The organism is Pseudomonas sp. SLFW, from assembly GCF_009905615.1.
GTDB lineage: Bacteria > Pseudomonadota > Gammaproteobacteria > Pseudomonadales > Pseudomonadaceae > Aquipseudomonas > Aquipseudomonas bambusae.
The window spans coordinates 1-56,047 of the sequence record NZ_JAAAKW010000015.1; the positions used below are offsets into that span (position 1 = coordinate 1).

Annotated in this window: 53 protein-coding genes and 1 pseudogene (1 of these 54 cut by a window edge); 27 read left to right on the top strand and 27 right to left on the bottom strand. The window is 60.8% G+C overall.

Features of this window, described 5'->3' with window-relative positions; genetic code table 11:
• On the bottom strand, nucleotides 1–4,076 hold a 4,076-nt coding region (locus GVN17_RS22265; RefSeq protein ID WP_166597420.1), incomplete at its 3' end, for a DEAD/DEAH box helicase.
• A 160-nt stretch (nucleotides 4,077–4,236) separates the two neighbouring features.
• On the opposite strand from GVN17_RS22265, the gene GVN17_RS22270 reads away from it, so the two are divergent.
• Both GVN17_RS22270 and GVN17_RS22275 read left to right on the top strand, forming a co-directional pair.
• Entirely contained in the window at nucleotides 4,237–5,121 is an 885-nt protein-coding gene (locus tag GVN17_RS22270; RefSeq protein ID WP_166597421.1) for a sugar nucleotide-binding protein, read from the top strand.
• Entirely contained in the window at nucleotides 5,114–6,043 is a 930-nt protein-coding gene (locus GVN17_RS22275) for an NAD-dependent epimerase/dehydratase family protein (RefSeq protein ID WP_166597422.1), read from the top strand. Before GVN17_RS22270 ends, GVN17_RS22275 begins: the two co-directional genes overlap by 8 nt.
• A gap of 68 nt (nucleotides 6,044–6,111) precedes the next feature.
• On the opposite strand, the gene GVN17_RS22280 is transcribed toward GVN17_RS22275, so the two are convergent.
• The 5 genes and pseudogenes from GVN17_RS22280 to GVN17_RS22300 form a co-directional block, all read right to left on the bottom strand.
• Complete coding sequence (locus GVN17_RS22280; protein ID WP_166597423.1) at nucleotides 6,112–6,798, bottom strand: OmpW family outer membrane protein; 687 nt, start codon at nucleotides 6,796–6,798, stop codon at nucleotides 6,112–6,114.
• Between the two features lie 259 nt (nucleotides 6,799–7,057).
• Nucleotides 7,058–7,579: a DUF3299 domain-containing protein gene (locus GVN17_RS22285; RefSeq protein WP_166597424.1), complete on the bottom strand. Its 522-nt coding sequence runs from the start codon at nucleotides 7,577–7,579 to the stop codon at nucleotides 7,058–7,060.
• 10 nt (nucleotides 7,580–7,589) lie between these two features.
• The gene (locus GVN17_RS22290) at nucleotides 7,590–8,855 is read right to left on the bottom strand and encodes an ABC transporter permease (RefSeq protein WP_166597425.1); all 1,266 of its coding nucleotides are present in this window, start codon (nucleotides 8,853–8,855) and stop codon (nucleotides 7,590–7,592) included.
• Between the two features lie 2 nt (nucleotides 8,856–8,857).
• Nucleotides 8,858–9,567 (bottom strand): annotated as a pseudogene (locus tag GVN17_RS22295) (ABC transporter ATP-binding protein); the annotation flags it as partial.
• A gap of 63 nt (nucleotides 9,568–9,630) precedes the next feature.
• Nucleotides 9,631–10,206, bottom strand: a complete 576-nt coding sequence (locus tag GVN17_RS22300) for a DUF2796 domain-containing protein (protein ID WP_166597427.1) — start codon at nucleotides 10,204–10,206, stop codon at nucleotides 9,631–9,633.
• A 243-nt stretch (nucleotides 10,207–10,449) separates the two neighbouring features.
• On the opposite strand from GVN17_RS22300, the gene GVN17_RS22305 reads away from it, so the two are divergent.
• Nucleotides 10,450–10,803, top strand: a complete 354-nt coding sequence (locus GVN17_RS22305) for a hypothetical protein (protein WP_166597428.1) — start codon at nucleotides 10,450–10,452, stop codon at nucleotides 10,801–10,803.
• A 135-nt stretch (nucleotides 10,804–10,938) separates the two neighbouring features.
• Here GVN17_RS22305 and trxA read toward each other — a convergent pair whose 3' ends face one another.
• From trxA to GVN17_RS22320, 3 genes are all read right to left on the bottom strand, one after another.
• Nucleotides 10,939–11,811 carry a thioredoxin gene (trxA, locus tag GVN17_RS22310; RefSeq protein WP_166597429.1) on the bottom strand — a complete coding sequence of 291 codons (873 nt, stop codon included), beginning with the start codon at nucleotides 11,809–11,811 and terminating at the stop codon, nucleotides 10,939–10,941.
• A 242-nt stretch (nucleotides 11,812–12,053) separates the two neighbouring features.
• Nucleotides 12,054–12,707 carry a methyltransferase gene (locus tag GVN17_RS22315; RefSeq protein ID WP_166597430.1) on the bottom strand — a complete coding sequence of 218 codons (654 nt, stop codon included), beginning with the start codon at nucleotides 12,705–12,707 and terminating at the stop codon, nucleotides 12,054–12,056.
• Nucleotides 12,704–13,156 (bottom strand): YbaY family lipoprotein, encoded by a 453-nt coding sequence (locus tag GVN17_RS22320; protein ID WP_166597431.1) that lies wholly within the window; start codon nucleotides 13,154–13,156, stop codon nucleotides 12,704–12,706. Before GVN17_RS22320 ends, GVN17_RS22315 begins: the two co-directional genes overlap by 4 nt.
• A 163-nt stretch (nucleotides 13,157–13,319) precedes the next feature.
• Between GVN17_RS22320 and nrdR the strand changes: the two genes are divergently transcribed.
• From nrdR to GVN17_RS22380, 12 genes are all read left to right on the top strand, one after another.
• On the top strand, nucleotides 13,320–13,784 hold the full coding sequence (gene nrdR, locus GVN17_RS22325; RefSeq protein ID WP_065988433.1) for a transcriptional regulator NrdR: 465 nt from the start codon (nucleotides 13,320–13,322) through the stop codon (nucleotides 13,782–13,784).
• A gap of 2 nt (nucleotides 13,785–13,786) precedes the next feature.
• Nucleotides 13,787–14,926: a bifunctional diaminohydroxyphosphoribosylaminopyrimidine deaminase/5-amino-6-(5-phosphoribosylamino)uracil reductase RibD gene (ribD, locus tag GVN17_RS22330; RefSeq protein ID WP_166597432.1), complete on the top strand. Its 1,140-nt coding sequence runs from the start codon at nucleotides 13,787–13,789 to the stop codon at nucleotides 14,924–14,926.
• Nucleotides 14,927–14,972: 46 nt separating this feature from the next.
• A complete protein-coding gene (locus GVN17_RS22335) occupies nucleotides 14,973–15,644 on the top strand; it encodes a riboflavin synthase (protein ID WP_166597433.1) in 672 nt (223 codons plus the stop codon).
• A gap of 16 nt (nucleotides 15,645–15,660) precedes the next feature.
• On the top strand, nucleotides 15,661–16,752 hold the full coding sequence (gene ribBA, locus GVN17_RS22340) for a bifunctional 3,4-dihydroxy-2-butanone-4-phosphate synthase/GTP cyclohydrolase II (protein WP_166597434.1): 1,092 nt from the start codon (nucleotides 15,661–15,663) through the stop codon (nucleotides 16,750–16,752).
• A 112-nt stretch (nucleotides 16,753–16,864) separates the two neighbouring features.
• A complete protein-coding gene (gene ribE, locus GVN17_RS22345) occupies nucleotides 16,865–17,341 on the top strand; it encodes a 6,7-dimethyl-8-ribityllumazine synthase (RefSeq protein WP_074756916.1) in 477 nt (158 codons plus the stop codon).
• Nucleotides 17,338–17,838 carry a transcription antitermination factor NusB gene (gene nusB / locus GVN17_RS22350; RefSeq protein ID WP_166597435.1) on the top strand — a complete coding sequence of 167 codons (501 nt, stop codon included), beginning with the start codon at nucleotides 17,338–17,340 and terminating at the stop codon, nucleotides 17,836–17,838. The genes ribE and nusB overlap by 4 nt, the downstream gene beginning before the upstream one ends.
• A gap of 36 nt (nucleotides 17,839–17,874) precedes the next feature.
• Nucleotides 17,875–18,840, top strand: a complete 966-nt coding sequence (gene thiL / locus GVN17_RS22355) for a thiamine-phosphate kinase (protein WP_166597436.1) — start codon at nucleotides 17,875–17,877, stop codon at nucleotides 18,838–18,840.
• Nucleotides 18,837–19,346: a phosphatidylglycerophosphatase A gene (locus GVN17_RS22360; RefSeq protein WP_166597437.1), complete on the top strand. Its 510-nt coding sequence runs from the start codon at nucleotides 18,837–18,839 to the stop codon at nucleotides 19,344–19,346. The genes thiL and GVN17_RS22360 overlap by 4 nt, the downstream gene beginning before the upstream one ends.
• A gap of 10 nt (nucleotides 19,347–19,356) precedes the next feature.
• On the top strand, nucleotides 19,357–20,160 hold the full coding sequence (locus GVN17_RS22365; RefSeq protein WP_256665340.1) for an ABC transporter substrate-binding protein: 804 nt from the start codon (nucleotides 19,357–19,359) through the stop codon (nucleotides 20,158–20,160).
• Nucleotides 20,161–20,271: 111 nt separating this feature from the next.
• A complete protein-coding gene (gene ribA / locus GVN17_RS22370) occupies nucleotides 20,272–20,889 on the top strand; it encodes a GTP cyclohydrolase II (RefSeq protein WP_166597438.1) in 618 nt (205 codons plus the stop codon).
• Nucleotides 20,886–21,308: an MFS transporter gene (locus GVN17_RS22375; RefSeq protein ID WP_166597439.1), complete on the top strand. Its 423-nt coding sequence runs from the start codon at nucleotides 20,886–20,888 to the stop codon at nucleotides 21,306–21,308. Before ribA ends, GVN17_RS22375 begins: the two co-directional genes overlap by 4 nt.
• Nucleotides 21,308–22,093: a cobalamin-binding protein gene (locus tag GVN17_RS22380; protein WP_166597440.1), complete on the top strand. Its 786-nt coding sequence runs from the start codon at nucleotides 21,308–21,310 to the stop codon at nucleotides 22,091–22,093. The genes GVN17_RS22375 and GVN17_RS22380 overlap by 1 nt, the downstream gene beginning before the upstream one ends.
• A gap of 87 nt (nucleotides 22,094–22,180) precedes the next feature.
• Here the strand turns inward: GVN17_RS22380 and GVN17_RS22385 are convergent, their stop codons facing one another.
• The 5 genes from GVN17_RS22385 to GVN17_RS22405 all read right to left on the bottom strand — a co-directional run bounded on the left by GVN17_RS22385 (nucleotide 22,181) and on the right by GVN17_RS22405 (nucleotide 28,803).
• Nucleotides 22,181–24,064: a TonB-dependent receptor domain-containing protein gene (locus GVN17_RS22385; RefSeq protein ID WP_166597441.1), complete on the bottom strand. Its 1,884-nt coding sequence runs from the start codon at nucleotides 24,062–24,064 to the stop codon at nucleotides 22,181–22,183.
• Between the two features lie 166 nt (nucleotides 24,065–24,230).
• Nucleotides 24,231–26,120 carry a 1-deoxy-D-xylulose-5-phosphate synthase gene (gene dxs / locus GVN17_RS22390; RefSeq protein WP_166597442.1) on the bottom strand — a complete coding sequence of 630 codons (1,890 nt, stop codon included), beginning with the start codon at nucleotides 26,118–26,120 and terminating at the stop codon, nucleotides 24,231–24,233.
• Between the two features lie 207 nt (nucleotides 26,121–26,327).
• On the bottom strand, nucleotides 26,328–27,215 hold the full coding sequence (ispA, locus tag GVN17_RS22395) for a (2E,6E)-farnesyl diphosphate synthase (protein ID WP_166597443.1): 888 nt from the start codon (nucleotides 27,213–27,215) through the stop codon (nucleotides 26,328–26,330).
• On the bottom strand, nucleotides 27,212–27,454 hold the full coding sequence (locus GVN17_RS22400) for an exodeoxyribonuclease VII small subunit (RefSeq protein WP_062384761.1): 243 nt from the start codon (nucleotides 27,452–27,454) through the stop codon (nucleotides 27,212–27,214). Before GVN17_RS22400 ends, ispA begins: the two co-directional genes overlap by 4 nt.
• A gap of 341 nt (nucleotides 27,455–27,795) precedes the next feature.
• Nucleotides 27,796–28,803, bottom strand: a complete 1,008-nt coding sequence (locus GVN17_RS22405) for a zinc-binding alcohol dehydrogenase family protein (RefSeq protein WP_166597444.1) — start codon at nucleotides 28,801–28,803, stop codon at nucleotides 27,796–27,798.
• Between the two features lie 114 nt (nucleotides 28,804–28,917).
• Here GVN17_RS22405 and GVN17_RS22410 point away from each other — a divergent pair, with 114 nt between their 5' ends.
• A complete protein-coding gene (locus GVN17_RS22410) occupies nucleotides 28,918–29,823 on the top strand; it encodes a LysR family transcriptional regulator (RefSeq protein ID WP_166597445.1) in 906 nt (301 codons plus the stop codon).
• A gap of 169 nt (nucleotides 29,824–29,992) precedes the next feature.
• Here GVN17_RS22410 and GVN17_RS22415 read toward each other — a convergent pair whose 3' ends face one another.
• Complete coding sequence (locus GVN17_RS22415) at nucleotides 29,993–31,777, bottom strand: IlvD/Edd family dehydratase (protein WP_166597446.1); 1,785 nt, start codon at nucleotides 31,775–31,777, stop codon at nucleotides 29,993–29,995.
• A gap of 66 nt (nucleotides 31,778–31,843) precedes the next feature.
• On the bottom strand, nucleotides 31,844–33,025 hold the full coding sequence (locus tag GVN17_RS22420; protein WP_166597447.1) for a fumarylacetoacetate hydrolase family protein: 1,182 nt from the start codon (nucleotides 33,023–33,025) through the stop codon (nucleotides 31,844–31,846).
• A gap of 120 nt (nucleotides 33,026–33,145) precedes the next feature.
• Here GVN17_RS22420 and GVN17_RS22425 point away from each other — a divergent pair, with 120 nt between their 5' ends.
• The 6 genes from GVN17_RS22425 (at nucleotide 33,146) to GVN17_RS22450 (ending at nucleotide 39,371) form a co-directional block, all read left to right on the top strand.
• Complete coding sequence (locus tag GVN17_RS22425; RefSeq protein ID WP_166597448.1) at nucleotides 33,146–34,093, top strand: LysR family transcriptional regulator; 948 nt, start codon at nucleotides 33,146–33,148, stop codon at nucleotides 34,091–34,093.
• A 124-nt stretch (nucleotides 34,094–34,217) separates the two neighbouring features.
• Complete coding sequence (locus tag GVN17_RS22430) at nucleotides 34,218–35,603, top strand: MFS transporter (RefSeq protein ID WP_166597449.1); 1,386 nt, start codon at nucleotides 34,218–34,220, stop codon at nucleotides 35,601–35,603.
• 291 nt (nucleotides 35,604–35,894) lie between these two features.
• Entirely contained in the window at nucleotides 35,895–36,647 is a 753-nt protein-coding gene (locus tag GVN17_RS22435) for an Asp/Glu racemase (RefSeq protein ID WP_166597450.1), read from the top strand.
• A 56-nt stretch (nucleotides 36,648–36,703) separates the two neighbouring features.
• Nucleotides 36,704–37,600, top strand: coding sequence for a LysR family transcriptional regulator (locus GVN17_RS22440; RefSeq protein ID WP_166597451.1), 897 nt, complete (start codon nucleotides 36,704–36,706; stop codon nucleotides 37,598–37,600).
• A gap of 167 nt (nucleotides 37,601–37,767) precedes the next feature.
• On the top strand, nucleotides 37,768–38,031 hold the full coding sequence (locus tag GVN17_RS22445; RefSeq protein ID WP_166597452.1) for a helix-turn-helix transcriptional regulator: 264 nt from the start codon (nucleotides 37,768–37,770) through the stop codon (nucleotides 38,029–38,031).
• Nucleotides 38,031–39,371 (top strand): type II toxin-antitoxin system HipA family toxin, encoded by a 1,341-nt coding sequence (locus GVN17_RS22450; protein WP_166597453.1) that lies wholly within the window; start codon nucleotides 38,031–38,033, stop codon nucleotides 39,369–39,371. Before GVN17_RS22445 ends, GVN17_RS22450 begins: the two co-directional genes overlap by 1 nt.
• Before the next feature lie 68 nt (nucleotides 39,372–39,439).
• Here the strand turns inward: GVN17_RS22450 and yiaY are convergent, their stop codons facing one another.
• The 8 genes from yiaY to GVN17_RS22490 all read right to left on the bottom strand — a co-directional run bounded on the left by yiaY (nucleotide 39,440) and on the right by GVN17_RS22490 (nucleotide 47,516).
• A complete protein-coding gene (gene yiaY / locus GVN17_RS22455; protein WP_166597454.1) occupies nucleotides 39,440–40,588 on the bottom strand; it encodes an L-threonine dehydrogenase in 1,149 nt (382 codons plus the stop codon).
• 212 nt (nucleotides 40,589–40,800) lie between these two features.
• A complete protein-coding gene (locus GVN17_RS22460; RefSeq protein ID WP_166597455.1) occupies nucleotides 40,801–41,262 on the bottom strand; it encodes a YccF domain-containing protein in 462 nt (153 codons plus the stop codon).
• A 375-nt stretch (nucleotides 41,263–41,637) separates the two neighbouring features.
• Nucleotides 41,638–42,363: an XRE family transcriptional regulator gene (locus tag GVN17_RS22465; protein WP_166597456.1), complete on the bottom strand. Its 726-nt coding sequence runs from the start codon at nucleotides 42,361–42,363 to the stop codon at nucleotides 41,638–41,640.
• 441 nt (nucleotides 42,364–42,804) lie between these two features.
• Nucleotides 42,805–43,332 carry an inorganic diphosphatase gene (gene ppa, locus GVN17_RS22470; protein ID WP_166597457.1) on the bottom strand — a complete coding sequence of 176 codons (528 nt, stop codon included), beginning with the start codon at nucleotides 43,330–43,332 and terminating at the stop codon, nucleotides 42,805–42,807.
• Nucleotides 43,333–43,480: 148 nt separating this feature from the next.
• Complete coding sequence (locus GVN17_RS22475) at nucleotides 43,481–44,272, bottom strand: zinc-dependent peptidase (RefSeq protein WP_166597458.1); 792 nt, start codon at nucleotides 44,270–44,272, stop codon at nucleotides 43,481–43,483.
• A 6-nt stretch (nucleotides 44,273–44,278) separates the two neighbouring features.
• Nucleotides 44,279–44,926 (bottom strand): DedA family protein, encoded by a 648-nt coding sequence (locus tag GVN17_RS22480; protein ID WP_166597459.1) that lies wholly within the window; start codon nucleotides 44,924–44,926, stop codon nucleotides 44,279–44,281.
• A 324-nt stretch (nucleotides 44,927–45,250) separates the two neighbouring features.
• Entirely contained in the window at nucleotides 45,251–45,703 is a 453-nt protein-coding gene (locus GVN17_RS22485) for an N-acetyltransferase (protein ID WP_166597460.1), read from the bottom strand.
• A gap of 292 nt (nucleotides 45,704–45,995) precedes the next feature.
• Nucleotides 45,996–47,516 carry an aldehyde dehydrogenase family protein gene (locus GVN17_RS22490; protein WP_166597461.1) on the bottom strand — a complete coding sequence of 507 codons (1,521 nt, stop codon included), beginning with the start codon at nucleotides 47,514–47,516 and terminating at the stop codon, nucleotides 45,996–45,998.
• Between the two features lie 297 nt (nucleotides 47,517–47,813).
• On the opposite strand from GVN17_RS22490, the gene GVN17_RS22495 reads away from it, so the two are divergent.
• The 4 genes from GVN17_RS22495 to GVN17_RS22510 all read left to right on the top strand — a co-directional run bounded on the left by GVN17_RS22495 (nucleotide 47,814) and on the right by GVN17_RS22510 (nucleotide 52,193).
• The gene (locus GVN17_RS22495; protein WP_166597462.1) at nucleotides 47,814–49,733 is read left to right on the top strand and encodes a sigma-54-dependent Fis family transcriptional regulator; all 1,920 of its coding nucleotides are present in this window, start codon (nucleotides 47,814–47,816) and stop codon (nucleotides 49,731–49,733) included.
• Nucleotides 49,734–49,934: 201 nt separating this feature from the next.
• On the top strand, nucleotides 49,935–51,284 hold the full coding sequence (gene mpl, locus GVN17_RS22500; RefSeq protein ID WP_166597463.1) for a UDP-N-acetylmuramate:L-alanyl-gamma-D-glutamyl-meso-diaminopimelate ligase: 1,350 nt from the start codon (nucleotides 49,935–49,937) through the stop codon (nucleotides 51,282–51,284).
• On the top strand, nucleotides 51,281–51,910 hold the full coding sequence (gene ubiX / locus GVN17_RS22505; protein WP_166597464.1) for a flavin prenyltransferase UbiX: 630 nt from the start codon (nucleotides 51,281–51,283) through the stop codon (nucleotides 51,908–51,910). The genes mpl and ubiX overlap by 4 nt, the downstream gene beginning before the upstream one ends.
• Entirely contained in the window at nucleotides 51,903–52,193 is a 291-nt protein-coding gene (locus tag GVN17_RS22510; RefSeq protein WP_166597465.1) for a YceK/YidQ family lipoprotein, read from the top strand. The genes ubiX and GVN17_RS22510 overlap by 8 nt, the downstream gene beginning before the upstream one ends.
• Before the next feature lie 160 nt (nucleotides 52,194–52,353).
• Here the strand turns inward: GVN17_RS22510 and GVN17_RS22515 are convergent, their stop codons facing one another.
• The 3 genes from GVN17_RS22515 to GVN17_RS22525 form a co-directional block, all read right to left on the bottom strand.
• Nucleotides 52,354–52,995 carry an oxidoreductase gene (locus tag GVN17_RS22515; RefSeq protein WP_166597466.1) on the bottom strand — a complete coding sequence of 214 codons (642 nt, stop codon included), beginning with the start codon at nucleotides 52,993–52,995 and terminating at the stop codon, nucleotides 52,354–52,356.
• Nucleotides 52,996–53,107: 112 nt separating this feature from the next.
• The gene (locus GVN17_RS22520; RefSeq protein ID WP_166597467.1) at nucleotides 53,108–54,802 is read right to left on the bottom strand and encodes a C13 family peptidase; all 1,695 of its coding nucleotides are present in this window, start codon (nucleotides 54,800–54,802) and stop codon (nucleotides 53,108–53,110) included.
• Nucleotides 54,803–54,941: 139 nt separating this feature from the next.
• Nucleotides 54,942–55,397 carry a MaoC family dehydratase gene (locus GVN17_RS22525; protein WP_166597468.1) on the bottom strand — a complete coding sequence of 152 codons (456 nt, stop codon included), beginning with the start codon at nucleotides 55,395–55,397 and terminating at the stop codon, nucleotides 54,942–54,944.
• Between the two features lie 315 nt (nucleotides 55,398–55,712).
• On the opposite strand from GVN17_RS22525, the gene GVN17_RS22530 reads away from it, so the two are divergent.
• Nucleotides 55,713–56,047: the 5' portion of a CidA/LrgA family protein gene (locus tag GVN17_RS22530; protein WP_166597469.1), read on the top strand. The gene runs 28 nt beyond the window's last position; only the first 335 of its 363 coding nucleotides appear in the window; its start codon is at nucleotides 55,713–55,715; the stop codon falls past the right edge of the window.

Below are 56,047 nucleotides of genomic sequence, written 5' to 3' on the forward strand. Positions count from 1 at the left end.
TCCCGCAGCAGGGGAATCGCTTCGGGCAGCGCGAATTGCTCGCCCGCCAATCCGGCGATGAACCGGCCGCCTCGAATATCCCCTCGCGCCTCCAGCCGGTGAAACGTGCGCAGTAACTCCCGCCAGCTTGGCAGCCAATCGGCTTCACGCTCCAACAGGCGCCAGAACACCACGCCATAGCGGCGCAGCAGGGTCATGGCGATGTGTTCGAGGGTTTCGCTGTCCAACCGTTGCGAAGCGTTGGCGGGTGCCCGACGCAGCAAGGCCCATCGCCCGGCATCGTCCATCCCGCCGATGAACGCCCCGCGATGACGTCGACTGGTGTGCGCTGCGCGTTTGCTGGCGGGGGTGATCAGGGCGCGCAGCCCGGCGAAGCTGCCGGCGTTGACCAACCCCGCACCGACCAATTCCTGAAGCGCGTTTTCCAGTTCGGTGCGCAGCAGATGGGCTTCGGTCGTGAGTTCATCGAAAAACATCGCGCCTTGGGTCGACAGCACTTCGTGAACCCGTTGCGCCCGTAGTGACAATTCGGTGGGCGCGGGTTGCTCGGTCAGGCCGCTCCACAGCCGGACCTGTGGGCGCGGCAGCAGCACAATCGGCGTGCTGCGCAACGCAGCGGCGCCGACCTTGTTGCGATTTGTCAGACGCATCCACACCACCTTGCCGGACCGGCACAAGTCATCCAGCCAGCTCTGGGAATAATCCTTCAGTCGTGCGGGAAGAATATCGCTGTCCCATGCGCCAGCCGCCGCTGAAAACCCTTCGAGTTGATCGACCACTTCCGGCAGCGCGGCTTTGCCCTGACTCTGAGTGGAGAGAGACAAATGCTGCCAGTCGAACAGAAAACGCATGAAATCCTGCAGCGACACCGGTTCGATTTCCCGGCGCAGGCGCTTGACCGTGTAGCGATGAATGCGCGACAGCAAATGCCGTTCGCACCATTGTTCGTCGCGGGCGCCGGGGCTGAAGCGACCGCGAAGGACATACCCTTCGTTTTCCAGCTGCGCCAGTGCCTGGGTGACGTCAGCTTCGGGCAGCGCGAGCGGTTCAGCGATGGCGGATAAGCTCATCGGGCCGAAGCCACTGAGCCGTGCGCGAACGACCTCGACTTTCGCGTCGTCCTCATTCCACGGCTCGTCGAACCCTGTCAGCGCTGCCAATGGCGGGTGCATCTCTGCGGTGGGATAAACCGTTTGCAGGCAGGTGAGGCGTTCCAACGCAATCCACAACGCTTGATCGGGCGTGACTTGCAAACGGCTGGCGCGACCCGAGCGAGCAAGGCTTTCCAGCCATTTCATCCAGTCTTTCTGATCCCGGGCTTCCGGGCCGCTGACACAGCCCAAGGTCATCAACGCTTCGTGCATTTCGTCGATGTTTTGCGGCTGCGGCCAGGCTTCTTCGGCCACCGCGGCGATGGCATCGGCGTCGAGCGCTCCCAGGTCATCGGCGGACTCCGGGTCGCTCCAGCGTCGATTCAGCACGGCTTGGGTGCGGCGCTCTTCAAGGGGCGCGTCGTCCAGAAAGGTGTAGGGCTTGGCGTTGAGAATTTCCGCCGCCAGCGGGGAGGGTGCAGGCAGGTCGCGGGCGATCAGGCGCACGTCGCCTGATTCCATGCGGCGGAGCAGATTCAGCCAGCCTTCGGCGTCCATGGCTTCGTGCAGGCAGTCGTCCAGCGTTTGCTCGACCAATGGGTGCTCGGGGACGTCCCGCTCGCCGACGAGGTTTTCCAGGCAGGCGATCTGATCCGGAAACACCGTGGCGATGAGGTCTTCGCTCTTCATGCGTTGCAGTTGCGGCGCGACTTTTCGACCGCCCGCGTAACGAGGCAACGCCAGGGCCACTCCCGCATTCCAGCGCCAACGCACGCCGAACAACGGGGCATCGAGCACGGCCTGTACCAGGATATGCTCGGCGCTGCTGGAATGCAGGTAGCGCCAGACTTCGTCGAGCGCAAAGCTGTGGCTGGTCGAGAGCGACAGCACGATAGCGTCTTCGCTGGCGGCGGCCTGCAATTCGAAGTTGAAGGTGCGGCAGAAACGCTTGCGCAGCGCCAATCCCCACGCACGGTTCAGGCGGCTGCCGAATGGGGTATGAATGACCAATTGCGTGCCGCCGGATTCGTCGAAGAAACGTTCCATTACCAGCGTGTCTTGCGACGGCAATGCGCCCAACGCCGCGTGCGCTCGCGCCAGGTACTCGACCAGTTGTTCGGCACTGTCCGCGCCGAGGCCCAACGTGTTCATCAGCCAGTCGATGCATGGCCTGAGCTGGCCGGGGTGTTCGCTGAGCCGCTGATCGATGTCAGCCTGCAAGCGGGCCACGGCAAACGACAGCTCATCGCTGCGTCCCGGCGCTTCGCCCAGCCAGAACGGGATGTTCGGCGGCACCCCTTGCGCGTCCTCGACCCGCACGCGGCCGGACTCGATGCGCAAAATGCGATACGACGTGTTGCCCAGCTGGAAAATATCGCCCGCGATGCTCTCGACCGCGAAGTCCTCGTTGACCGTGCCGATGTTCAGCGCCTGGGGTTCGAGGATCACGCTGTAGTCGGCATTGTCCGGGATCGTCCCGCCGCTGGTGACCGCCGTGAGCTTGCTGCCCCGCCGTCCGCGCAGGGTGTGGGTCACGGCGTCGCGATGCAGATACGCGGCCCGCACGCCCTGACGCCCGCTGTAGCCTTCGGCCAGCATGCTCAGCAGCGCTTGATAGTGCCGCTCATCGACGTCGGCGTAGGGTGATGCCTTGCGAAACATCGCGAGCAGCGCCTGTTCTCCCCATTCCTGGCAACTGACCTCGGCAATGATCTGCTGCGCCAGCACGTCCAGCGGCGCGCGGGGAATCTGCAGCGTGTCGAGTTCGCCGCGACGTACGCAATCCAGCAAGGCGGCGCATTCGATCAGGTCGTCGCGAGAAATGGCGAACAGACGGCCTTTCGGCGTACCGCCCACGTGGTGACCGGAGCGGCCAACCCGTTGCAGAAAGGCTGCAATAGAGCGGGGCGAGCTGATCTGACACACGAGATCGACATCGCCGATATCGATGCCTAACTCCAGCGAGGCCGTGGCGATCAGCACTTGCAGGTCGCCGCGCTTGAGCCGTTGTTCAGCGTCCAGGCGCTGCTCTTTGGCGAGGCTGCCGTGGTGCGCGGCCACGGCCTCTTTGCCAAGGCGCTCGCTCAAATGGCGAGCCATGCGTTCGGCCAGCCGCCTGGTGTTGACGAATATTAGCGTGGTGCGGTGTTCGCGAGCGAGTTCCGCGAGGCGGTCATAAACCAGTTGCCAGACATCGTTTGCCATGACGGCGGTCAGCGGCACGGGCGGCACTTCAATTGCCAGGTCACGGGGGCGGGCGTGGCCGATATCGACAATGGCACACGGCCGACTGATCGGGTCACTGCCCACCAGAAAACGCGACACGCGCTCGATGGGCTTTTGCGTGGCAGACAGCCCGATGCGCAGCAAGGGCTTTTCGCACAGCGCCTGCAAGCGCTCCAGGCTCAGCGCCAGATGACTGCCGCGTTTGCTGGCGGCAATAGCGTGGATTTCGTCCACGATCACCGTTTGCGTGTTCGAGAGCATGCGACGGCCCGAATCGGAACCCAGCAACACGTACAGCGATTCCGGTGTGGTCACCAGAATGTGCGGCGCGGTCTTGCGCATCGCGTTGCGTTCTTTTTGCTGCGTGTCCCCGGTGCGCACGGCGGTGCGGATGCGCAACTCTGGCAGCCCTTGCTGTTTGAGCTGTTCGGTGATGCCTGATAACGGGTTTTGCAGGTTGATCTGAATGTCGTTGGACAGGGCTTTCAGGGGCGAAACGTAGACCACGAAGGTCTGATCCGGCAGCTGGCCACCCATCTCCAAGCCCTGATGCACCAGATCGTCGATCACCGCGAGAAAGGCAGTGAGCGTCTTGCCTGAACCGGTGGGCGCGGCGATCAGGGTCGATTGGCGCCGCTTTATCAGCGGCCACGCCTGCGCCTGCGCTGCGGTCACGGCGGGAAATGTCTGGCTGAACCACGCGCTGACCGCCGGGTGAAAGGCGTCGAGCACCGGATCGAGAGTCTGGGGAAGATTCATGCATGAATTTATGCGGGCGCAGGCGAGCAGATGCAAGGGCCGGTGATCGGTGAGGTCGGCGGAGCACGGGTTGGGACTTACCCGCCCAACGTGTTATGTTTGCGACCGTTTTTTCACCTATCTTTCTAACTTGAATTCCAAGACCGAGCCTGCTGACTCTATGCGAATGCGCCTTATGCTGTTGGGCGGCGGGAATGCCCTTGGGCAGGCGTTGATTCGTCTGGGTGCCGAGGAGGACATTGGCTTCCTCGCACCGCGTCCACCGCAAGACGGTTGGGACGCGGCAAGCCTGACGCAACTGCTCGATGACACCCGCCCGGATGCCTTGATCAATCTTGCCTATTACTTCGACTGGTTTCAGGCGGAGAGCGTGAGTGCGGAGAGGCTGGACACCCAGGAACGCTCCGTCGAGCGTCTGGCTGAGCTGTGCCAACATCACAACATCGTGCTGGTTCAACCTTCCAGCTACCGGGTGTTCGATGGCTCGCGCGCGACCGCCTACAGCGAGAAAGACGAACCCGTGCCATTGGGCTCTCGTGGCCAGGCGCTGTGGCGGATCGAACAGAGCGTGCGCGCGACCTGCCCACAACATGTGCTGGTGCGTTTCGGCTGGTTGCTCGATGACAGCGCCGAGGGCGTGCTCGGGCGGTTTTTGAGCCGTGCTGAAACCCCTGATGAATTGCTGCTTGCCGATGATCGCCGTGGCAATCCGACGCCGGTCGATGACGCGGCGCGGGTGATCATTTCAGTGCTGAAACAGCTGGATTGCGCGGCACCGCTGTGGGGCACCTATCACTACGCCGGTCACGAGGCGACCACGCCCTTGGCGTTGGGGCAGGCGATTCTCACCGAAGCCCGGTTGATGAAGCCGCTGGCCATCGAGGCGCCGACCGCCCAGGCCCACGCCGCCAGCCCGGATGCCGCCGAAGAGCCGCAGAACGCTGTGCTGGCGTGCAAGAAAATCCTTCACACCTTTGGTATCAAGCCCCGCGCATGGCGTGCCGGTTTGCCCAGCTTATTGGACCGCTACTACCGTCATGTCTGATGCTCCTGTCCTCATCACCGGCGGCGCCGGTTTCATCGGTTCGCACCTGGTCGATGCCCTGCTCGCCAAGGGTTACGCCGTGCGCGTGCTCGACGATTTGTCAGCCGGTAAACGCAGCAACCTGCCGCTGGACAACCCACGGGTCGAATTGATCGAGGGCGATGTCGCCGATGCCGCCCTGGTGGCGCGCGCGGCGATGGGGTGCCAAGCGGTTGCGCATCTGGCGGCCGTGGCGTCGGTGCAGGCGTCGGTGGACGATCCGGTCCGGACGCATCAGAGCAATTTCATCGGCACGTTGAACGTCTGTGAGGCCATGCGTCAGGCGGGCATCAAGCGTGTGGTGTTCGCGTCCAGCGCGGCGGTGTACGGCAACAACGGCGAAGGCGAGGCAATTACCGAAGACACGGCGAAAGCCCCGCTGACCCCTTACGCGTCCGACAAGCTGGCCAGCGAGTATTACTTCGATTTCTATCGTCGCCAGCACGGCCTGGAACCGGTGGTGTTTCGCTTCTTCAACATCTTCGGGCCGCGTCAGGACCCGTCGTCGCCGTATTCGGGTGTGATCAGCATCTTCGCCGAGCGCGCCGTGAAGGGCCTGCCGATTTCAGTGTTTGGCGATGGCGAGCAGACCCGGGATTTTTTCTACGTCGAAGACTTGGTCGATCTTGTGGTGCAAGGGTTCGAATTACCGGTGGTGGGCGAGGGCGCAGTCAACGTGGGCCTGAACGCAACGACGTCGCTGAACGAACTGCTGGCGGCTTTCGGCGAAGTGGTAGGCAGTTTGCCGCCCGTGACCTACCTGCCTGCGCGCTCGGGGGACATCAAGCACTCCCGCGCTGACAATGAGCGGTTGCTCGAACGCTTCAAAGTGCCTGAGCCGACGCCGCTGAATGTCGGGCTGGCGCGGTTGTTGGGGCGCTGAATCGCAGGCAGCAAAAAGGCACCGATGAGGTGCCTTTTTTGTGCGCGCTGCTTCAGGTCAGTGGGGCGTCAGAATTTGTAACCCACACCTACCATGTACACCCACGGGTCGATGTCCACGTCCACTTTGGTTTTGCCGACGCTCAGGGCCGATGGCCCGTCGACACTGGCTTTGGTGTCGATGTCGATGTACCAGACCGACGCGTTCAGCATGATCTTGTCGGTCAGCATGTAGTCCATGCCGATCTGACCGGCCAGCCCGACCGAGTCCTTGAGTTTCAGATTGCTGAAGCCCTGATCCTTGCGATCACCGGCAAGGTCGGTGTCGAAGAACTTGGTGTAGTTCAGACCGACACCGACGTAGGGCTGGAATTTCGACGACGCTTCCATCGGGTAGTACTGCAGCGACAGGGTAGGCGGCAGTTGTTTCACGTCTGCCAGCTTGCCGTCGAGCCCGGGACCGAGGCCTTTGACGCCGATGGTGTGGCTGAACGGTGTCGCGGCCAGCAGTTCCAGACCGACATGATCGGTGAGCATGTAGGCGAAGGTCAGGCCCAGTTGGGTCGAGTTGTCAGCGGTTGCCTTGGTGCCCGCGACCTTGGCGCCGTCGAGCTTCAGGTTGCCGCTGTCTTCGTTGGGCACCACCCGCGCCGCGCCCGCGCGCACGATGAAATCGCCCGCCTCATGGGCGTCGGCGACGACCGGGGTACACAGGGCGAGCGCAAGGACGGATGCGCCGAGCAGGGACTTGTTCATGGGGGCTCCAGAAGGGCATTGAAAAGGGATGCCCCCATGTTACGAACAGTACAGATTCGGGTTTTTGATGCAGCTCAATGAAAAGTTGATCGATCGGACAATGGACGAATTTGTAGGAGCGTGGCTTGTCCCGCGATCGGCTGCAAAGCAGTCGCAGATTCTCCAAGCACGGTGCTTCAGGATTAACGCGTATTCAGGTTTTAGGACGACTCCGTCGTCCATCGCGGGACAAGCCACGCTCCTACACGCAGGGGGACAATCACTGATCCGGCAGCTCGTAGATCAGGATCTTGTCCGCTTCCATCTGGTACCCGGCATCTGCCAGTTCGCTGGTAGTGGATTTGACCTGCATCGGGCCTTCGATCCAGTACGGCTGGTAGAGCTCGTCGACTTTCACGCCCAATTCGCTGGTGACGTGGACGATCTGGTTCGGCGGCGGGGGCGGGACGTGGATGCAGGCGCCGAAGTACGGCACCAGCAGAAACTCCGTCACGCGGCCTTCTTCACTCACTTCCAGCGGCACGATGTACCCCGGCAAGCGCACCATTTGCCCGTCGAGGGATTTCACCACCGGGGCGTGGGGCGCCAGTTGGTGGGCGGCGGGGGCGGATTCCATCGCCAGGGTATCCGCCATCTTCGACAGGTCGTGGATCGGCGCCGTGACCAGTTTTACCGGTGGCGCATCGGCCGGGATCATCTCCTGCCATGTTAAAACCCGCAGGTCTTGCGCCCACGACGACGTGGCGACCAGCAACGACAACAACACCCACAACCTGCGCATCACAACGTCCTCATAAGCGAATCGACAGACCGTCCGCCAGCGACTGGCGATAGGCGCGCCAGGCCGGCACGACGCCCATCAGCAGCGCAGCGCCGAGGATGCCCCCCAGCAGCGTCCATTCATACGCAGTCGGCAGCGACAGTGGCAAGTACAGACCGTAATTGGCCTGCACGTAACCCTGAGCCGACGCGATGCCGATGTACAGCAGCGCCAGACCACTGACCGCCCCGGCGAAGGCCAGCGCAAAGGCTTCGAGGATCAACAGGCTCGCGACATGCCAGGGACGTGCGCCCACCGAACGCAGGATCGCCATCTCCCTACGGCGCTCGTTGAGGCTGGTGAGAATCGCGGTCAGCATGCCGATCAGACCGGTCAGCACCACGAACAGCGAGATCACGAACAACGCCTTTTCAGCGGTGCCCATCAGGCTCCACAACTCCTGCAACGCCACGCCCGGCAGGATCGCCAGCATCGGCTCGCCACGGAAATCATTGATCTCTCGTTGCAGCGCGAAGGTGGAAATCTTGCTGTTCAGCCCGAGCATGAACGCGGTGATGGCCGTGGGCGTGAGGTCCATGTTGCGTGCCTGATCCGCGCTGATCCGACCTGCTCCTTGAGCGGGCACGCCGTTGTGCCAGTCGATGTGGATCGCCTCCATGCCGCCAAGACTGATGTGCAGCGTACGGTCCACGGGCGTGCCGGTGCGCTTGAGAATCCCGACCACGGTGAACGGCTTGTCATCGTGTTTGACGAGGCTTACCACCGCCACGCCATGGGCCAGCACCAGCTTGTCGCCGAGCTTGTAATGCAGCGCGTTGGCGACTTCGGCCCCCAGCACCACTTCGAACGGGTCGGTGGCGAACGGTCGGCCCTCGGCCATTTCCAGGTGCTGCTGGCGCCCGTACTGGTAATGCTCGAAATACGATTCGTTGGTGCCCATCACTCGATAGCCGCGATGGCTGTCGCCGAGGGAAATCGGGATCGCCCACTTCACCTGCTTGCTGTTGGCGAAGTGCTGGAAGCTGTCCCAGCGGATGTTGTTGGTGGCGTCACCGATGCGGAACACCGAATACAGCAGCAGGTTCACCGAGCCGGAACGTGCGCCGACGATCAGGTCTGTGCCGCTGATGGTGCTGGCAAAGCTGGCGCGGGCTTCGGTGCGCACCCGTTCCACGGCCAGCAGCAGGCAGACCGACAGGGCGATGGCGAAGGCCGTGAGAAACGCGGTGAAGCGGCGGTTGGCAAGACTGGCCAGCGCCAGGCGAAGAAGATACATCTCAAACCTCGGGGGCGACGGCGGCGCGGTTGAGTTCGGCCAGCGACAGGTTGCGGTCGAACAGCGGCGCCAGGCTCTGGTCATGGCTGACGAACAACAGGCTGGCACCCGCCTCGCGGCATTCGGCGAACAGCAGTTGAATGAACGCCTCGCGAGCGTCGGCGTCCAGCGCCGAGGTCGGCTCGTCGGCGATCACCAGCTCAGGTTGGCCAATCAAGGCCCGTGCGGCAGCGACCCGTTGTTGCTGGCCGATGGACAGCGAATCGGCACGACGTTCGAGCAGTTGCGGGTCTTTCAAGCCCAGGTGCGCGAGCAGCGTGGCGGCAGCTTTATCGACGCTGCCATGGCGTTGAGTTGCACGCTGGGCACGCAGCTTTGAAAAGTGGCAGGGCAGTTCGACGTTTTCCCGCACCGAGAGAAACGGCAGCAGGTTGAACTGCTGAAAAATGTAGCCGGTGTGATCGACACGAAAGCGGTCGCGGGCGCCTGCCGAAAGCTGCGTCAACTCCTGGCCGAGCAGGCGAATGCTGCCGCGATTGGGTTTCTGCACGCCGCCGAGCAGGCCGAGCAAGGTGGTCTTCCCGCTGCCGCTGGGGCCTTTGAGAAACAGCGTTTCGCCCGGTTCCAAGCGGAAGGCCGGGATGTCCAGCAGCGGCGCGTGTCCTGGCCAGGCGAAGCCCAGTTCGGACAGTTCAATAAGTGCTTGAGTCATGGCCTGAGTCACGTTGGAAAGTGAACGGCCGGGAAAACCCCGGTCGCAGGTGCAGGCGCAGGTTTAGAACTTGACGACCGGGTTGCTGGGACGCACTTCGGCGCCCATCTGACGTTTCGGCGTCACCAGCTGGACCTGAATGGTCTGGGTGGCGGGGAAGCTCTGGAACAGTTGCGTCAGGTCGAATTTGTTCAGCACGGCAGGCACGCTGCATGTGAACTGGTAATGGCCGTGAATCTCGCTGTGTTCGTGTTCATGCTCGTCCGCATCACCGTCGTCATGATCGTCGTCCTTGTCACCGAACAGCGGGCTTTCGAGCTTGGCTTTCGTAACGGTGCAGCCTGCGGCTTCCGGAATGCTGAACAGGCCGTGAGGCTTGAGCAAGGTTTCCCGGGCGAGCGCCAGTTTCATCTTGTCGGCGTCCGTGGTGGCAGGGTGTTCGAACCCGACGATGTTCATCGCAGGGCTGTCCAGTTCCAGCTCCAGCGTGCGGCCATCCAGCGCCATGTCCAGACGCGCCACACCGTGCACATGCGCGCCGAGGCTGCCGTGTTCATGATCGTGGTCATGCTCGTCAGCGGCGTGGGCGATGGACAGGGGAAGCAGCGCGAAGGGCAAAGCGAGTAGCAGACGACGCATGAGGAGGGCTCCGGGAGGGGGTCGAAATTTGTTATGTGATCTTATAACAATGTTTCGTAGCGTTTCTTAACTTTTTCAAGCGTTGCAGATAACTGTAGGAGTGAGCTTGCTCGCGATAGCGTTCTCGCTGATACATAAATGCCAGTAGACCGCAATCGCGAGCAAGCTCACTCCTACAGGGGTGGGTGCAACGCTTCAGGTCCTGTGGGACCATGCCCCGCAGAAAACCAGAGGACACACACCATGCTGAGAATCCGTGGAACCGTCGGCGATTTGCCGGTGGACCTGACTGTGGAAATGGACGACAGCGATTGGGCAAAGTTGGGTATTCAACTGGGCGTGCAATTGGCAGAGCAAAAGCCGGACAGCGCGACGGCTGCCAAACCTCCAGCCAGCCGCAACGACGCTGTTTGGGACATCGCGCAGGATTTGCTGCGCAAGGCCGGGCACATGAGCGGGCCGGATCTGCTGGGGCAGTTGGAGGGTTTGGCGGGAAGTACGGCAGCAGGCAAGCGCCTGATGGTGCGCATGCGCCACAGTTCCAGCGTCAGAGTCGAAAGTCATGGCGATGCGCCGGAGTATCACTGGGTGGAGTAATACTCGGCGCCGACGCTCCTCACCTGTGGGAGCGAATTCATTCGCGAAATTCGTACATACGACGGATATGGGCGGGATGTACTGGCTTTTCGCGAATAAATTCGCTCCTACAGAGGGAAGTGCTGAGGTGCGAGGTTAGTACAACGCAGCGAACAACTTGCGACGATAGGTCGTGACCAGCGGATGATCGTTGCCCAGCAGGTCGAACACCTGCAGCAGCGTCTTGTGCGGCTGGCCTTCGTTGTAGCTGCGGTTGCGAGTGAACAGCTTGAGCAAACCGTCCAGGGCTGCATCGTATTGCTGGCGAGAGAGTTGCTGGATCGCCAGCTGGTACGCCGCTTCGTCGTCCTGCGGGTTTTGCGCCAGACGGGTTTTCAGGTCGGCGGCGTCCGGCAGGGTTTTCGCTTCGCCGAGGAACGTCAGTTGAGCCTTTGCACCGGCCAATGCGGCCTTGTGGTCATCGCCTTTCACGGCGTCCAGCACGGCACGGGCTTCGGTCAGTTCACCGCGCTCAGCCAGGCAGCGGGCGTACAGAATCAGCGCGGCCGCGTTGGTGTTGTCTTCAGTGAGGATGGTTTGCAGCACCGCCTCGGCTTCCGCGAAGTGACTCTCGGCGAACATCGCCTGAGCGGTTTCCAGCGGATCAGCAGCAGCCGGTGGCGGCAGCTTCACATGAGGTTCGAGCAACTTGCGGATTTCGGATTCAGGCTGCGCACCGGCAAACCCGTCCACCGGCTGGCCATCCTTGAACAGCACCACGGTCGGCAGGCTGCGAATACCGAAACGGCCGACGATGTCCTGCTCGGCATCGCAATCGACCTTGGCCAGCAGCAGTTCGCCCTGATAGCTCTCGGCGATCTGTTTCAGCAGCGGCATCAGCACCTTGCACGGCGCGCACCACTCGGCCCAGAAATCCACCAGCACAGGCTTGTGAAAGGAATTCTCGATGACCAACTGATCGAAAGTGGCAGTGGTCGCATCGAAGATGTACGGCGTGTCCTGGCTCATCGCAAGTCCCGAAAATAAGGCTTAATGGCGGCAACTATAAAGGGCTGGGGAGATTGTCGGAAGCGCGACAGCAGATACCAGTCAGGCATGCGCGGGATCTGTAGGAGCGTGGCTTGTCCCGCGATCGGCGACGCAGTCGTCGTAAAATCAAGAACCACCGTGTATCAGATGTATCGCGTGCGCAGGTTTCACGACGGGTTCCCGCCGGTCGCGGGACAAGCCGCGCTCCTACAAGACGGTGATCATCTCCGGGCGTGATACAGACTCACCTTGCGAAACTCCCAAGGCTCGGCCAGATCCGGCAGGGTCAGCGCGTCGAGGATGCCGAGACGTTGGTAAGCCGGATGCTGAAAATCCCTCACCCGCGAATCAGCCACCAGCGCTTGCTTGCCACGGCTCAAAAACTGATCCAGTAGGGGCAGGTTGGCGCGGTCGTACAACACGTCGGCCACCAGAATCAGATCGAAGCGGTCTTCCTCGGCGAAGAAGTCCGTTGAATAGCTCAGCGTCACACCGTTGAGCTGCGCATTGGCCTGGCATGCCTCAATGGCAATAGGGTCAAGATCACAGGCCACCACTTCCAGCGCTCCGGCCTTCACCGCCGCAATCCCTGCCACACCCGAACCTGCACCGAAATCCAGCAAACGCTTGCCCTCGACCCATTCCGGGTGTTCCGCCAGAAAACGCGCCAGCGCCAAGCCGCTGGCCCAGCAGAAACTCCAGTAAGGCGGGTCTTCCAGAATGCGGCGGGTTTCGTCCGGGTTGAAGGCGCGGTCCATGTTGTCCGCGTCGATCAGCCACAGTTTCAGGTCTGTGCCCGGCAATGGCTCAGCAACCAAACGGGCATCGCCCAGCAGTTCGCTCAATGCCGCTTGCAGATGAGCCGGTGGCGTCATGGCATCTTGAAGAGTTGCAGCTGACCGACCGATTGGGTCTCAGGCCTGGCGATCAACACCGATGGCAGGTGCAGGATCAACTGGCCGGATTGGCTGGCCCGACCGCGCAGCTCAACCCGCGCACCCTGTGGAAACGCCTCCGGGTTGAAGCGCAGTTGAAACGGCAGCGACTGATTGTTGCCGGTGAGCTTGGTGCTGCTCAGCAATTTCTGCGGGCGATTGCGCTCGTCAATGACCAGCAACGCCAACTCGACCTCCGCCCCAGCGGGCACGCCCAGCAATTGACCGCTGATTTCGCGCTGATACGGCAGCAGTGGCCCAGGGCCCTCCGGCAACTTGATCGCGTTGGGCGCCGGTTTGGCGGGTGCGGCAGGCTTGGGGGGCTCAGTGGAGCTACAGGCGGCAAGCAGACCGAGCAGGCTGATGACAGCAAGCGAACGTAGCGACATGAACAGCTCCAGCAAAAACAGAATACGGGTGGAAAGACGCAGTATCGCCGAGGCTGACCGATTTCGCTGCACCGAATGCGCGTCTGTATACCTCAAACCCCGAGACTTGTCTTGCGGGCGGGATGCGCTACCATGGCCCTCCCTTTTTTTGTTGCCTGCCACCATGCACTGTCCCTTTTGCGGTGCCAACGACACCAAAGTCATTGACTCGCGCCTCGTTGCCGAAGGCGACCAAGTTCGCCGCCGCCGTGAATGCGTCGCCTGCGAAGAACGTTTCACCACGTTCGAAACCGCCGAACTCGTTCTGCCTCGTCTGATCAAGCAGGACGGCAGCCGTCAGCCCTTCGATGAAGAAAAACTGCGCGCTGGCATGCAGCGTGCGCTGGAGAAGCGCCCCGTAAGCGTCGAACGACTGGAAGCGGCCCTGGCCCACATCAAGAGCAAGCTGCGCGCCACCGGTGAGCGCGAGGTCAAATCGCTGATCGTCGGTGAGCTGGTGATGGGCGAGCTGCAAAAACTCGACGAGGTGGCCTACATCCGGTTTGCGTCGGTGTATCGGCGTTTTCAGGACCTCAACGAATTCCGCGAAGAAATCGACCGACTGGCCCGCGAGCCGGTAAAAGAGTGAGCATGTCCTCTACAGAGCAAAGCGTGCTCGACGCCTTTTACATGGTGCGGGCGCTGGAACTGGCGCGCAAGGGCGTCTACTCGACCCACCCCAACCCTCGTGTGGGCTGCGTGATCGTGCGTGACGGCGAGGTTGTAGGCGAAGGCTGGCACGTGCGTGCGGGAGAGCCTCATGCGGAAGTCCACGCGCTCCGGCAGGCGGGCGACAAAGCCAAAGGCGCCACCGCCTACGTCACCCTCGAACCCTGCAGCCATCACGGACGCACCCCGCCGTGCGCCGATGCGCTGGTCAACGCAGGTGTCGGTCGCGTGGTCGCAGCGATGCAAGACCCCAATCCCGATGTCGCCGGACGCGGCCTGTTGCGTCTGATGAGCGCCGGTATCGCCGTGCAGAGCGGCGTGCTGGAGGGCGAGGCGCGGGCAATTAACAAGGGCTTCCTCAAACGCATGGAACATGGCCTGCCGTACGTGCGGGTCAAGCTGGCGATGAGCCTTGACGGCCGCACGGCGATGGCCAGCGGCGAGAGCCAATGGATCACCGGGCCGGAAGCGCGCTCGGCAGTGCAGCGTCTGCGGGCGGAATCCAGCGTGGTCCTGACTGGCGCCGACACAGTGCTGGCCGACGACGCCCGCCTGAACGTGCGCCCGGACGAACTGGGCCTCAATGCTGAGCTGACCGCACTGGCCGTGGCCCGTCCGCCGTTGCGCGTGTTGGTCGATGGTCGCCTGCGAGTGCCCCTTGACGCGCCGTTTTTTCAGGCGGGCAACGCGCTGGTCGCGACCTGTGCCGCTGCTTCGGCGCGCGGGCGTTACCAGGATCAGGGCCACGAACTGCTCGCACTGCCGAGCAGTGGCGGCCATGTCGATCTGCGCAAGCTGCTGGTCGAACTGGCCGGGCGCGGGGTCAACGACGTGCTCGTTGAGGCCGGGCCGAAGCTGGCAGGCGCGTTCACCCGGCTCGGGCTGGTCGATGAATTCCAGATTTTCATGGCGGGCAAGTTCATGGGCTCTTCCGCACGGCCTTTGCTGGACCTGCCGCTGGCGCAGATGAGTGAGGCACTGGAGCTGAAAATCGTCGAAATGCGCGCCGTGGGCAATGACTGGCGAGTCATTGCGATACCTGCGCACGGCCCGAGCGTATAATCCCCCGCCATCGTCTTAACGCTGGCTCTGTTCTCCTGGAGGACCCATGTTTACCGGCATCATCGAATCCATCGGCAGCATCCGCGCCCTGACTCCGAAAGGCGGCGATGTCCGCGTTTATGTTGAGACCGGCAAACTCGACCTTTCCGACGTCAAGCTTGGCGACAGCATTGCGGTAAACGGCGTCTGCCTGACCGCCGTTGAACTGCCGGGCGACGGTTTCTGGGCTGACGTCAGCCGCGAAACCCTGGACGTCACTGCGTTCATCGACCTGAAAACCGGCAGCCGGGTCAACCTGGAAAAAGCCCTGACCCCGACCACCCGACTGGGCGGCCATTTGGTCAGCGGCCACGTCGACGGCGTCGGCGAAGTGCTGTCCCGCGAAGAAAACGCCCGTGCGATCCAGTTCCGCATGCGCGCCCCTCGCGAGTTGGCCAAGTACATCTCGCACAAAGGTTCGATCACCGTCGATGGCACCAGCCTGACCGTGAACGCCGTCAATGGCGCTGAATTCGAACTGACCATCGTGCCGCACACGCTGGCCGAAACCATCATGGGCGACTACCGTCCGGGCCGTAAGATCAACCTCGAAGTGGACCTGCTGGCGCGTTACCTGGAGCGCTTGCTGCTCGGTGACAAGGCCGCCGACCCGACGCCCGCGCAGGGCGGCACCATTACTGAAAGCTTTCTGGCCGCCAACGGCTACCTCAAATCCTGAATGAAGGGGGTGCCGCGTGGCGCTCAATAGCATCGAAGAACTGGTTGAAGACATTCGCCAAGGCAAGATGGTCATCCTCATGGATGACGAAGACCGCGAGAACGAAGGCGATCTGATCATGGCCTCCGAGTGCGTCAAGGCCGAGCACATCAACTTCATGGCGCGTTATGCCCGCGGCCTGATCTGCATGCCGATGACCCGCGAGCGCTGCGAAACCCTGAAATTGCCGTTGATGGCACCGCGCAACGGCTCAGGTTTCGGCACCAAGTTCACCGTTTCCATCGAAGCCGCCGAAGGCGTGACCACTGGCATCTCCGCCGCCGACCGCGCGCGCACCGTGCAGGCCGCTGCCGCGAAGGACGCCAAGGCCGATGACATCGTCAGCCCCGGCCACATTTTCCCGCTGATGGCGCAAGCCGGTGGCACGCTGTCACGCGCCGGTCACACCGAAGCCGCGTGCGACCTGGCGCGCATGGCCGGTTTCGAGCCGACCGGCGTGATCTGCGAAGTGATGAACGACGACGGCACCATGTCCCGTCGCGCTGAACTCGAAGCCTTCGCGGCCGAACACAACATCAAGATCGGCACCATCGCCGACCTGATCCATTACCGGATGATCCACGAACGTACCGTTCAGCGGATTGCCGAGCAGCCGCTCGACACCGAACAGGGCCACTTCAACCTCGTCACCTACCGTGATTCGGTCGAGGGCGACGTTCACCTGGCGCTGACCCTGGGCAAGATTTGCGCAGAAGAGCCGACGCTGGTGCGCGTTCACAACATGGACCCGCTGCGTGACCTGCTGATGGTCAAACAACCCGGTCGCTGGAGCCTGCGCGCCGCCATGGCCGCAGTTGCCGAGGCCGGCAGCGGCGTGGTGCTGCTGCTCGGTCACCCGCTCGACGGCGAAGCCGTGCTGGCCCATGTGCGGGAAACTGCGGGCGCTGCGCCGGTGAAAACACCGACCACCTACAGCACAGTGGGTGCCGGTTCGCAGATCCTTCGCGACCTGGGCGTACGCAAAATGCGCCTGATGAGTTCGCCAATGAAGTTCAACGCGATATCCGGTTTCGATCTGGAAGTTGTAGAATACGTGCCCTCCGAATAACACCGGCGGGCTTTTATGCCCGCAGTGATCGATTCGTGGCCTAAAATCCCTGAAAGCGCGCGCCTGATGCGCGCTTTCTTGCTCTTTAATACGAAACACGAGACTCAGCCGAATGACCCTGAAGACCATCGAAGGTACCTTCATCGCCCCCCAAGGTCGCTATGCCCTGGTGGTTGGCCGCTTTAACAGCTTCGTCGTGGAAAGCCTGGTGAGCGGTGCCGTTGATGCCCTGGTTCGCCATGGCGTGAGCGAAAGCGACATCACCATCATCCGTGCACCGGGCGCGTTCGAAATCCCGCTGGTCGTGCAGAAAGTCGCTCAACGCAGCGAGTTCTCCGCCATCATCGCTCTGGGCGCTGTCATTCGTGGCGGCACCCCGCACTTCGAATACGTCGCAGGCGAATGCACCAAGGGCCTGGCCCAAGTCTCCATGGAATTCGGTGTGCCGGTCGCCTTTGGTGTGCTGACCGTCGACTCCATCGAACAAGCCATCGAGCGTTCCGGCACCAAGGCCGGTAACAAAGGCGCGGAAGCTGCCCTGTCCGCCATCGAGATGGTCAGCCTGTTGGCGCAGTTGGAGGCCAAGTGATTAACGACGACAGCGATCGCTTCAACCCACGCGATCCGCGCCCAGCGGACGCCGGCAAGCCATCGAAAAGCGAAAAGCGCCGTGCTGCCCGTCAATTGGCGACTCAAGCGTTGTACCAATTGCATATGGCCAAGCAGTCACTGAACGAAATCGAAGCGCAGTTCCGCGTCGACAACGATTTCAGCGACGTCGACGGTGCTTACTTCCGCGAAATCCTGCATGGGGTCCCGACGAAAAAAGACCAGATCGACACCGCGCTGGCGCCATGCCTGGACCTGAGTATCGACGAGCTGGACCCGGTTGAACTGGCCGTTCTGCGCCTGTCCACCTGGGAACTGATGGAACGTATCGACGTACCATATCGCGTGGTTATCAACGAAGGCATCGAGCTGGCAAAAGTCTACGGTTCGACCGACGGCCACAAGTTCGTCAACGGCGTGCTCGACAAGCTGGCTCCGCGTCTGCGCGAAGCCGAAGTGAAGGCTCACAAGCGCTGAGGCGTCTGGATTTCCAGAACCTCTGCGTTTGACGCCATGGGCGAGTTCGAGCTGATCCGCAATTACTTCGCCGCCGCGCCCTGCGCGCAGCCCGGTGAAGGGGTTGCATTGGGGATCGGCGACGACTGCGCCCTGTTGTCGGTGGCCCCTGGCGAACAGCTGGCGGTGTCCACCGACACGCTGGTCGCCGGGGTGCACTTCCCCGACGTCTGCGATCCTTTCCTTTTGGGCCAGCGTGCCCTCGGTGTTTCTGCCAGCGATCTGGCCGCCATGGGCGCCAAGCCCCTCGCTTTTACCCTTGCCCTGACATTGCCCGAGGTTTCCGCCGCTTGGCTGGAAGCGTTCGCCCGTGGGCTAAATGAAATGGCCCAAGGCTGCTCGATGCGCCTGATTGGTGGCGACACCACCAAAGGGCCGCTCAGCCTGACCGTGACGGTGTTCGGCTCGGTTCCGGTGGGCGAGGCGCTGACGCGTGGCGGCGCCCGGCCGGGGGATGTGCTGTGTGTTGGCGGGCCATTGGGCGACGGGGCCGGCGCGCTGCCACTGGTGTTGAACCAGCGCAGCACCGAGGCGTCTACCACACAGGCTTTGCTGGCTCGCTACTGGTCGCCGCAACCGCAACTTGAACTGGGCGTGGCGTTGCGCGGCAAGGCGACCTCGGCGCTGGACATCTCCGACGGATTGCTCGCTGATTGCGGGCACATTGCGTTGGCATCGGGCGTACGCTTGCTGATCGAGCGGGACAAGGTGCCGATGTCTGACGCGCTGCTGGCCTTTTTCGGCGCAGACGAAGCGTTGAATGCCGCCCTCAGTGGGGGCGATGACTACAGACTGGCGTTCACACTCCCGGCATCATGGCTGGCTACCCTTGTCGATGCGGGTTGGCCTGTCTTCGTGATCGGTCGCGTGGTCGAGGGCCAAGGCGTGGCGCTTATCGACGAACAGGGGCAGGACGTCACTCCGTTGACTCGGGGTTACCAACATTTTCGGGAGACACGGTGACAGATCATCCTAATCAGGTCCCGGCGGAAAACGTTCCGCCGTCGGTGTGGACCAATCCCTGGCATTTCCTGGCGTTCGGTTTCGGCTCCGGCACCTTGCCCAAGGCGCCGGGGACCTGGGGTTCCATGGTCGCCGTGCCGTTCATTCCGCTGTGGCAGATGCTCCCGGACTGGGGCTACTGGCTGATGCTCGGCATCACCATGCTGTTCGGCTTCTGGCTGTGCGGCAAGGTGGCCGACGATCTGCGCGTACACGACCATGAAGGCATCGTCTGGGACGAAATGGTCGGCATGTGGATCACCCTGTGGCTGGTGCCCGAAGGCTGGGTCTGGCTGCTGGTGGGTTTTCTGGTGTTCCGGTTTTTCGACATCCTCAAACCGTGGCCCATCCACTGGATCGACAAACACGTGCACGGCGGTGTCGGCATCATGCTGGACGATGTCCTGGCCGGTGTTTTTGCGTGGTTGGCGATGCAGGGTCTAGTCTGGGTGTGGGGCGTCATATAGGAAACGGTTCATGGGTCGCGTGGGGATGAAATGGCTGCTGTGCCTGTCGATGCTGATGCTCGGCTTCGCGGTGGCTGCGAATCCTGTCCGTGCTGACACGCTGCCCGACGTTTCTGAGGAGAAACCCGCCGATATTGTTCTGGTCAGCGAACACTGGAACGACTACACCGAAGCCAACGGCACGGGGCTTGGGTGGGACCTGATGCGCGAACTGTTCGAACCTGCCGGGATCAAGGTCGAGCTGCGCACCGAACCCTACACCCGTGCAGTCGGGCTGGTGCAGCGGGGCGAAGCGGATGCGTGGGTCGGGGCCTACGAGAACGAGGTCGAGGGTACGCTGTACCCGAAATGGCATTACGACACTGATGAGATTTACGCACTGGGCCTGGCCTCCAATCCCGCGCCGACCCTCAAGACGCTCGGCAGTTACCGACTGGCCTGGGTGCGCGGTTACCAGTTCCAGAAGTACTTACCCCATGTCGAGCATTTCAACGAGGTCGCCCGCCGTGAGCACATCCTGTCGATGCTGGACCACAGCCGTGCCGATCTCTACATCGACGCCAAGCCGGAAATTGACTTCATTCTGAAGCAGACCCGAGAGCCGCAGCGATTTCGTACGACGTATCTGACCGACATCCCGTTGTATTTAAGCTTCGCTGATAACTCGCGAGGCCGTTTCCTACGAGACCTGTTTGATCAGCGCATGGCACAACTGGTGCAGTCCGGAAAGCTGCGGCCTATCTTCGCACGTTGGAAACAGCCCTATCCGTTCGAAGCGGGTGATGGTCTCAGCAAGGCGAAGCGTGGGCAATGATCAAACTTCCTGATCTGAATGGCCGACAATTCGACCTAAGCGTCTGCCGGAACCTGCTGTTACAATGCCGCCTTGCTAATTTCCAGTCCTCATACTGATCAGGAGCACACGGTGCCCGTCGTATTTGTCGCGGCTTCCAAGCTGCCTACCCCTTTTGCCACTTTCAAAATGAACGGCTTTCTCGAAGAGGAAACCGGTCGCGAACACGTCGTTCTCAGCCTCGGTGACGTATCGGACGGCGCTCCGGTGTTGGGTCGCGTGCACTCCGAATGCCTCACCGGCGACGCGCTGTTCAGTCAGCGTTGCGATTGCGGTTCTCAACTCGAAGCGGCCCTGCGTGCCATTGCCTCTGAAGGCCGTGGCGTTCTGCTGTACTTGCGTCAGGAAGGACGCGGTATCGGCCTGATGAACAAGATTCGTGCGTATGAATTGCAGGACGGCGGTGCCGATACGGTCGAAGCCAACGAGCGGCTGGGTTTTGCGGCCGATCAGCGTGACTACGCGATCTGCCTGCCGATGCTGGAGCATCTGGGCGTGAAATCGCTGCGTCTGATGACCAACAATCCACGCAAGGTCAAGGCGCTGACAGACATGGGCATTACCGTCGCCGAGCGTGTCCCGCTGCACACTGGCCACAACCCGCACAACAAACTGTACCTGGCCACAAAGGCAGGCAAACTCGGCCACATGATGGGCAATGAGCACCAAAGTGAGGTCGATCCGGCGTGACACGGAACAACGTGCGCCGTCGTCTGGCGCTGGCGTGGTGGCGGCAACTGGCATTGACGCTGGGGCCGCTGCTCGTTGTCTGTGTGTTTTTTGGTGGTGATGAGGCGGACAGTCCTTCGGTTTTCGCCTTGCCGTTGTTCGTCGCAGGCATCGCCTCGATGTTCGTCAGCCTCAAACCGTTCGGTGTCTACAAGCGTTCGCTGATCTCCACCGGCAAAGCCCTCGATACGCCCGAAGAACCGGCTGCATGGCTCAGGCTTGCGGCCGACCGGCGCATGGCGTTCCTCGCCGCCGGGTTGCCTGCGTGGATCGCGGCAGTGGCCGTGTTCGCCAACCTCGAAGCGGTGGCACTGGCGCTATTGGCGCTGTCCAGCGTCGTGCTTCTGTACCTCTATCGCATTCCTCGTCAGTTGGCCTGATGCGCCGCCTCATCGCCTGTCTGCTGTTGCTGGCGGCCTGCCCTGTCAGCGCTGCCCAGCGGGTCATTAGCCTGGCGCCTTCGTTGACTGAAATCGTCATTGAACTGGACGCTGCCGATCTGTTGGTGGGCGTACAGGACGGCGGAGAACGCCCTTTGGCTGTCGCGGCGCTGCCTTCAGTGGGCCGCTACGGGCAGCTGGAAATGGAGCAGTTGCTCAGCTTGCGCCCGGATCTGTTGTTGCTGTGGCCGGGGAGTGTCAGCGCGGCTCAGCGTGATCAGTTGCAGCGCCTGAGCATTCCCACTTTCACCGCCGAGCCTCACACGCTGGATCAACTCGCCGATCAGATCGAGCAGATTGGCGAGCGTCTGGGGCGTGCGGAGCGGGGGAGGCAAGTGGCGACAGCGTTTCGTCAGCGATTGACTGACCTGAGAACGCGTTATCATCGGGACACGCCGGTGAGTGTGTTCTATCAGGTGTGGGATCAGCCGTTGTACACCGTGGGCGGCGAGCAGATCATCAGCGATGCGCTGAAGGTGTGCGGGGCGAAGAATGTGTTCGACGACCTGAAGCAGCCTGCGCCGCAGGTCAGCCTCGAAGCCGTTTTGCAGCGCAGCCCTGGAGTCGTCGTTGCAGGCTCCACATCGCAGCTCGCGATGTGGAAAGCCTGGCCTTCGCAGAAAGCCCGCTTTGTGGTGTTGCCAGACAAAGGCATCGAACGACCGAGCGGGCAGATGGTGGAAGCGGTGCAGAAACTGTGCGAAACCCTCTCGCCCGACCGTTGAACGCACAGTGTTGATTCTGCCCGAAGGGCGTACGGCCATCTCGCAATTTCGCTCCTGCCCGAAGGCCGTGGGAGCGTTGTTCGTTAGCTAAAGCTCCGGCGTCCACGTCACGCCGAACATCCATGTCCGGCCTTCTTCGCGATAGCCATAATTGCTGCCGTCAAAGCTGTACAGCGTGCGGCTGTAGCGTTTGTCGAGCGCGTTATCCAGCTTGAATTCCAGCTTCACGTCGCGGCTGGCCTTCCAACTGCTGCGCAGACCGAACAGGGCGTAGCCGCCGATGTCCTGCGTGTTGGCCTCGTCGTTGTAGCTGCTGCTCACCGCCTGCCAACTTGCGCCAACGCCGAGACGGTCGAACTGACGGTCAAGGTCCAGGTTCAGCGTTCGGCGCGCACGGCGATTGAGGGTGTGGCCGGTGTCGCGATCTTCCGGGTCGATGATCGAAGCGCCGAGCTTGCCCGTCCAGCCGAACAGTTGTTGCTCCAGCGACGCCTCAAATCCGTTGATTCGCGCCGAGCCGATGTTCTGCGGGGTGAAGTCGGCATCCAGTGCGATGGCGTCTTTGAGATCCGTACGGTACAGCGACGCTTCCAGTTTGCGGGTCTCGCTCAACCGGCTGCGCCATTGCACCTCGTAGCTTTTCGAGTGCTCGGGCTTGAGGTTCGGGTTACTGAAACCGGGGTAATACAGGTCGTTGAACGTCGGCGCCCGAAAGCCTTCGGTGTAGGAAAAAAGCACGTCATTGGCGTCGTTGAGCGGGATCGTCAGCGCGCCGCTCCATGTGTTCTGGCTGCCGAATTGCTGGTTCTTGTCGTGACGCAGCCCCAGCTCAGTGGAAAACCCGTCGCCTTTGAAGCGGTGTTGAACGAACACGGCGCGGTTCCAGCGGCTGTCTTCGTCGAACGCCGTGCTGCTGTTGACGCGATCCTCATACCCGTCCGCGCCGAGCATCAGGCTGTTGCGGTCGTCGAGGGTCAGGTCGTTCTGCCAGTTCACCGAATCGCGGTAGGTGTTAAAGACGTAATGATCGTCGCTGAGCTTGTCGGCAGTCTTCTCGCGATTTTCGCTGTGGCCCACTTCGAGACGGGTTTTCCAGCGCTCGTTAATCCGTGCATCCAGGTACGTACCCAAGCTGCTCAACTCGAAATCGCTGTACTGCTGTTGCCCGACGCTGTTGAAAGTGACCGGGTCGAACAGACCGAACGGGTTGTCGAATTCGGTCTTGCCCTTGTTATCCAGCACGTTAACGCCGATTTCCACGTCATCGTTCAGCCAGTGGCTGAGGTTCAGGCTGTAGGACTTATTACGGTAGGCGTCGTGATCAGCGTCACTGGCGAAGGACGGGCCGGTGCGGTCGATGCCGTTGGTCTCGTCAAGGCTGGTACTCAGGTTGAAATGGGTGCGCTCATCGCCGCCGGACAGCCCCAGACTGTTCTGCGACGTGCCGCGATTGCCGAAACCCGTGTGCAACCGCGCTTGCAGGCCTTGTTCGGCGCCGCGTCGGGTGAAGATCTGGATCACGCCGCCAATGGCATCCGCTCCGTACACCACCGAACGTGAACCGCGTAGCACTTCCACCCGTTCGATCTGGTCGACGTTGAGGTATTGCAGCGCGCTATCCGCAGACGTGGCGTTGGCAATGCGCTGGCCATCGACCAGCACCAGACTCTGCGCGGCCTTGGTCCCGCGAATGTAAATCCCCGGCAGACTGCCGCGCCCACCGCTTTGCGCCACCTGCACACCGGGCACCCGGTTCAGCAGGTCAGTGACGCTGGTGGGTTGCAGGCGTTCGATGTCGGCTCGTGTGAACACCGTGTTCGCCGCCGTGCTGGCGTCGCGCTGTTCGACTTGGCGATTGGCGCTGATGAGCACGTCGGGGAGTTTCAGGGCGTCTTCGCGGTTGGGGGTATCGGCGAAGGCGTGGGCGGATGGCAGCAGAGATAGAAGGAGAGCGACGCGAGAGAAATTCATGTTATTTCGAGGGCAAAGTCTGTGGGAGCGAATTCATTCGCGAGAGGCCAGTACAGGCGACGCATCTCCATCGACAGAGATACCGCATCGCGAATGAATTCGCTCCCACAGATCATCTGGCATCCTGAATTAGCAGGGTGTCAGATGACCGGGGAGCGTATGGCGTTTAGATTTTGGCCAGACGTGCATTGATCGACGCTTCGATTCCGTCGGCGTCCAGCCCGCATTCCGCGAGCATCTGCGCCGGTTTGGCGTGTTCGACGTAGCTGTCCGGCAGGCCCAGGTGAAGCACAGACTTGAGAATGTTCTCCCGTGCCAGGAACTCGCTCACCGCCGCGCCCGCGCCACCCATGATGGCGTTCTCTTCGATAGTCACCAGCAGGTCGTGATGGGCTGCTATTTCGCGGACCAGTGCCTCGTCCAGCGGTTTGACGAAACGCATGTCGACCACCGTGGCGTCGATTTTTTCCGCAACGACCAATGCCTCGGCCAGTTGCACGCCGAACACCAGCATGGCGACTTTGCTGCCTTGACGGCGGACGATGCCCTTGCCGATTTCAAGCGGCTCCAGGCCGTTGTCGATCACGGCATTCGGGCCAGTGCCGCGTGGATAGCGCACCGCCGCAGGGCCGTTGAACAGGTGGCCGGTGCTGAGCATTTTGCGCAGTTCGTTCTCGTCGCTCGGCGTCATCACCAGCATGCCGGGGATGCAGCGCAGGTACGACAGATCGAAGCTGCCTGCGTGGGTCGGGCCGTCTTCGCCCACCAGACCGGCGCGGTCGATGGCAAACAACACGTCGAGGTTCTGCACCGCCACGTCGTGGATCAGTTGATCGTATCCGCGTTGCAGGAAGGTCGAATAAATCGCCACGACGGGCTTGGCGCCTTCGCAGGCCATGCCTGCCGCCAGTGTCACCGCATGCTGCTCGGCGATGGCCACGTCGAAATACCGCTCCGGGAAGCGCTCGCTGAATTCGACCAGGTCCGAGCCTTCTTTCATGGCCGGGGTGATGCCGACCAGACGCTCATCTGCGGCAGCCATGTCGCACAACCACTGACCAAACACACCGGAATACTTCGGCCCGCTGGCCTTTTTCGGCGCGACAGGGGCGTTGACCGGGTCGAGCTTGGTGATCGCGTGATAGCCGATCGGATCGACTTCGGCCGGGGCGAACCCCTTGCCCTTTTTGGTGACCACATGCAGGAACTGCGGGCCTTTGAGGTCACGCATGTTGCGCAGGGTGGCGATCAGCGTCGGCAGGTCGTGACCGTCGATAGGGCCGATGTAATTCCAGCCCAGCTCTTCGAACAGGGTGCCGGGAACCAGCATGCCTTTGGCGTACTCTTCGGTGCGGCGGGCGATTTCCCACGCGCCGGGCAGACGCGACAGCACTTTCTTGCTGCCTTCGCGCATGCTGGCGTAGGTGCGGCTGGACAGAATCTTCGCCAGGTAATTCGACAGCCCGCCGACGTTGCGCGAGATCGACATGTCGTTGTCGTTGAGGATCACCAACATATCGGCGTTGACTTCAGGGGCGTGGTTCAACGCCTCAAAGGCCATGCCTGCCGTCAGCGCGCCGTCACCGATCACGGCGATGGCCTTGCGACCGTTGCCTTGCAGGCGATTGGCAACGGCCATGCCAAGCGCGGCGCTGATGGAGGTGCTGGAGTGACCGACGCCAAAGGTGTCGTACTCGCTTTCGCTGCGACGCGGGAAGGCGGCCACACCGCCTTTCTGGCGCAGGGTCGACATCTGCTCGCGGCGACCGGTGAGGATCTTGTGCGGGTACGCCTGATGGCCAACGTCCCAGACCAGCCGGTCGTCGGGGGTGTCGAAGACGTAGTGCAGGGCCACGGTCAGCTCAATGACGCCAAGGCCGGCACCGAAGTGCCCGCCGGTCTGGCCAACGGTGTAGAGCAGCTCCAGGCGCAGTTCGTCAGCCAGGGCTTCGAGCTCGGCTTCACCTAACCGGCGCAGGCCGTCCGGCGTCACTGCCTTGTCGAGCAGTGGCGTGGACGGGCGCTCGCGGGGAATCTCTTTGAACGTCGTGGGCATCAGGCGAATCGTTATAAGTAAAAGAGGCGGCAGTTTACCTGATGCATCGCGAGCTGCCCATGAAACGCAATCGATGGGTGCTCAAATCGGCAGGTTCAAACGGCACATCCCGCTGTAGCCGCGTGGCTTGCTGGCGGTCATGTCCGCAGGATCGCTGCCGCTGGCATACCGTGCTGCCGCAGGGTGGCGTGTTTGGCGGATAGCCTGTCAGTTACGACGTTCAACGATATAGCGCGCCAACGCGCGCAATGGCTCGGCGGCCGCGTCGAAAGGTCGCAGCGCCACCAGCGCCTGATCGCGGAGTTCCAGCGCGTAATGTTTGGCTTCTTCCAGGCCCAACAGCGCAGGGTAGGTCGGCTTGTCGCGAGCGATGTCGGCGCCCTGGCGCTTGCCGAGGGTCGCGGTATCGCTTTCGACGTCGAGAATGTCATCCTGCACCTGAAACGCCAGGCCGATGGCGCGGGCGTAGATTTGCAGCGAGTCGAGTTGCACCTGGCTGGCATGACCGCTGGCCAGCGCACCGAGACGAACGCTCGCTTCGATCAGCGCCCCGGTTTTATGCCGGTGCATGATTTCCAGCGCGGTCTGGTCCAGCTTGAGGCCGACCGAGCCAAGGTCGATGGCCTGTCCGCCAACCATGCCCGCCGGGCCTGCGGCGTGGGCGAGGGTGGCGACCATTTTCAAACGGGTCTCTGCGTCTTGCGGAGTGAGTTTGCCGTCGCTCAACACGCTGAACGCCAGGCTTTGCAGGCCGTCACCGGCGAGGATGGCACAGGCTTCGTCGAACGCTTTGTGAGTGGTCGGCAGGCCGCGACGCAGATCGTCGTCGTCCATGGCGGGCAGGTCGTCGTGCACCAGCGAATACGCGTGGATCAGCTCGACGGCACAAGCTGCGCCGTTAGCGTGTTCGGCGTTGCCGCCCAGCGCTTCACAGGCTGCGTACACCAGCAGCGGGCGCACGCGCTTGCCGCCATTGGTGACGCTGTAGCGCATGGCTTCGTAAAGACGGTTCAGCTCAGGAGAGGGGGCGTTGAACAGGCTGTCCAGCGCCGCATTGACGCGTGCCTGACTGAGGGCCTGATACTCGGCAATCATTCTGGCTGTTCCGCGTCGAAGGGTTCCTCGGCCAGTTCGCCATCGCGTTCCAGCAACACTTGCACCTTCTGCTCGGCTTGCGCCAGCGCGCTCTGACACTCGCGGGTCAGACGGATGCCTTGTTCGAAAGCGGTCAACGAGTCTTCCAGCGACAGCTCGCCGTTCTCCAGACGCTCAACCAGCGTTTGCAAATCCGTGAGGGACTGTTCGAAATCCAGTGCAGCTTTCTTGCGGGCCATGGCGGCTATCCCGGTAGACGTTAAACCGGCGCGACACTAGCAGAGCGAGGGCATTGGGGCAAATGAGAGGTGCCGGGCGGAGGGCGTTCAGCGCCGGTCTATTGCCGCGACAATTATGCGATATGAGCATGCCACCGAGCATTGTGGGCGCCGACATTGTAGCGGTAGCAGCATGGATTGCCGGTGATGGCGTGCTTGAGATCGTCGTCGCCAGTAAGCCGTGCGCTGATACCCCTGTGGGAGGGTGATCGCCCTGCAGCATGGCCTGCCGGTGGTGGCCTGTTTGAGGCGGCCACCGCCGAAAACCATGCTGCCACAGCGGATGCCCTCCGAACGAGGGCTTAAAAACCTTCGAGAACGATCTTGCCCTTGGCTTTGCCGCTTTCGATCACGGCGTGGGCGCGGCGCAGGTTTTCGGCATTGATGGTGCCGAAGTGCTCGCCCAGCGTGGTTTTCAGCACGCCTTGGTCGATCAGGCTCGAAACCCGGTCAAGCAGTTCGTGCTGGGCGATCATATCTGGCGTTTCGAACAGCGACCGGGTGAACATCAACTCCCAGTGCAACGACAGCGCTTTGCGCTTCATCGGCATCACATCGAGGGCTTTCGGGTCGTCAATCAGCGCCAGTTTCCCCTGCGGGCGCAGTGCCTCGATCAGTTGCGGAAAGTAACTGTCAGTGTGGGTGAGGCTGGCGACATGGCTGACCTGGCCCACGCCGATTTTCTCCAGTTGCGCCACCAGCGGCTGGCTATGGTCGATCACGTGATGGGCGCCGAGGTCTTTGACCCATTCCTGGGTTTCCGGGCGCGACGCGGTACCGATCACGGTCAATTTGGTCAATTGACGCGCCAGTTGCACAAGGATCGAACCCACACCGCCGCCCGCGCCGATGATCAACAGGCTGTCGCCTTCGCCCTCGCCTTCTTTCACGCCCAGGCGGTCGAACAGCAGTTCCCACGCGGTGATCGACGTCAGCGGCAGTGCGGCGGCGTGGGCGTTGTCGATACTTTTCGGTTTGCGACCGACGATGCGCTCGTCCACCAAATGGAATTCGCTGTAGTTGCCGGGCCGGGCGATGGAGCCCGCGTAGAACACCTCGTCACCTGCCTTGAACAGCGTGACGTCGCTGCCGGTTTCCCGCACGACGCCAACGGCATCCCAGCCGACGACTTTCGGTTCGGTGGTCGCCGAACCTGCGCGGACTTTGGTGTCCACCGGATTCACTGACAGGGCGCGCACTTCCACCAGCAGGTCTCGTGGGCCGGGGACAGGTTTAGGCAGGTCCATGTCCATCAGGGATTTCGGGTCTTCGATGGGCAGGCCGTGTTGGGTAAAGGCGATGGCTTTCATGGCGGTCTCTTTATGAATGCAAATGAATGTTCAGGTCGATGGGCGCATCTTGTTCTTCTCTACCGAAAAGAAAAACCGGCACACTCCACCAACACTTTCACAGCTGGAGTGAAAATGATCCGCATCGACGATCTGACGCTGTTCGTTCGAACTGCCGCGCTGGGCAGTTTTTCCAATGCGGCACGGGAGGTTGATCTGCTGCCAGGGCAAGTGGCGGCGGCGATCAAACGCCTGGAACGCGAACTGGACATTCGCCTGTTCGCCCGTTCGACCCGCAGCCTGCGCCTCACGGCAGAGGGCGAGCAATACCTGCCGACCGCACGAACGGTGCTCGATGCGTTGAAAGAAGGGCGCGAAAAATTGCGCCGCGAAAGTGCCGAGCTGCAAGGCACGCTGCAAGTGTCCATGCCGTCGGATCTGGGGCGCAACGTGATGCTGGAATGGCTGACCGGGTTTCGTCGGCAACATCCTTCGTTGAACCTGCGCCTCTTCGTCTCCGATCAAGTGGCCGATATTTTCCGCGATCCGGTGGACGTGGCGATTCGCAGCGGCGTGATCGAAGACGCCAATTACATCGCGCTGCCGCTGGCCCCCTGGAATCGTCGCGTATTGGTGGCCTCCCCCGATTATCTGGCGCGCAAGGGGCGGCCTGCGGCGTCCGATGATCTGCTGCAGCACGACTGCCTGCTGTACATCATTCATGGCCGGGTTTATGACAAATGGCCGGTGGGCGGGCGGGTGTTCACGGTCGCGGGGCCGCTGCTGACCGACGATGCCGATCTGGTTCGTCGTTGGGCGGTGGCGGGCGAGGGCATCGCTTATAAATCGTGGGTCGATGTGCGCGAGGATGTGCTGGCGGGAAGATTGGAGCTGCTGTTGCCGGATTACCATGGCGAACCAGCGCCGCTGAATTTCGTTTATCCCCATCGTCAGCAATATTCCCCGGCGGTGCAGCAGTTGTATTCGATGTTGAAGAGCCGGTTTGCGGAGTCTGAAAGCGGGTTGCCGACGTTGTTGTAAGCGCAGTGCTCATGTTGTCACTGGGCAAACACGGACTTCCTGTAGGAGCGAATTCATTCGCGAAGGGGTCGCACGCTCAATGCCTTTCGGCGGCCTGATCCATCTTTCACGAATGCATTCGATCCCACAGGTTTTGCCTTTCCACGCGATCAGGGTGTCAGCGAGCAGGTCAATGGGAATGCCGTGGCTCGCCGCTTCTGGCAATTACCCTCAAGTGCAACGTCGCGGGTTCCAGACAGCCCCCTGTCGACAGTTGCCCCACCAACTGGCGATACAACTCCTGCCACGGCGTTTGGGACGCAGGCATTTTCGGTTCGAAATGCGCACGGCGCTCGGCCATTTCTTCGTCGCTGACCAATACGTTCACGCTGCGATTGTTCAGGTCCACGCGCAGCCGGTCATTGGTTTTCAACAGCGCCAAGCCGCCGCCCACCGCTGCTTCAGGCGACATGTTCAGGATGGAAGGGCTGGCCGAAGTGCCGCTCTGGCGGCCATCTCCCAGGCACGGCAAGGAGTCGATGCCGCGCTTGATCAGTTCGGCGGGAGGGGCCATGTTCACCACCTCGGCACTCCCCGGATAGCCCACGGTGCCTGCGCCACGAATCACCAAAATGCAGCGCTCATCGATTTCAAGCGCCGGGTCATTGATACGCTCGTGGTAGTCCTCTGGCCCTTCGAAGACGATGGCGCGCGCTTCGAAGCTGTTCTCTGCGCCCGGCTCGGACAGATACGTCTTGCGAAACGCTTCGCCGACCACCGACATCTTCATGATCGCGCTGTCGAAGAAATTGCCGCTCAACACGATGAAGCCCGCACGGTGCTTGAGTGGATCGTCGTAGGGGCGAATCACGTCGGCGTCGTGGGCGAGGGTGTTACGCACGATCTCGCCAATGGTTTTGCCCGACACCGAGCCACAGTCCTCATGCAGTTTTCCGGCTTTTTGCAGTTCGTGCATCACTGCCGGTACGCCGCCCGCACGATGGAACCCTTCGCCCAGGTATTTCCCCGCCGGCATGCAGTTCACCAATAGCGGAATGTCCTCACCGATGCGCTGCCAGTCATCCAGACTCAATTCGACCCCCATGTGGCGAGCGATGGCGATCAGGTGCGGCGGGCAGTTGCTCGATGCGCCCAGCGCTGAGGCCACGGCAATCGCGTTTTCAAAAGCTTCACGGGTCATGATCTGCGAAGGCCGCACGTCTTCACGCACCAGGTCGCAGATGCGTTTGCCTGTGAGGTACGCCATCTGGCCCCGCTCGCGATAAGGAGCCGGAATGCTCGCGCAGCCGGGCAACGACATGCCCAGCGCTTCGGCCAGCGCGTTCATCGACAGCGCCGTGCCCATGGTGTTGCAGTGACCCACCGATGGCGACGCGGCGGTGGTCATTTCCATGAAGCCTTCGTAGTTGATCTCGCCCGCCGACAGCAGATTGCGCGCATGCCAGAGCACGGTGCCAGAGCCGATCAACTCGCCCTTGTGACGGCCGTCGAGCATGGGTCCGCCAGACAAGACGATCGCCGGGAGGTCAGTGGTGGCTGCGGCCATCAGGCAGGCCGGGGTGGTTTTGTCGCAGCCGGTGGTCAGCACGACTCCGTCCAGCGGATAGCCATGGAGGATTTCAACGAGGCCTAAATACGCAAGATTGCGGTCCAGCGCTGCCGTGGGGCGGCGGGTCTGCTCGGCCATTGGGTGCACCGGGAATTCCATCGGGATACCGCCCGCGTCTCGAATCCCCGCCTTCACCCGTTGCGCGAGTTCCAGATGATGACGATTGCAAGGGGCCAGATCACTGCCGGTTTGTGCGATGCCAATGATTGGACGTCCGGATTGCAGTTCTTCCCGGGTCAAACCGTAATTCATGTAACGCTCGACGTAGAGCGCCGTCATGTCGGCGTGGGAGGGGTCATCGAACCATTGCTGGCTGCGCAGGGGGCGTTTGGGTGATTCGGACATGGTTCGGGCTTCTCTTGTCATTGGAATATCTGGCAACACGACTACAGCATGACGTCAGCGCGCGAATTAACGCGACAGTAATCCCCGCGCCGCCAGGTTGTGAAACAGCGCGCCGACCCCGAACGTCCACGGCGTTGCGTGGCTGCTGTGGGTGACTTCGTTATGCAGGCCGCCGAGCAACCGGCTGCTGATGCTGACCTGATCCAACAATTTGTGGGTAAAACCGCTGCCGACGGTATCCCGGTCTTCGGTCGGGGCGAACAGGGTGCCGAGAAACAGCAGGAAACCGTCCGGGTACTGGTGATTCGCGTTGAGGGTCTGGGCCGCGATGTCTTCCGGGTCGCGGCTGATCTGCGACATGGAACTGGAGCCCTTGAGAACGTAGCCGTCTTCACCTTTGACGCGCAGGTCGACCACGCAATGGCGCACGTCGTCCATCGAAAACGTCTCGTCGAACAGTCGAATGAACGGGCCGATCGCGCAGGACGCGTTGTTGTCCTTGGCTTTGCTGAGCAGCAATGCGCTGCGACCTTCGAAGTCACGCAAATTAACGTCGTTGCCGAGGGTTGCGCCATGAATCTGCCCGCGACTGTTCACCGCCAGCACCACTTCAGGCTCTGGATTGTTCCATTCCGATTTCGGATGAATGCCGATTTGGCTGCCGCTGGCCACGGAGGCCAATACGGGCGCTTTCGTGAAAATCTCGGCATCAGGGCCGATGCCGACCTCCAGGTATTGCGACCACATTTTCTGCTCGATCAGCAGTGCTTTGAGGGTTTTTGCCTGATCGGAGCCTGGCCTGATGTTGCGCAAGTTATCGCCGATGGCGCCTTGCACGATTGCCCGTACGCTTTCGGCCTTGGCCGGGTCGCCCGCAGCCTGCTCTTCAATGACGCGCTCAATCATGCTGGCGGCGAACGTCACACCCGCGGCCTTGATCACCTGCAAGTCGGCCGGTGCCAGCAGAAAGGCTTTGTCGAGGTCAGGGGTGGCGGTGGAATTGGCGAGCAGGTCTTCGAGGCTGGCAATCAACGTGCCTTGGGTTTCGCGCACCGCCTGGAGAGGCGATTGCGCCTCTAACAACTCGCTCAACGTGGCGAAGCGTTCGGACAGATCGAACACCCCGTCACTGCGCAAAACCACGGGTGAGGGTCCGCTGACCTTGCCGGGCACCCAGGCCCGACCAATCAATGTGCCACTGAGGCCATCAGCAGGCAGCGTGTTCTCGGGAGTCAGTTGAATAGGCATGGCAGTCCTCGAAGGTTCTTGTGCTTTTGCTACCGACCCTAATCAGCGACGGCGATAAACTCCAATGACATCTGCTCAATTATCGATAACACTGGGTTATCGAAAATTGAGGCTGCTCCCATGTCCGATCTGTCCTTTCAGACAGTCTGTAACTGGCTCAAATTCAAGCATCTGGTGTTGATCGACACCTTGGCGCGGACCCGTAACATGCACGCCGCCGCCTTGCACATGAACCTCAGCCAACCTGCCGTCAGCAAGATGCTCCGTGAAATCGAGCGGTTGCTGGGATTCGACCTCTTCGAGCGCCTGCCGCGCAACATGCCGCCCACTGCGTTGGGTGAACACGTCGTGCGTTACGCGCAAATTGCGTTGAATGACGCGAACAAGTTCGTTGACCAGATCAGCAGCCTGCGCGAAGGCGGTCACGGGTTTCTGAAGGTGGGCGCGATCTTCGCTGCCACCGCCGTCGTGCTGCCCAGCGCGATCGTGCAGTTGAAGCAGCGCTGGCCCTTGCTCTCAATCGAGATCGTGGAACAGACCAGCGACCACCTGATGGAAATGCTCGAGGACAAGAAGCTTGACTTGGCCGTGGCTCGATACACCAACGAGAACCAACAGCAAGTGTATGACTTCAAGGCATTGGCGCCCGAGCCTTTCTGCATGGTCGTCAACAGTCAGCATCCGCTGAACGCGTTGAAAGAAACGCCACTTGAGGAACTGGGCAATTGGCCCTGGATTCTCTACCCGGTGGGCACGCCGATCCGGGCGCGAATGGAGCAGGCCTTTGCCAAGGCGGGTATCGCGCTGCCGAGAAACACCATCGACACCATTTCGATGCAGACCTTCCTTCAAGTGCTGCAATCGGGGCCGATGATCGCCATGTTGCCAGCGCCGATGGCTCAGCCCCATCTGGAAAGCGGCCTGCTGAAGGTGCTGAACACTCCTTTGAAGCTGGCGCCCCAGGACTACGGAATCCTGACCCGCAAAGGTGAACCGCTGCTCGGCGCTGCGTCAGAGTTTGCCGAAATCCTGCTGGCGCATACGGAGAATGCTCGCGTGAGTCGATAACCTCGGGTTATCGATCAATGGAAACATCTCATTATTCTTCATCTATCGGTTGTCAGTACCATCCGCTCGTGTCTTGACCCCCATAACAACAATACAGGCGCGTTCAGTGCCTGGAGGTCCCACCATGGCAACCGCATCCGCTCGCCTGCCCGAATCCTCGGGCGCCGAACAAGCCAGATTCGAAGATCGCACTTACCGCAAAGTCATTCTGCGCATCCTTCCCGTCCTGCTGCTGTGCTACATGGCGGCGTACCTCGATCGTGTGAACATCGGCTTCGCCAAGCTGGACATGCTCAACGACCTGCAATTCAGCAACACGATCTATGCATTGGGCGCGAGCATCTTCTTCTGGGGCTATTTCATCTTCGAAGTGCCGAGCAACCTCTTGCTGCATCGCTTCGGCGCACGGTTCTGGATCGCTCGGATCATGCTCAGTTGGGCCATCGTTTCAATGGCCGTTGCCTTCACGGTGCCATTGGCGAAGTTTTTCCACATCGAGTCGGAAACCATGTTCTACGTGCTGCGTTTTCTGCTCGGCATATGTGAGGCAGGTTTCTTTCCCGGCGTCATCCTTTACCTCAACTATTGGTTTCCGACCCGTCGTCAAAGCCGAGTAATGTCCGGCTTCCTGATGGCCATGCCGATCAGTCTGACACTGGGCGGGGTGATTTCCGGCTGGCTGATGACTCGCATGCAAGGTGTGCAGGGTATGGCGGGCTGGCAATGGCTGTTGATCATCGAAGGCATTCCGTCGGTGATCATGGCCTTTGTAGTGCTGGCTTTCATGGCCAACAACATCGACGCCGCCAAATGGCTGTCCCCGCAAGAGAAGGCAATGCTCAAGGCCAACCTGCAGACCGATAGCACAGGTAAAGCGTCGAGCTTGCGCGAAGTGTTTTTCAACGGTCGGGTCTGGTTGCTGGTGCTGATTCTGCTGACCTTCAACACAGGTTTCTATGGCCTGGCGTTCTGGATGCCATCGATCATCAAGAGCGCTGGCATCTCCAACCCACTGGACATCGGCCTGCTGACGGCCATTCCCTACGGCATCGCCGTGATTGCCATGACCCTCAATGCGCGTCATTCCAACAAGACCGGTGAGCGTCGGCTGCACGCGGCGATTCCCGCGATCATCGGTGGCATCGGGCTGATCCTCAGCGCGTATTTTGCCAACAACGTCGTGCTGTCGATTGTCTTCCTCAGTGTGTCGGCGTCCGGCGTGCTGAGCCTGATGCCGATCTACTGGACCCTGCCCGGTACGGTGCTGTCAGGTGTCGCGGCCGCTGCGGGCATTGGCATGATCAACGCCATTGGCAATCTCTCGGGCTTCACCGGTTCGATGATTACGGCCGTTGCCGAGAACCTGACAGGCAACATCAACAACGGCACCTACGTGCTGGGGGCCTGCCTGTTCGTCAGCGCGGGCCTGATCCTGTCGATTCCCAAAGCCATGCTGGGCAACCACAAAACCGAGGCAGCGCAGCCTGTCGGTGAACTCTCCAACGCCTGACATCAACCTTGAACTTTTCTGACGCCTCTCTTTCTGTGGGAGCGAATTCATTCGCGAGAGGGGGCGTTCGGACGATGCATCCCTGTCGCCTGGCCATCTCTCGCGAGTGAATTCGCTCCCAAAGGGGCATAGGGTTCGGCCCGAAATCTGTGATGCGCCACTGCTCACCTCATCCGCCTGCCATCGCCATCCGCGATGGCAGGCTCGTCAATGCCTGATGTACGCCTCTGTCACGCACTCCTAACATCGGTCGCCTACCCGGTCGTTGCCGGCGAACTGAAAGGAGAACCCATGAAAAACTTTCGAATCGGCCAAATCGTTCCCAGCTCCAACACCACCATGGAAACCGAAATTCCGGCGATGCTGACCTCCCGTTACGGTCTGTTTCCGGAAGAGCATTTCACCTTCCACTCTTCGCGCATGCGCATGATGCACGTCAGCCCTGAAGAGCTGAAAAAGATGGACATCGACAGCGACCGTTGCGCGCTGGAGCTGAGCGATGCGCGGGTGGACGTCATGGCTTATGCCTGTCTGGTGGCGATCATGTGCCAGGGCGCGGGCTATCACAAAGTCTCGCAGGAGCGTCTGGGCAAAACCGTTGTCGGCAACAAGTCCAACGCCCCGGTGCTCAGCTCGGCGGGCGCGTTAATCGACAGCCTCAACCTGCTCAATTACAAGAAAATCTCGATCATCACCCCGTACATGAAGCCCCTGACCCAACAGGTCATCGACTACATCGAAGCGGCGGGCATTGAAGTGGTCGATTCCATCAGCCTGGAAGTGTCCGACAACCTCGAAGTCGGTCGTCTGGACCCGATGAACCTGGTGGCCCACGCCGACAAGCTCAACATCGGACAAGCCGATGGCGTCGTTCTGTCATGCTGCGTACAAATGCCGTCGCTGCCTGCGATTCAGGTCGTACAGGATCGTCTCGACAAGCCGGTGCTGTCGGCGTCCGTCGCCACGGTCTACCAGATTCTGAAAAGCCTCGGCCTCAAGGCCCAAGTGCCGAACGCCGGCCATCTGCTGTCGGGCCAGTTCTGACCCACGACATGACGAGGTACTATGGCGGCCACGCAGGCCAACGCCCGGTACCTCTCATGAAGCTCGACCCCGTTTCGCTGCGCCTTTTCGTCAGTGTCGTCGAAGAAGGCACCATCGCGGCCGCCGCCCAGCGTGAACACATCGCTGCGGCTGCGGTGAGCAAGCGACTCAGCGAACTGGAAGAACTGCTCGACTCCAAACTGCTCAACCGCACCAACAAAGGCATCACCCCCACGGACGCGGGGCTGTCGCTTCTGTTCATGGCCCGCAGCGCGCTGAACAACCTCAACGAAATCGTCGTGCAAATGCGCGACTACTCCCACGGGCGGCGCGGCTCGGTCAGCGTTTTGGCCAACATCTCGGCCATCACCCAATTCATGCCCGGCCTGATCAAATCCTTCATGGCCAACTACCCGCTGATCAACATCAGCCTTGAAGAACAGCAAAGCCTGGCCATCACCAAGGCAGTCGCCGAAAACCGCGCCGATATCGGCATCTTCACCCGGCTGCCACACGGCGCCGACATCGAAGTCTTTCCGTTTCGCACTGACCGCCTGGTCCTGCTCGTGCCCAACGACCACCCTTTGGCCGAGCTCGAAACCGTCAGCTTCAACGACACCCTCGACCACCCTTACGTCACTCTGCGCAGCGGCACCCACCTCAACTTCCAACTGATCAAAGCTGCCAATGATCTCGGCCGCTCCCTGAAAATTCGCATGGAAGTCTCCAGCTACGACGCGCTCTGCCTGATGGTTCAGGCGGGCGTCGGCATCGGCATCATGCCCGAGGGCAGTGTCGGGATTTACAAACTCGATGGTGCAAAGGCGGTGCGTCTGGATGAAGCGTGGGCGAGTCGTGAATTGAGCGTTTGCGTGCGGTCGAGAGAAGGACTGTCGACAGCGGCGGGGCTATTTCTTGAGCACATCCTAAAAGCCGAACCGCAGGCGGATTGATGCTCCTGGGCTACAAAAAACCGTCTTCGCATCGAGCTTGATGCTCGCGGGCTACAGTCTCAGCTTTTCCGGTTTGCGTTCGGATCACGCCTCTGTCTTGAATTGTTGTGTCTCATGAGCTACAAAAATAGGCATTACCTACGTTTTTGGTGCTTGAGGGCTACAACGTGTCCACTCTTTTCGATATCGCCGAGATGCTCAAGCACGCGCGCAGTGATGCTCAACTGAGCCAGGAAGCCATCGCCAACCGAGCGGGCGTGTCGCGCTCGACCGTGGCCCGCATGGAAACCCTGGCCAAAGGCGATATGAGCGTTTCAGCGTTAGTCCGCCTGCTCGAAGCAGCAGGGTATGACTTGAGACTGGTGAAGGCCGGTCATCAGCGGACGGTTGAAGACATCCTGGCGGAGCAGCGTTCAGGGGCGTTCGAATGATGCGACTGGATGTGCATGTCGGCGCCAGTAAGGTCGCCCAGCTTTATCGCGAGCGCGACGAGTATGTTCTCCACTACCTGCCGGGCACCTCCGTTGCAGATTTTGTGAGCCTTGCCCTGCCGGTTCGCGAGGCGCCGTGGCGCTGGCCGCGTGATCTGTTTCCATTCTTCCGGCAAAACCTGCCTGAAGGGTATTTGCTCGGCGTCATTCGGGAAGAATTTGGACCGCTTCTGGATGGCACCGATCTGTCCTTACTCGCTGTCATTGGCGGTGCGGGCATCGGGCGCGTCACGGTGACCCCGGAAGGCGTAGCGCCTGGCGTGGAAATGGCCCCACTGGAAATCGAACAGCTGTTGAAAGCGGAGAACACGACCGAGCATTTCGCAGGGCTGGTGCGACGCTATGCCCGTGCAGCGGTCTCTGGCGTGGTCCCTAAATTCATCGCCCATGACGTCGAGCCGACTGACGTCCCGCTCGGAAAACCGACGATTCGTACAGGCTTTCACATCATCAAGGGCTCGGACGAGACAACGCCCTATCTGGGTCTCAACGAGTTCTACACGATGGAAGTGCTTGCGCGGCTACAGGTCGTGCCGGTCGCCACGTGCCGAATGTCCGAAGATGGTCGCGTGTTGGTCGTGGACCGTTTCGATGTCGACCAGCAAGGGCGTCCGCTTTACGGTGTGGAAGATGCCTGCGGCCTTCTTGGCCTGCCGCCCCATGAAAAATACGCAACCACGACCGAGCGGGTGTGGAACGCCACTCGACCTTATATCCCCAGCGAACGAATGCGGGATGCGCGGGAGCATTTTGGTTGGCAGATCCTGACCAATTACGTCGTTCGCAATGCTGATTGCCACGCTAAAAACATCGCGCTTTATTACACCTCTCGGGACGACGTGACCTACACGCCAATCTATGACCTCGTCACCACTCAGGCCTATCCCCGTTTCGCGACCAATCCGCCAGGGCTGCCTGTGGGCGGGCGTCAGACCTGGACACCGGGGCGGACGCTGGAGGTTTTTTTCAACAGTGTTCTGGGCATCCCACCTAGGCAATATGCGGCGATGGTCGAGCAGCTTTGCGAGTCTGCTGTTGAGGTGGGTGAAGAGCTGATCCAGGCGTCGAAAAATGAACCTGCCTGGCGGGACGTCGCCAAGCACATGGTTCATGCGTGGAGCGAAGGTATGGAAACATTGCGTAGCGCGAAATCTGCACCGCATCTGCGAGGGCTGGATGCCGCAATCAGCGAGGCGGGATTTTCAGGGCCGCGCGCCGCAGAGAGTGGTCGCGTTCAGATCGGGCGTTCGGAATTGCTGGCACCCCGGCGACCCAAATAGCTTGCACGAGCACCATGTAAAGAATGAATAAGGGGCCCATACGAACCCCTTATCAGTGCATCGGCTGCTTACATCGCCGTGCGGAAGATCTCTTCGATCTGGTCCTGGTTCGCCGGGCGTGGGTTGGTGAAGCCACAGGCATCCTTCATGGCGTTGGCCGCCAGAGTAGGGATGTCGTCGGCCTTGGCGCCCAGTTCGCCCAGACCACCCGGAATGCCGATGTCGCCCGACAGTTTGCGGATCGCCGCGATGGCCGCGGCGGCACCGGCTTCGTTGTCCAGACGCTGCGTGTCAACGCCCATGGCCGTGGCCACATCTTTCAGGCGCGCCGGGCAGACGCTGGCGTTGAAGCTTTCCACGTGCGGCAGCAGCACCGCGTTGCACACGCCGTGGGGCAGGTCGTAGAAGCCGCCCAACTGGTGCGCCATCGCGTGCACATAACCCAGCGACGCGTTATTGAACGCCATCCCCGCGAGGAACTGCGCGTACGCCATGTTTTCCCGTGCGGGCATGTCGCTGCCGTTGGCGACGGCGGTGCGCAGGTTGGCAGAAATCAGCTCGACGGCTTTCAGCGCGCAGGCGTCGGTGATCGGCGTTGCCGCCGTCGAGACGTAGGCTTCGATCGCGTGAGTCAGTGCGTCCATGCCCGTCGCGGCGGTCAGGCCTTTCGGCATCGCGGCCATCAGCGACGGGTCGTTCACGGACAGAAGGGGTGTGACGTTGCGGTCAACGATGGCCATTTTCACGTGGCGGGTTTCGTCGGTGATGATGCAGAAACGGGTCATCTCACTGGCCGTACCGGCCGTTGTATTGATCGCGATCAAGGGCATCTGGGGCTTGGCAGATTGATCGACGCCTTCGTAATCGCTGATTTCCCCGCCGTTGGCCGCGACCAGCGCGATGCCTTTGGCGCAGTCATGGGGCGAGCCGCCACCGAGAGAAATGATGAAGTCCGCGCCGCAGAGCTTCAGTTGCTCCAGGCCTTTCTCCACGTTGCTGACCGTCGGGTTGGGCTTGGCGCCGTCGAAGATCGTGGCATTGATATCCTGCTGTTGCAGCAGCCCGGCCACCTTCGCCGCGACCCCTGTCTTGGCCAGCCCGGCGTCGGTCACGATCAATGCGTGACGAAACCCATACTTGCGGATCGCGTCTGTCGCCTCGTCGAGACTGCCGATGCCCATCATGTTCACAGACGGAATGAAGAACGTGCTGCTCATTGATTAATCCTCTTCTTATGGTTATTTGGCCGGGAGGCCGGAGGTCCACTCATCAAGTGAGGGTCATCCTAGGAGCATGAAGAGGGGGGCTAAATGGTTCTTTAGGGGGCAGGAGTGGGGGTCTTTGGTCGTAGTGGCGGTTTGGGTAAGGCGCCGGGCAGGCAGGTGTTGTGACAGAAGGGAGCAGTCAGATACCGCCCCCGCCAGGCCACTTACGCGCCAGCTCGCAACACTCTCACCGACTCCTCAGCATTCGCCTTCCTCGCCATCTCGGCAACTTCCTTGGCTACGATGGTCTTCCCGATCGGTGCGAGAGCGATGCCAGCCAGCTTCAGATGCTGAATTCCGAAGGGGATGCCGATGATGGTGATGAAGCACGCGAGAGCCGACATCACATGCCCCAATGCCAGCCACAATCCACCGAGGACAAACCAGACGATGTTGCCCAGCAGGCCAAGGCCACCGGTGCCAATGTCGTCTTTCAGGTGCAGTTCTTTGCGGCTGATCGCTTCTTTGCCAAACGGGAAGAAGGAAAACTGGCCGATCACAAAGCAGGCTCTGCCCCATGGGATGCCGATGATGGTCACAAAGGCGAGGACGCCGATGATCCACCAGGCCAGGCCCATGAAGAGACCACCGAGGATGAACCACAGAAAGTTGCCGATAGCGCGCATTGCTTACTCCTTGTTTGAGAACTCAGTCCATTGAGATACAGCGGGGACGGAAGGCTAGCACGGTGCATGCATCTGGAAAAGATGCTGAAATGTGCAAAGTCTCAATAGGCGGGCATTAAAAAGCCGGCTTGTGGCCGGCTTCTCGGTGACAGGTTTGGTTAGTTTTTGGCTATCCGCACCCATCCGCAAAAGTGCGCGCTGCGTGCAGGCGCTTGTAAGGTAGACGAGGCGTCGCACAGGGCGGCGTCTGGTCGATCACCCATTAGCGGGTAGCCGATGGGTGTTGAAACGAAGGCGTGCAGGATACTCACTCTTGCTCCGTCTGCCCAGTCCTGGTGCGCTGCCATGAGTCTTTCAGGCGCCGCTTTTTATCCGTCAGGGCAAGGTGGCGGGGTGGCGGCGGTTGTTGAGGGTGGACCACCAGAAGATCCAGCCGAGAATGTGGATGTGTTGGTCCTGTATCTGTTCGGCGCTGAAGATTTCATCGGGGTATTCGCTGGCGTTGTGGCTGCGCAGTCGCAGGCCACCGCCGGGAAGACGATAGAGGTATTTCACCCTGAGCATGCCGTCGTGTTCGAGGGCGTAAATTTCGCCGTCGATGACGTTAATGCGGCCGCGGTCTACGCCGATGAGCGAGCCGTCCTGAATCTTGTCGGCCATGCTGTTGCCGACCATGGCGACGCAGATGGCGTTATGCAGTTGGACGTCCATGGCATCGAGAACGCGGCGCGCCAAGCGCACTTTGTGACCATGGATTTCGCCGATGCTGGTCTGGCCGGGGGGCTGAGTCACGAGTTCGCTGTAGAATGGCATGTCCAGTTCATCGCGAGCACCTGTGCGTTCGGGCCGTGTTTTAGTTGGGACGTTCAGTCCGATGTTGCTGCAGTCTTCTCCGGGGTGTTTTGGACCTTCGCCGCTGCGCAGCCAGCGAACGTTGACGCTGAGCAGTTCGGCCACTTCTTCCATGCGCGCCATGGGGATGCCGCGTTTGAACCAGTTGTTCACGTGTTGCGGCGTTACCTTGCGGTTGGCGGCGAAGTCCGTTGCGGAGAGATGGCACTCCCGCAGAAGTACGCGTAGTCGATCACCTGATGTATTCATGGTGCAAAGTTTACGTGCGGTTCAAGTTTGTTTAAATGAACGAAGTGTTCAAATGCGCAGGCAGTCAAAGAGTTTGGGGATTATTTAAGTTATGACATCTGACTGTTTCTGTAGGGGGATTCATTCACTGTTTTGCAGTGGCTCAACAATGCCTGGAGAGCCTGAGTAGCGCGGCTCAAGGCTGTTCGGCCGAGAGCGTACGGAATAGAGCCGCAACTTCGAACATTCTTGAAAATTCTGTTGCCGAAAAGAGGCGTGCCGTTTGATGCGCTAAACAAAATGTTTGAAGGGCCAATGCTTTAAACATTTTTGTCGGCCGGACGGACGAAAAAAACAGAAAAAGACAAATATTGAGACACCGGGAGCGGCGTAGCGGGTATCGCGAGAAGGAAGTTGTTGCCACCTTCGAAGCGGCAGGCGCTTCGGAGGTGGCGAACCGGATCAGCCTTTGTAGGCAGCGACCGATTTGGTGATGGCTTCACGAGCGGCGTCTGCGCCTGCCCAGCCTTCGATCTTGACCCATTTGCCTTTTTCGAGATCTTTGTAGTTCGCGAAGAAATGCTCGATCTGCTGGATCAGCAGCGGTGGCAGGTCGGTGTATTCCTTCACATCGACGTACAGCTGGGACAGCTTGTCGTGTGGGACTGCGATGACCTTCGCATCGCCGCCGCCGTCGTCGGTCATGTTCAGCACGCCGACTGGACGGGCGCGGATGACCGAGCCTGGCGCAACCGGGTAAGGGGTCACGACCAGCACGTCGAGGGGGTCACCGTCATCCGCCAACGTGTTCGGAATGAAACCGTAGTTGGCCGGGTAAAACATCGGGGTGGCCATGAAACGGTCAACGAACAGAGCGTCGCTTTCTTTGTCGATTTCGTATTTGATCGGCGCGTGGTTAGCCGGGATCTCGATTGCGACGTAGATGTCATTCGGCACGTCTTTACCGGCCGGAATCTTGCTGTAGCTCATTGGGCTTTGCCCCCCTTGGTTGACCATTCAGAATCTGGCGTCCAGCGCCAAAAGTGGCCCGGATTATAGGCACATTCCGGAAGCGATGCCACGCGTGGCGGGCGTCTTCCGGACGTTGTGACAAGCCTGATAGACCGGCGTTTGCGACTTAAGTGCCAGCTGAAAGCGCCATAAGTCGTACCAGAGGGTCCTGCCGATAGAAGGCCTTGAGTTGGGCGTAGACCTCGGGGTAGGCCTCAACCAGCAAGTCCGGCGCACTGAAGAAGTATTCGCTGGTGACGGCAAAAAACTCGGCAGGGTTTTCGGCCGCGTAAGGGTCAATGGCGGTTTCCGTGTCCGGGTTGGCGTCCAGCTGGCGGTTCATGTCATCGAACGCGGCTTGCATCACGCGCGCCCAGTCGGCGACGCGCATGTCGTTGTGTAGAGGCGGATGACCATTGGCGTCGCCGTTGAGCATGTCGAGCTTGTGCGCCAGCTCGTGGATGACCAGGTTGTAGGCCTCCCAGCCGCCACTCGACAGCACACCCGGCCATGCAAGAATCACCGGGCCTTGCGACCAGGCTTCGCCGCTGTGTTCGCCATCCCACTCGTGTTCAATGCCGCTGGCGTCGCGATGCCGCTGCGGGCTGATGAAATCGTCGCCGTACAGGACGATTTCGTGAAAGCCCTGATACCAGTTCAAATCCCCCAACGCCAGCAGTGGCAATTGCGCCTGAGCGGCCAGGAACAGGCGCGACTCATCGTCCAGCTCGACGCCTTCCAGCGCGGTGAGGTGTTTGGCGTGGAGAAACAGCACGCAGCTGTCGAGCAGGTAACGATCCTCTTCAGCGGTCAGGCCGTCGAGGATCGGCAAGCGCTGACGGACCCGGTCCCACAGGTCCGGATCAATCGGGTTCCGCGCCAGGGTGCGGCGTTTGAGCCAACCGCCCAATGACCACATGGTTGTTTAGCGTGCGGCGGCGGAGTTGCCCCGGCGGCTGCGGATCAGGCCAATGATCATCGGCAGCAGCGAGATCAGGATGATCGCGAGCACCAACAGGGTCAGGTTTTTCTTGATGAAGGGGATGTTGCCGAAGAAGTAGCCCAGCGTGACCAGACTGCCGACCCAGAGGATCGAACCCAGCACGCTGAATCCCAGGAAACGGAAATAGTGCATTTTGCCCAGGCCTGCGACGAAGGGGGCAAAAGTGCGGATGATCGGCAGGAACCGCGCAAGGGTAACGGTCTTGCCGCCATGGCGTTCGTAGAATTCGTGTGTCTTGGTCAGATAGTCGCGGCGGAAAATCTTCGAGTTAGGGTTTTTGAACAGTTTGTCGCCGACCGTGCGGCCGATCACGTAGTTGGTGCTGTCGCCGATGATCGCAGCCGCCATCAGCAGGCAGGCCAGCAGAACAGGGTCCAGGCCGCCACCCGCTGCAACGGCGCCAGCGATGAACAGCAGTGAATCGCCCGGCAAGAATGGGGTGACCACAAGGCCCGTCTCACAAAAAATCACCAGGAACAGGATCGCGTAGACCCAAGTCCCGTAGTTAGTCACCAGCATGTCGAGGTAGACGTCGAGATGAAGAATGAGGTCAAGCGGGTTGAAATCCATGTACGGCACCTGATTGAGAGACCCGGACCGGGTCACGTGCGAGGTCGATAAGTACTGCTGATGTGGGGCGGCATTATAGAGGGAAGAAACGGGATGTTGCCGAGCGCCTTATGCAGATCGAAACATTTGGTAGCGATGGGATATGAGGCCCTGTAGGAGTGAGCTTGCTCGCGATGGCGGTTTACCGGCTACTGCACTTCAATCTGACAGATCGCAATCGCGAGCAAGCTCACTCCTACAGAGATAAGAGGCGGTGAGCCTTCGGAGAAGGTCCATTCACGCCACTGCCGGCAAGCCGGACTGCTACAGGGGCAGCACAACCCTTCAATTAATCGGCAAGGTGTAGTTCTTGAACTGCGTGTCTTCCTTGAAACCGATCGACTCGTACACCTTTTGCGCCACTTCGTTGTTCGCGCTGGTGGACACGCGCATGCGCACAGCTTGGGTTTCCCGGGCCATTTTCTTGGCTTTTTGCATCAGGTGATCGGCGACCAACTGACGGCGGGCGTCTTCGGCGACGTAGATGTCATTCAAGATCCAGACGCGTTTGAGGGACAGGGAGGAATAACTCGGGTACAGCTGACAGAAGCCCAGCAGCTTGCTGTCGTCATCATCTGGCAGCGCGAGGTAAATCACCGACTCGTCGCGGCTCAGGCGTTTTTGCAGAAAGTCGCGGGAGGAATCAGGGAAGGGGTGTTCGCCGTAAAACTCACGGTATTTGACGAACAACGGGGTCAACAGGTCCAGGTGCTCCAGGGTGGCTTGGATGATCCGCATGGTTGGGCCTCAGCTTCATTTGCAATTCATGAAAGGGGGAGGACGCGCCTGGCACGGGGACAGACGATCTGGACTGTGCCTAAGCGGTTTAGAAAGCGCAATCCAAAAGCGGGAGTGGGCGGGGCCCATAGATCCCTGTGGGAGCGAATTCATTCGCGAAAAATTGTTTGGCCGATGGAGGTTTATCGACTGTACCGCCCTTTCGCGAATGAATTCGCGCCCACAGGAGAGTGACGCGGCGTGATAAAAAACGGCCTCAGAAGAGGCCGTCATTTGAAGCGCTATCGCCGAATCAGAAGAAGCCCAGCGGGTTGATGTCGTAGCTCACCAGCAGGTTTTTGGTCTGTTGGTAGTGCTCAAGCGCGACTTTGTGGGTCTCGCGGCCGACGCCGGATTTTTTGTAACCGCCGAACGCAGCGTGTGCGGGGTACAGGTGGTAGCAGTTGGTCCACACGCGACCGGCCTTGATGGCGCGGCCCACGCGGTAGGCGCGGTTGATGTCGCGGGTCCACACGCCAGCGCCCAGGCCAAACTCAGTGTCGTTGGCGATGGCAATGGCTTCTTCTTCATCCTTGAAGGTGGTCACGCTGACCACTGGGCCAAAGATTTCTTCCTGGAACACGCGCATGGCGTTGTTGCCTTTGAGCAGCGTCGGCTGGATGTAGTAGCCGGTCGCAAGCGAGCCTTCCAGCTTCTCGACCTTACCACCGGTCAACAACTCGGCACCTTCGCCCTGAGCGATTTCGAGGTAAGAAAGGATCTTGTCGAACTGCTGCTGCGACGCCTGTGCACCGACCATGGTCTCGGTGTCCAGCGGGTCGCCACGTTTGATCTTCAGGACCTTCTTCATCACCACTTCCATGAACTGCGGGTAGATCGACTCCTGAACCAGGCAGCGGGAAGGGCAGGTGCAGACTTCGCCCTGGTTGAAGAACGCCAGCACCACGCCTTCAGCGGCTTTGTCGATGAATTCCGGTTCGGCCTTCATCACGTCTTCGAAATAGATGTTTGGCGATTTGCCGCCCAGCTCCACGGTGGACGGGATGATGCTGTCTGCCGCCAGTTTCATGATGTGCGAACCCACTGGCGTCGAGCCAGTGAAGGCAATTTTGGCAATGCGTTTGCTGCTGGCCAGGGCTTCACCGGCTTCGCGGCCATAGCCTTGCACCACGTTGAGCACGCCTTTTGGCAGCAGGTCGCCGATCAGCTCCATCAGCACCGCGATGCCCAGCGGGGTTTGCTCGGCAGGCTTGAGCACGATGCAGTTACCGGCGGCCAGGGCTGGCGCGAGTTTCCAGGCGGCCATCAGCAGCGGGAAGTTCCACGGGATGATCTGACCGACCACGCCCAGCGGTTCATGAATATGGTAGGCCACGGTGTTGCCGTCGATCTCAGCAGCGGTGCCTTCTTGCGCACGCAGAACACCCGCGAAATAACGGAAGTGATCGACCGCCAGCGGGATGTCGGCGTTGAGGGTTTCGCGCACGGCCTTGCCGTTGTCCCAGGTTTCGGTCACGGCCAGCAGTTCGAGGTTCTGCTCGATGCGGTCGGCGATTTTCAGCAGGGTCAGCGAGCGTTCCTGAACGGACGTCTTGCCCCACGCATCGGCAGCGGCGTGGGCGGCATCCAGGGCTTTGTCGATGTCTTCGGCAGTGGAGCGAGGAAAGGTTGCGATCAGCTTGCCGGTGATGGGCGAGGTGTTTTCAAAGTACTGGCCTTTGACCGGCGGCACGAATTCGCCACCGATGTAATTGCCGTATTGGGACTTGAAGGTAACGATCGAGCCTTCAGTACCGGGATGGGCATAACGCATGGTGAATATCTCCTTGCTCTTGTGATTGTGTGGGGATAACGCGCTGCTTGCGCTTATGGAAAGCGTAGAGCAAAGCGCGGGCCATTGCCGTCTGGTGCCCGGTTTATAAGGGTTTGGTCGGAAAATCAGTGGCTTGGTGGCGCTTCCTGTTTCGATTGCGGCACAGCATGCGTGACACTTTGTATCGAATGTGGGACAGCCGAGGGGTTTGCGCCTTTGGAAGCATTGCAATGGCTTCGGGCGAGGAGGATGCTGGTTCGCAACTCCCCAAGCGCTCACCTTGGAAGAAGAATAAAAATGCACAGCAATCATTTCGCTCGCCACGCCCAGCAAGTTCTGACAGTCGCCCAGGGCAAATCCCACCATCGTTACGGCCCTGGCGCCGACCCCTCCATCGCCCGCTCTTGGGTACGTTGCCTTGAGGACTATCACCTCGATCCTGCCCAGGCGATGGCGCCGACGGTTCTGGAACACGCCCGTGTGCTGGAAAGTCGCGAGCGTTTGCAGCAGGTGCTGACCATCGCGGGCGGCGAGATGAACAGCCTGCATCAGCAACTCTCGGGCGGTAATGCCGTGCTGCTGACCGATGCGCGGGGCGTGATCCTCAATTGCGTGACCGAGCCGGGCGAGCGCAAGATTTTCGAGCGTGCAGGCCTTTGGCTCGGGGCGGACTGGAGCGAAGCGCGAGAAGGCACCAACGGCATCGGCACCTGTCTGGTGGAGCGGCAATCGGTGACCATTCATCGCGACGAGCATTTCCGCGGTCGTCACACCGGCCTGACCTGCTCCGCCAGCCCGGTGTTCGATCCCCATGGCGAATTGCTCGCTGTTCTCGACGTTTCGTCAGCGCGGCACGACGTCTCGCGACAAAGCCAATTTCACACCATGGCGCTGGTGAACCTGTCCGCGAAGATGATTGAAGGCAATTATTTCCTGCGCCATTTCGATGATCAGTGGCTGCTGCGTTTTCATTTGCAGGCCGGATCGGTCGGGCTGTTCAGTGAAGGTCTGCTGGCGTTCGATGGCGAGGGACGGGTCAGCGCGTTGAATCAGAGTGCCTTGAACCTGTTGAGTCTGGCCCGTACCGATCTGATCGGTCAGCCGGTGGAGGCGCTGTTCGATTGTTCTCTCGACGAACTGATGAGCCGTGCGGCACCCGATGCGGCGGCCAGTTGGCCGTTGCGTACGCGGGATGGGCGCGGATTCTTCGCCGTGTTGCGTGGGCAATCTCGGCCTGAGCTGAAAGTGCTGTCGGCGCCTGTTGTGAACAAAGCCGTCGAGCAACCTGCATTGAGCGGAATTTGTCTGGGAGACGAAGGCCTGCGAACTCACTTTCGTCGGGCATTGAAGGTCTTCGAACGGGACGTGCCGCTGTTGATCAATGGCGAAACCGGCTCCGGCAAAGAGGCGTTTGCGAAGGCGGTGCATCAGGCGAGTCAGCGTTCGGACAAACCTTTCGTGGCATTGAACTGCGCAGCGATCCCGGAAAGCCTGATCGAAAGCGAGCTGTTCGGGTATCGCGGCGGCAGCTTCACCGGGGCACGCAAGGAAGGCATGCGCGGCAAGCTGCAGCAGGCGGATGGCGGCACGCTGTTTCTCGATGAAATTGGCGATATGCCCGTGGCGCTGCAAACGCGCCTGCTGAGGGTGCTGGAAGATCGGCTGGTGGTGCCAATTGGCGGCGAGCCGCAGCCTGTCGATGTAAGAATCATCAGCGCCACCCACCGGAATCTGCTGGGGCGCGTGGAAGACGGCAGCTTTCGAGAAGACCTTTATTACCGCCTGAACGGCCTGGAAATCGCCTTGCCGTCTTTGCGTGAACGGAGTGACAAAGCACAGTTGCTCGATTTCTTGCTGGAAGAAGAGGCGGGCGGTCATCCGGTTCAGATAGAGGCCGAGGCGAGGGAGGCTCTGCTGGGCTTCAGCTGGCCAGGCAACGTGCGGCAAATGCGCAATGTGTTGAGGACGTTGGCGGCGTTGTGCGAAGACGATGTCATTGGCTTTGAAGATCTGCCTGCGGTCATTCGGCAAGCCGTTGTACAAACGAAGGCTGAAACTGACGACACCCCCGAATCTCCGCTGGACTGCGCCGAGCGTTCAGCCCTCATCGCCACCCTCGAAGCCCAACGCTGGCACATGACCCACGCGGCGCAGGAGCTGGGCGTGAGCCGCAATACCCTATATAGAAAGCTGCGCAAGCATGGGATCTCACGTTAGCGAGGCGTACAACAAACCACTGTGGCAGCGAATTCATTCGCGAGACGTCGGCACAAACGACGGGGGTTCATCGGCGGCCATATCGCATCGCAAATGAATTCGGCCCGGATATGCGTTCGGCGATCCTGTCTCGACTCAATTGCCCCGTGCGCGCTGCCCACCTTCTACGCTAACCTGCGCCCATGTTTTAAGAGGTTGGTCATGCACATTCATATTCTGGGTATTTGCGGCACGTTCATGGGGTCGCTGGCGGTGCTCGCCAAGGATCTGGGCCATAAAGTCACGGGCTCCGACGCCAACGTCTATCCGCCGATGAGCACACAGCTCGAAGCGCAGGGCATCGAGTTGATGCAGGGTTACGACCCATCCCACCTCGATCCCGCGCCTGATCTGGTGGTGGTCGGCAACGCCATGTCGCGGGGCAACCCGGCTGTGGAATACGTTCTGAACAAGGGTCTGCCGTACGTTTCCGGCCCGCAATGGCTGGCTGATCACGTGCTGCGCGGTCGCTGGGTGTTGGCGGTTGCAGGCACCCACGGCAAGACCACCACCAGCAGCATGCTTGCCTGGGTGTTGGAGCATTCGGGCATGGCGCCGGGCTTTTTGATTGGCGGCGTGCCGCAGAATTTTTCGGTGTCCGCCCGTCTGGGGGACACGCCATTTTTCGTGGTCGAAGCCGACGAATACGACAGCGCCTTCTTCGACAAACGCTCAAAGTTTGTCCACTACGGCCCGCGCACCGCAATCCTCAATAATCTTGAGTTCGATCACGCTGACATCTTCCCGGATTTGCCCGCCATCGAGCGTCAATTTCACCACTTGGTGCGCACGATCCCGAGCGAAGGCTTGGTTATTCATCCGACCACTGAGCCAGCCCTCGAACGTGTGATCAAGATGGGCTGCTGGACGCCGGTGCAAACCACCGGGCAGGGCGGTCAGTGGCAGGCGAAGCTGCTCAGCGAAGACGGCTCGAAATTCGAAGTGCTGTTCGAAGGTGTCGCGCAAGGCGTGGTCGATTGGGGCATGACCGGCCAGCACAACGTGGCGAATGCCTTGGCAACATTGGCGGCCGCGCGCCATGTCGGCGTCGTGCCGCAGCAAGGCGTCGAGGCCCTGAGCGCGTTCAAGAGCGTGAAGCGCCGAATGGAGAAAGTCGCCGAGGTGCGCGGCATCACCATTTATGACGACTTTGCTCACCATCCGACTGCTATCGCCACCACGCTGGACGGCCTGCGCAAGAAAGTCGGCGACGCGCCGATCATCGCCATCGTCGAGCCCCGCTCCAACTCCATGAAGCTTGGCGCGCATCGCGACGGCTTGCCAGAAAGCGTCGATCAGGCTGATCAGGTGGTCTGGTACGCCCCGGCCAATCTGGGCTGGGACCTGGCGGCGACCGCTGCGCTGTGCACAACCCCGTCGGTCGTCTGCGACACGCTAAACGCCATCATCGAGCGCGTGAAGAGCCAGGCTCAGCCCGGCACTCACGTGGTGATCATGAGCAACGGCGGCTTCGGCGGCCTGCATGGCAAACTGGCCGAGGCGCTGAAATGAGCGGCCCGGAGCGCATCACGCTAGCGATGACCGGCGCGTCCGGCGCGCAATACGGACTGCGTTTGCTGGATTGCCTGGTGCGGGAAGACCGCGAAGTGCACTTCCTGATTTCCAAGGCGGCGCAGCTGGTAATGGCGACTGAAACCGACGTCACGCTGCCGCCCAAGCCGCAAATGATGCAGGCGTTCCTGACCGAATACACCGGCGCGGCCGACGGTCAGATTCGCGTGTATGGCAAGGAAGACTGGATGTCGCCGGTGGCGTCTGGCTCGGGTTCGCCTGCTGCGATGGTCGTGGTGCCGTGTTCGACCGGCACGTTGTCGGCCATCGCCACCGGCGCCTGCAACAACCTGATCGAACGCGCGGCCGACGTGACGCTGAAGGAACGTCGCCAACTGATTCTGGTGCCTCGCGAGGCGCCGTTTTCCAGCATTCACCTGGAGAACATGCTCAAGCTGTCGAACATGGGCGCGGTGATTCTTCCTGCGTCGCCTGGCTTCTATCACCAGCCGCAGACAATCGATGATCTGGTGGATTTTGTCGTGGCGCGGATTCTCAATCTGCTGAACATTCCTCAAGACATGCTGCCGCGTTGGGGCGAGCATCACTTTGGCGCCGATGAATAAGAAACTGTTTGTCCTCACCCTCGGGTTGGTCATGGCCACCGGCTGCTCGACCGTTCGCACGCTGGACGCCAATCAACCGGGCGCGCCGGTGGTGTATTCCGGCACTCGGCTGGACCTGTACGCGATTAAAGGCGGGTGCTGCGAAAAGGACCGGTTCGGCGCCGAAGCCCCGGAATACCCGATGCTGGACCTGCCCGGCAGTGCGTTGCTGGACACCGTGCTGTTGCCGTTGTCAGTGCTGACGGCGCTGGGCGTGGGGTATGGGGCGACGGGCGGGTTGTAGTTCTGCTGTTGGCCTGCGGATGACCTGTGGGAGCGAATTCATTCGCGAGACGGTTTGACGTCCAATGAGTCTCTAACGGATGTACCGGCCCCTCGTCGGGATGCCGCCCAGAATGAATTCGCTCCCACAGGGTGATGTGCGTGCTTTGATAAGGGCGCAGTTATTTGCCCAACCGCCGCAATTCATCCGACTCCACAATCCGCACCCCATCCTGTTCTTCCAGCGCCAGCCGCCACAGCGCGCGAGCCAGATTGCACGCTTCGATGCCGCCGTATTTGCCCGGAATCAACTTGGCGATGGGCGCCGCCAGTTGTTCCACCAGACGCTGATCCTCACGTTCGCCAATCAACAGCGAAGGGCGGGCGATGGTCAGTTGCGGCCAGTCCTGGTCCTTGAGCGCTTCTTCCATTTCGCCTTTTACACGGCTGTAGAAAATGCTCGATTCAGGGTCGGCATTTACCGCGCTGATCACCAGCAAATGACGCGCGCCGAGTTCGCGGGCGCGTTTGCCGAAAGCGACGACCATGTCCATGTCCACCGCGCGGAACGCGTCTTGCGAACCGGCCTGCTTGATCGTGCTGCCGAGACAGCAAAAGGCGATATCGACCCGGCCGCCCAATTGGGCCAGCAGCGAGGTGAAATCACCGACAGGGTTTTCCAAGTGGGGATGCTCAGCCAGCGGTCTGCGGCTGGGGGCCAATACACGGCTGACAGTGGGTTCGGCGAGCAGACGGTCGAGCAAGTGTTCCCCCGTCAAACCCGTCGCTCCGGCAAGCAGGATGTGTTGCGGCGTCAAGTACATGGTCGTTCTCCCTTGATACGCCACAAGCATAGGCGCTCTAACGCAACAGACTGCGCAGCGACCGGGCTGGTTTCACAAAAGCCGTGAAATATTCATCCAGACTGCCTGACCGTTAACGTTTGACAGTGTTCAACGCCCGCTCTGCCTGGCTTTTGCGCAGCTTCTGCCAGTGGGCGATGACGCCTTTTGGCGCCCAGATCTGCGGTTCGGAGGCTTCGAAGTTTTCTTCGATTTCCCGCTGCGCGACGATGGCTTTGGCGCTGTCGAAGGCCTGTTGCAAATCGTCGGTTTCCACCAATGCCTTGCCGAACAACGCTTCGCCGAAGTACGTGAAATCGGCCTCTTCCGAGCAGCCAAACGACACGCGATCTTCCCGTGAGGCTGTGATGACCATGGTTTTGTCGTCTTTGATCGCGGGGATGAAGCCGCCGGAATAGCAGGCCGACACGACAACCACCTTGTCGCGATTCTTCAACGGGGCCAAGAGCCCTGCCATTTCGTTCGCAGGCAAGTCCGACAGCTCCAGTCGCGGCTGATCCAGCACCAGTTCGTGCTCGTGGGTGCCGTGGCTGGTGAGGTAAATGAAGATCAAGTCTTCAGGGCCGCTGCGCTGCGCGAGGGTTTGCACGGCGCGGGAGATGTTCTCGCGGGTGGCCATTGGACGGTCGGCCATGTGGTCGCGGTGGTTGACCAGCTCGATCTGCCCAAATGCGCCGAAGCGGGAGGCCAGCAGTTTGTTGACGTAATCGGCTTCGCGCATGAACACGCTCTGCTTCCCGTCACCGCCCACCACCAGGCTGTACAGCTCGACGGCAGGTGTCGAGGCCGGAACCGCCGCCAGGGTTTTGTCCAAAAGCGGGCCTTGGGCCAGCAATCCCGTTTCCAGAGGATCGGGCAGCAGCTTGCCCATGGCATCGCGCACGCGCTGGCCGTTGGACCAGGTGCCGCTTTGTACACTGCCGTCCGCCGAGGTCAGCACGCCTGAGCCTTGGTAGTTGTCGTTGTCGAATCGGCCCACGTAGACGCTGCCGTCAGGGAGCTGCAAACGGCCTTCGCCCGCGAAACGCCAATTTTGAAACTGACCCTGATAGTTGGTGCCGTCAGCGCCGATCAACTCGCCCTTGCCCGAAAAGGCGCCATCCTTGAACTGCCCGGACCACACGTCGCCATCGGCGTTTTCGTAGCGGCCGCGTCCGTTCAATTGGTTGTCGTGGAAGCCACCGACGTACTGGTCGCCATCGGCGCTGGTGAAGTTGCCGACGCCCTGCAACTGACCGTTGACGAACTTGCCGCTGAACTGATTCCCGGCGGCATCGCTACGCTGGCCTTCGCCGTTGGGTTTACCGTGGGCGAATTCGCCTTGATATTCGCTGCCGTCTTCCAGCACGAGATGACCCGGCCCGTCGTACAGGTCGGCCTTGAACTGACCGCGATAGCTCATGCCGTGCTCTTTGAGCGTGCCTTCGCCGTCACGGCGCCCCAGTTTGTAGCCGCCGACGTAGCTGCCCGCGCTGGTGGTCAACTGGCCCGGACCTTGAAACAGGCCGTCCTGAAAGCCGCCTTTATAGACGTCGCCGTTGCTGGCGTGCCACTCGCCCTGGCCGTTCCACTGACCGTTCCTGAACTCCCCGGCGTACCAGCTGCCGTTCGGGTAGTCGATGCGGCCCTTGCCTTGCAATACGCCATTGATCACCTCGCCGCGATAGCGACCGCCATCGGGCAGGCGTGCGTCAGGCGGCAATATCGATTCGCCGTCACCGCATGCGGTAATCAGAAGGGTCAGTGCCAGGGGGGCAAGCGCGCGCATGGTAAATCCCGAAAAAGAGGTATTTCGGCGTGATCGGACCGGAACTTGTGTCCAGTCGCTCACACAGCCGCGCCGAGTATGCCGCAGCCGGGAAGCGTCATGAAACAGTCAGTTACGACTGTTTCATGTTTTGTGAGGTTTATACGAAGCAGAGCGACAGCGGTTCAGCGATGAAGGCGGGCTTGTCCTGACCTTCGATTTCCAGCGTTGCGGTGGCTTTGAGCAGCCATTGGCCGGGCTTCTTCTCGGTGACTTCAGCGAGGCTAACTTTTAGACGAACGCGCGAGTCGACTTTCACTGGCTGAATGAACCGAACGCTGTCCAGCCCATAGTTCACCGCCATTTTCATGCCTTCGGGCATCACCAGCAGCGACTCCATCAGTTTCGGCATCAGCGAGAGTGAGAGGAAACCGTGGGCGATGGTCGACCCAAACGGCGTCTGCGCGGCCTTGACCGGATCGACATGAATGAACTGAAAGTCGCCAGTGGCTTCGGCGAACAGGTTGATGCGCGCCTGGTCGATCAGCAGCCAGTCGGAACTTCCCAGTTCCTTGCCTTCATAGTCTTTCAGTTCTGCAACGGGTACATAGGGCATCGATACTCTCCTTGTGGATCGGTGGTGTTTTTCAATCTGACGCGGCGACCGGCGCTTTTATTGCTTCACTCTCTAAGCGTCGCAGCTGATTTTGTAGAAGTGAGCTTGCTCGCGATGGCCGTCCGGTTGTGAAGCATCCGTCGAAAGATGTTCCGTTATCGCGAGCAAGCTCACTCCTACAGGGATGCTGTGCTCCGGGCTAAAGATCAGCACGCCGCCCGAGGTTGGTCAAGAATCCTGCACCCCGCGAATACCGTCTCATAGGCCGGTGGGCGGCGTGCTTATAATGTTGCCGCGAATTGGCTGGAGTTTTTTATGTTGTTGAGAGGCCTGACATGGCTGGTGCTGTTCCAGTTGGTGGGAACCGCGTTGAATCATTTGTTTCTGTCGATACTGCCGGGTCCGATCATCGGTCTGGTGCTGTTGATGACTTACCTGATGATCCGGGGTGAGGTCAGCGAACCCATCAGTCTCGCCGCCAGTAGTCTGCTGCGCTATTTGCCTTTGTTGCTGGTGCCGCCCGCCGTGGGCGTCATGGTCTACGCCAGTCAGATCGCTGACGATTTCTGGGCCATTGTAGGGTCGCTGGTGTTGTCGTTAATGATCTCGCTCACGTTTGCGGGCTGGCTGATGCAGAAACTCATTGACCG

Bases quoted from the DNA above. Each gene is read 5' to 3' on its own strand.
- GVN17_RS22290 (WP_166597425.1), bottom strand. From the start codon at position 8,855: ATGTATCTTCTTCGCCTGGCGCTGGCCAGTCTTGCCAACCGCCGCTTC.
- GVN17_RS22385 (WP_166597441.1), bottom strand. From the start codon at position 24,064: ATGAATTTCTCTCGCGTCGCTCTCCTTCTATCTCTGCTGCCATCCGCC.
- GVN17_RS22475 (WP_166597458.1), bottom strand. From the start codon at position 44,272: ATGTGGTCATTGGGCGGTTGGCTCAAACGCCGCACCCTGGCGCGGAAC.
- GVN17_RS22365 (WP_256665340.1), top strand. From the start codon at position 19,357: ATGGGTCGCGTGGGGATGAAATGGCTGCTGTGCCTGTCGATGCTGATG.
- ubiX (WP_166597464.1), top strand. From the start codon at position 51,281: ATGAGCGGCCCGGAGCGCATCACGCTAGCGATGACCGGCGCGTCCGGC.
- GVN17_RS22275 (WP_166597422.1), top strand. From the start codon at position 5,114: ATGTCTGATGCTCCTGTCCTCATCACCGGCGGCGCCGGTTTCATCGGT.
- GVN17_RS22405 (WP_166597444.1), bottom strand. From the start codon at position 28,803: ATGAAAGCCATCGCCTTTACCCAACACGGCCTGCCCATCGAAGACCCG.
- trxA (WP_166597429.1), bottom strand. From the start codon at position 11,811: ATGAGCCAGGACACGCCGTACATCTTCGATGCGACCACTGCCACTTTC.
- GVN17_RS22380 (WP_166597440.1), top strand. From the start codon at position 21,308: ATGCGCCGCCTCATCGCCTGTCTGCTGTTGCTGGCGGCCTGCCCTGTC.
- GVN17_RS22450 (WP_166597453.1), top strand. From the start codon at position 38,031: ATGCGACTGGATGTGCATGTCGGCGCCAGTAAGGTCGCCCAGCTTTAT.
- GVN17_RS22420 (WP_166597447.1), bottom strand. From the start codon at position 33,025: ATGCCTATTCAACTGACTCCCGAGAACACGCTGCCTGCTGATGGCCTC.
- GVN17_RS22335 (WP_166597433.1), top strand. From the start codon at position 14,973: ATGTTTACCGGCATCATCGAATCCATCGGCAGCATCCGCGCCCTGACT.
- GVN17_RS22300 (WP_166597427.1), bottom strand. From the start codon at position 10,206: ATGCGTCGTCTGCTACTCGCTTTGCCCTTCGCGCTGCTTCCCCTGTCC.
- GVN17_RS22460 (WP_166597455.1), bottom strand. From the start codon at position 41,262: ATGCGCGCTATCGGCAACTTTCTGTGGTTCATCCTCGGTGGTCTCTTC.
- GVN17_RS22435 (WP_166597450.1), top strand. From the start codon at position 35,895: ATGAAAAACTTTCGAATCGGCCAAATCGTTCCCAGCTCCAACACCACC.
- thiL (WP_166597436.1), top strand. From the start codon at position 17,875: ATGGGCGAGTTCGAGCTGATCCGCAATTACTTCGCCGCCGCGCCCTGC.
- GVN17_RS22285 (WP_166597424.1), bottom strand. From the start codon at position 7,579: ATGCGCAGGTTGTGGGTGTTGTTGTCGTTGCTGGTCGCCACGTCGTCG.
- GVN17_RS22280 (WP_166597423.1), bottom strand. From the start codon at position 6,798: ATGAACAAGTCCCTGCTCGGCGCATCCGTCCTTGCGCTCGCCCTGTGT.
- GVN17_RS22410 (WP_166597445.1), top strand. From the start codon at position 28,918: ATGATCCGCATCGACGATCTGACGCTGTTCGTTCGAACTGCCGCGCTG.
- GVN17_RS22495 (WP_166597462.1), top strand. From the start codon at position 47,814: ATGCACAGCAATCATTTCGCTCGCCACGCCCAGCAAGTTCTGACAGTC.
- ribD (WP_166597432.1), top strand. From the start codon at position 13,787: ATGTCCTCTACAGAGCAAAGCGTGCTCGACGCCTTTTACATGGTGCGG.
- GVN17_RS22525 (WP_166597468.1), bottom strand. From the start codon at position 55,397: ATGCCCTATGTACCCGTTGCAGAACTGAAAGACTATGAAGGCAAGGAA.
- yiaY (WP_166597454.1), bottom strand. From the start codon at position 40,588: ATGAGCAGCACGTTCTTCATTCCGTCTGTGAACATGATGGGCATCGGC.
- GVN17_RS22430 (WP_166597449.1), top strand. From the start codon at position 34,218: ATGGCAACCGCATCCGCTCGCCTGCCCGAATCCTCGGGCGCCGAACAA.
- dxs (WP_166597442.1), bottom strand. From the start codon at position 26,120: ATGCCCACGACGTTCAAAGAGATTCCCCGCGAGCGCCCGTCCACGCCA.
- GVN17_RS22440 (WP_166597451.1), top strand. From the start codon at position 36,704: ATGAAGCTCGACCCCGTTTCGCTGCGCCTTTTCGTCAGTGTCGTCGAA.
- mpl (WP_166597463.1), top strand. From the start codon at position 49,935: ATGCACATTCATATTCTGGGTATTTGCGGCACGTTCATGGGGTCGCTG.
- GVN17_RS22490 (WP_166597461.1), bottom strand. From the start codon at position 47,516: ATGCGTTATGCCCATCCCGGTACTGAAGGCTCGATCGTTACCTTCAAG.
- GVN17_RS22520 (WP_166597467.1), bottom strand. From the start codon at position 54,802: ATGCGCGCGCTTGCCCCCCTGGCACTGACCCTTCTGATTACCGCATGC.
- GVN17_RS22320 (WP_166597431.1), bottom strand. From the start codon at position 13,156: ATGTCGCTACGTTCGCTTGCTGTCATCAGCCTGCTCGGTCTGCTTGCC.
- nrdR (WP_065988433.1), top strand. From the start codon at position 13,320: ATGCACTGTCCCTTTTGCGGTGCCAACGACACCAAAGTCATTGACTCG.
- GVN17_RS22480 (WP_166597459.1), bottom strand. From the start codon at position 44,926: ATGGATTTCAACCCGCTTGACCTCATTCTTCATCTCGACGTCTACCTC.
- ppa (WP_166597457.1), bottom strand. From the start codon at position 43,332: ATGAGCTACAGCAAGATTCCGGCCGGTAAAGACGTGCCGAATGACATC.
- GVN17_RS22510 (WP_166597465.1), top strand. From the start codon at position 51,903: ATGAATAAGAAACTGTTTGTCCTCACCCTCGGGTTGGTCATGGCCACC.
- GVN17_RS22425 (WP_166597448.1), top strand. From the start codon at position 33,146: ATGTCCGATCTGTCCTTTCAGACAGTCTGTAACTGGCTCAAATTCAAG.
- GVN17_RS22485 (WP_166597460.1), bottom strand. From the start codon at position 45,703: ATGCGGATCATCCAAGCCACCCTGGAGCACCTGGACCTGTTGACCCCG.
- GVN17_RS22400 (WP_062384761.1), bottom strand. From the start codon at position 27,454: ATGGCCCGCAAGAAAGCTGCACTGGATTTCGAACAGTCCCTCACGGAT.
- GVN17_RS22305 (WP_166597428.1), top strand. From the start codon at position 10,450: ATGCTGAGAATCCGTGGAACCGTCGGCGATTTGCCGGTGGACCTGACT.
- ribE (WP_074756916.1), top strand. From the start codon at position 16,865: ATGACCCTGAAGACCATCGAAGGTACCTTCATCGCCCCCCAAGGTCGC.
- GVN17_RS22465 (WP_166597456.1), bottom strand. From the start codon at position 42,363: ATGAATACATCAGGTGATCGACTACGCGTACTTCTGCGGGAGTGCCAT.
- GVN17_RS22270 (WP_166597421.1), top strand. From the start codon at position 4,237: ATGCGAATGCGCCTTATGCTGTTGGGCGGCGGGAATGCCCTTGGGCAG.
- GVN17_RS22515 (WP_166597466.1), bottom strand. From the start codon at position 52,995: ATGTACTTGACGCCGCAACACATCCTGCTTGCCGGAGCGACGGGTTTG.
- ispA (WP_166597443.1), bottom strand. From the start codon at position 27,215: ATGATTGCCGAGTATCAGGCCCTCAGTCAGGCACGCGTCAATGCGGCG.
- GVN17_RS22315 (WP_166597430.1), bottom strand. From the start codon at position 12,707: ATGACGCCACCGGCTCATCTGCAAGCGGCATTGAGCGAACTGCTGGGC.
- GVN17_RS22415 (WP_166597446.1), bottom strand. From the start codon at position 31,777: ATGTCCGAATCACCCAAACGCCCCCTGCGCAGCCAGCAATGGTTCGAT.